At 48.3% G+C, this 57,671-nt stretch carries 51 protein-coding genes and 1 riboswitch (2 of these 52 cut by a window edge); of the genes, 32 read left to right on the forward strand and 19 right to left on the reverse strand.

What is annotated here, in order from left to right:
- Both GI364_RS00945 and GI364_RS00950 read left to right on the forward strand, forming a co-directional pair.
- On the forward strand, positions 1 to 34 hold the end of the coding sequence (locus GI364_RS00945; RefSeq protein WP_198851878.1) for a sensor histidine kinase. The gene continues 1,136 nt to the left of window position 1, outside the view; only the last 34 of its 1,170 coding nucleotides appear in the window; the start codon falls outside the window, past its left edge; the stop codon is at positions 32 to 34.
- Between the two features lie 62 nt (positions 35 to 96).
- A complete protein-coding gene (locus GI364_RS00950; protein ID WP_198851879.1) occupies positions 97 to 792 on the forward strand; it encodes a response regulator in 696 nt (231 codons plus the stop codon).
- 1,341 nt (positions 793 to 2,133) lie between these two features.
- On the opposite strand, the gene GI364_RS00955 is transcribed toward GI364_RS00950, so the two are convergent.
- Entirely contained in the window at positions 2,134 to 3,156 is a 1,023-nt protein-coding gene (locus tag GI364_RS00955) for a Gfo/Idh/MocA family protein (protein WP_198851880.1), read from the reverse strand.
- Positions 3,157 to 3,295: 139 nt separating this feature from the next.
- Positions 3,296 to 3,922 carry a pyridoxamine 5'-phosphate oxidase family protein gene (locus GI364_RS00960; protein ID WP_198851881.1) on the reverse strand — a complete coding sequence of 209 codons (627 nt, stop codon included), beginning with the start codon at positions 3,920 to 3,922 and terminating at the stop codon, positions 3,296 to 3,298.
- A 317-nt stretch (positions 3,923 to 4,239) separates the two neighbouring features.
- Here GI364_RS00960 and GI364_RS00965 point away from each other — a divergent pair, with 317 nt between their 5' ends.
- The 4 genes from GI364_RS00965 (at position 4,240) to GI364_RS00980 (ending at position 6,010) form a co-directional block, all read left to right on the forward strand.
- Positions 4,240 to 4,455, forward strand: coding sequence for a hypothetical protein (locus GI364_RS00965; protein ID WP_198851882.1), 216 nt, complete (start codon positions 4,240 to 4,242; stop codon positions 4,453 to 4,455).
- A 475-nt stretch (positions 4,456 to 4,930) separates the two neighbouring features.
- Positions 4,931 to 5,182: a hypothetical protein gene (locus GI364_RS00970; protein ID WP_198851883.1), complete on the forward strand. Its 252-nt coding sequence runs from the start codon at positions 4,931 to 4,933 to the stop codon at positions 5,180 to 5,182.
- A gap of 13 nt (positions 5,183 to 5,195) precedes the next feature.
- Positions 5,196 to 5,558 carry a helix-turn-helix domain-containing protein gene (locus GI364_RS00975; RefSeq protein WP_198851884.1) on the forward strand — a complete coding sequence of 121 codons (363 nt, stop codon included), beginning with the start codon at positions 5,196 to 5,198 and terminating at the stop codon, positions 5,556 to 5,558.
- A 71-nt stretch (positions 5,559 to 5,629) separates the two neighbouring features.
- Positions 5,630 to 6,010 (forward strand): VOC family protein, encoded by a 381-nt coding sequence (locus tag GI364_RS00980; RefSeq protein WP_198851885.1) that lies wholly within the window; start codon positions 5,630 to 5,632, stop codon positions 6,008 to 6,010.
- A 155-nt stretch (positions 6,011 to 6,165) separates the two neighbouring features.
- On the opposite strand, the gene GI364_RS00985 is transcribed toward GI364_RS00980, so the two are convergent.
- Entirely contained in the window at positions 6,166 to 6,639 is a 474-nt protein-coding gene (locus tag GI364_RS00985) for a GNAT family N-acetyltransferase (protein ID WP_198851886.1), read from the reverse strand.
- 175 nt (positions 6,640 to 6,814) lie between these two features.
- Here GI364_RS00985 and GI364_RS00990 point away from each other — a divergent pair, with 175 nt between their 5' ends.
- Complete coding sequence (locus GI364_RS00990; RefSeq protein ID WP_198851887.1) at positions 6,815 to 7,600, forward strand: MBL fold metallo-hydrolase; 786 nt, start codon at positions 6,815 to 6,817, stop codon at positions 7,598 to 7,600.
- A 144-nt stretch (positions 7,601 to 7,744) separates the two neighbouring features.
- On the opposite strand, the gene GI364_RS00995 is transcribed toward GI364_RS00990, so the two are convergent.
- Complete coding sequence (locus tag GI364_RS00995; RefSeq protein ID WP_198851888.1) at positions 7,745 to 8,206, reverse strand: hypothetical protein; 462 nt, start codon at positions 8,204 to 8,206, stop codon at positions 7,745 to 7,747.
- Positions 8,207 to 8,493: 287 nt separating this feature from the next.
- On the opposite strand from GI364_RS00995, the gene GI364_RS01000 reads away from it, so the two are divergent.
- Positions 8,494 to 9,627: an outer membrane protein assembly factor BamB family protein gene (locus GI364_RS01000; protein ID WP_233096122.1), complete on the forward strand. Its 1,134-nt coding sequence runs from the start codon at positions 8,494 to 8,496 to the stop codon at positions 9,625 to 9,627.
- Positions 9,628 to 9,881: 254 nt separating this feature from the next.
- On the opposite strand, the gene wrbA is transcribed toward GI364_RS01000, so the two are convergent.
- Positions 9,882 to 10,499, reverse strand: coding sequence for an NAD(P)H:quinone oxidoreductase (gene wrbA, locus GI364_RS01005; protein ID WP_198851890.1), 618 nt, complete (start codon positions 10,497 to 10,499; stop codon positions 9,882 to 9,884).
- A gap of 236 nt (positions 10,500 to 10,735) precedes the next feature.
- On the opposite strand from wrbA, the gene GI364_RS01010 reads away from it, so the two are divergent.
- Positions 10,736 to 11,026, forward strand: coding sequence for a hypothetical protein (locus GI364_RS01010; RefSeq protein ID WP_198851891.1), 291 nt, complete (start codon positions 10,736 to 10,738; stop codon positions 11,024 to 11,026).
- Positions 11,027 to 11,071: 45 nt separating this feature from the next.
- Positions 11,072 to 11,596: a signal peptidase I gene (gene lepB / locus GI364_RS01015; RefSeq protein ID WP_198851892.1), complete on the forward strand. Its 525-nt coding sequence runs from the start codon at positions 11,072 to 11,074 to the stop codon at positions 11,594 to 11,596.
- A 22-nt stretch (positions 11,597 to 11,618) separates the two neighbouring features.
- Here the strand turns inward: lepB and GI364_RS01020 are convergent, their stop codons facing one another.
- Positions 11,619 to 12,212: a CGNR zinc finger domain-containing protein gene (locus tag GI364_RS01020; protein WP_198851893.1), complete on the reverse strand. Its 594-nt coding sequence runs from the start codon at positions 12,210 to 12,212 to the stop codon at positions 11,619 to 11,621.
- A gap of 102 nt (positions 12,213 to 12,314) precedes the next feature.
- Between GI364_RS01020 and GI364_RS01025 the strand changes: the two genes are divergently transcribed.
- The 3 genes from GI364_RS01025 (at position 12,315) to GI364_RS01035 (ending at position 14,576) form a co-directional block, all read left to right on the forward strand.
- Positions 12,315 to 12,656, forward strand: a complete 342-nt coding sequence (locus GI364_RS01025) for a DUF1348 family protein (protein WP_198851894.1) — start codon at positions 12,315 to 12,317, stop codon at positions 12,654 to 12,656.
- A 153-nt stretch (positions 12,657 to 12,809) separates the two neighbouring features.
- Positions 12,810 to 13,364 (forward strand): TetR/AcrR family transcriptional regulator, encoded by a 555-nt coding sequence (locus GI364_RS01030; protein WP_198851895.1) that lies wholly within the window; start codon positions 12,810 to 12,812, stop codon positions 13,362 to 13,364.
- A 96-nt stretch (positions 13,365 to 13,460) separates the two neighbouring features.
- Positions 13,461 to 14,576 (forward strand): MFS transporter, encoded by a 1,116-nt coding sequence (locus tag GI364_RS01035; RefSeq protein ID WP_198851896.1) that lies wholly within the window; start codon positions 13,461 to 13,463, stop codon positions 14,574 to 14,576.
- Between the two features lie 284 nt (positions 14,577 to 14,860).
- On the opposite strand, the gene GI364_RS01040 is transcribed toward GI364_RS01035, so the two are convergent.
- On the reverse strand, positions 14,861 to 16,621 hold the full coding sequence (locus GI364_RS01040; protein WP_233096123.1) for a methyl-accepting chemotaxis protein: 1,761 nt from the start codon (positions 16,619 to 16,621) through the stop codon (positions 14,861 to 14,863).
- Between the two features lie 106 nt (positions 16,622 to 16,727).
- Positions 16,728 to 16,817: riboswitch (cyclic di-GMP riboswitch) on the reverse strand.
- Positions 16,818 to 16,953: 136 nt separating this feature from the next.
- On the opposite strand from GI364_RS01040, the gene GI364_RS01045 reads away from it, so the two are divergent.
- The 8 genes from GI364_RS01045 (at position 16,954) to GI364_RS01080 (ending at position 27,153) form a co-directional block, all read left to right on the forward strand.
- Positions 16,954 to 17,814 (forward strand): metallophosphoesterase, encoded by an 861-nt coding sequence (locus GI364_RS01045; protein ID WP_198851898.1) that lies wholly within the window; start codon positions 16,954 to 16,956, stop codon positions 17,812 to 17,814.
- 523 nt (positions 17,815 to 18,337) lie between these two features.
- Positions 18,338 to 19,345 carry an ABC transporter ATP-binding protein gene (locus GI364_RS01050; RefSeq protein WP_198853795.1) on the forward strand — a complete coding sequence of 336 codons (1,008 nt, stop codon included), beginning with the start codon at positions 18,338 to 18,340 and terminating at the stop codon, positions 19,343 to 19,345.
- Entirely contained in the window at positions 19,342 to 20,307 is a 966-nt protein-coding gene (locus GI364_RS01055) for an ABC transporter ATP-binding protein (protein WP_198851899.1), read from the forward strand. Before GI364_RS01050 ends, GI364_RS01055 begins: the two co-directional genes overlap by 4 nt.
- Before the next feature lie 236 nt (positions 20,308 to 20,543).
- Positions 20,544 to 22,313, forward strand: coding sequence for a peptide ABC transporter substrate-binding protein (locus tag GI364_RS01060; protein ID WP_198851900.1), 1,770 nt, complete (start codon positions 20,544 to 20,546; stop codon positions 22,311 to 22,313).
- A gap of 109 nt (positions 22,314 to 22,422) precedes the next feature.
- On the forward strand, positions 22,423 to 23,316 hold the full coding sequence (locus GI364_RS01065) for an ABC transporter permease (protein ID WP_233095964.1): 894 nt from the start codon (positions 22,423 to 22,425) through the stop codon (positions 23,314 to 23,316).
- 88 nt (positions 23,317 to 23,404) lie between these two features.
- Positions 23,405 to 24,358 (forward strand): ABC transporter permease, encoded by a 954-nt coding sequence (locus GI364_RS01070; protein WP_198851901.1) that lies wholly within the window; start codon positions 23,405 to 23,407, stop codon positions 24,356 to 24,358.
- Between the two features lie 329 nt (positions 24,359 to 24,687).
- Positions 24,688 to 25,425 (forward strand): AAA family ATPase, encoded by a 738-nt coding sequence (locus tag GI364_RS01075; protein ID WP_198851902.1) that lies wholly within the window; start codon positions 24,688 to 24,690, stop codon positions 25,423 to 25,425.
- Positions 25,426 to 25,521: 96 nt separating this feature from the next.
- The gene (locus GI364_RS01080; RefSeq protein WP_198851903.1) at positions 25,522 to 27,153 is read left to right on the forward strand and encodes a hypothetical protein; all 1,632 of its coding nucleotides are present in this window, start codon (positions 25,522 to 25,524) and stop codon (positions 27,151 to 27,153) included.
- Positions 27,154 to 27,204: 51 nt separating this feature from the next.
- Here GI364_RS01080 and GI364_RS01085 read toward each other — a convergent pair whose 3' ends face one another.
- From GI364_RS01085 to GI364_RS01095, 3 genes are read right to left on the reverse strand one after another with little or no spacing between them, the layout of a single operon-like run.
- On the reverse strand, positions 27,205 to 28,026 hold the full coding sequence (locus GI364_RS01085; RefSeq protein ID WP_198851904.1) for a carbohydrate ABC transporter permease: 822 nt from the start codon (positions 28,024 to 28,026) through the stop codon (positions 27,205 to 27,207).
- 19 nt (positions 28,027 to 28,045) lie between these two features.
- Positions 28,046 to 29,002, reverse strand: a complete 957-nt coding sequence (locus tag GI364_RS01090; protein ID WP_198851905.1) for a carbohydrate ABC transporter permease — start codon at positions 29,000 to 29,002, stop codon at positions 28,046 to 28,048.
- Positions 29,003 to 29,006: 4 nt separating this feature from the next.
- Positions 29,007 to 30,353 (reverse strand): extracellular solute-binding protein, encoded by a 1,347-nt coding sequence (locus GI364_RS01095; protein WP_198851906.1) that lies wholly within the window; start codon positions 30,351 to 30,353, stop codon positions 29,007 to 29,009.
- A gap of 381 nt (positions 30,354 to 30,734) precedes the next feature.
- On the opposite strand from GI364_RS01095, the gene GI364_RS01100 reads away from it, so the two are divergent.
- On the forward strand, positions 30,735 to 32,858 hold the full coding sequence (locus GI364_RS01100; RefSeq protein ID WP_233095965.1) for a peptidoglycan D,D-transpeptidase FtsI family protein: 2,124 nt from the start codon (positions 30,735 to 30,737) through the stop codon (positions 32,856 to 32,858).
- A 1,801-nt stretch (positions 32,859 to 34,659) separates the two neighbouring features.
- Here the strand turns inward: GI364_RS01100 and GI364_RS01105 are convergent.
- Complete coding sequence (locus tag GI364_RS01105) at positions 34,660 to 35,220, reverse strand: GumC domain-containing protein (protein ID WP_198851907.1); 561 nt, start codon at positions 35,218 to 35,220, stop codon at positions 34,660 to 34,662.
- Between the two features lie 339 nt (positions 35,221 to 35,559).
- On the opposite strand from GI364_RS01105, the gene GI364_RS01110 reads away from it, so the two are divergent.
- Entirely contained in the window at positions 35,560 to 36,192 is a 633-nt protein-coding gene (locus GI364_RS01110; RefSeq protein WP_198851908.1) for an RQC-minor-1 family DNA-binding protein, read from the forward strand.
- 213 nt (positions 36,193 to 36,405) lie between these two features.
- On the forward strand, positions 36,406 to 37,428 hold the full coding sequence (locus tag GI364_RS01115) for a Gfo/Idh/MocA family protein (RefSeq protein ID WP_198851909.1): 1,023 nt from the start codon (positions 36,406 to 36,408) through the stop codon (positions 37,426 to 37,428).
- Here GI364_RS01115 and GI364_RS01120 read toward each other — a convergent pair.
- Entirely contained in the window at positions 37,418 to 37,597 is a 180-nt protein-coding gene (locus GI364_RS01120) for a hypothetical protein (RefSeq protein ID WP_198851910.1), read from the reverse strand. The genes GI364_RS01115 and GI364_RS01120 overlap by 11 nt on opposite strands.
- 64 nt (positions 37,598 to 37,661) lie before the next feature.
- Between GI364_RS01120 and GI364_RS01125 the strand changes: the two genes are divergently transcribed.
- The gene (locus GI364_RS01125; RefSeq protein WP_198851911.1) at positions 37,662 to 38,681 is read left to right on the forward strand and encodes an HD domain-containing protein; all 1,020 of its coding nucleotides are present in this window, start codon (positions 37,662 to 37,664) and stop codon (positions 38,679 to 38,681) included.
- On the opposite strand, the gene GI364_RS01130 is transcribed toward GI364_RS01125, so the two are convergent.
- Positions 38,678 to 40,477, reverse strand: coding sequence for an ABC transporter substrate-binding protein (locus GI364_RS01130; RefSeq protein WP_198851912.1), 1,800 nt, complete (start codon positions 40,475 to 40,477; stop codon positions 38,678 to 38,680). The two genes, GI364_RS01125 and GI364_RS01130, sit on opposite strands and share 4 nt — an antisense overlap.
- A gap of 724 nt (positions 40,478 to 41,201) precedes the next feature.
- Here GI364_RS01130 and GI364_RS01135 point away from each other — a divergent pair.
- Positions 41,202 to 41,621: a hypothetical protein gene (locus GI364_RS01135; protein ID WP_198851913.1), complete on the forward strand. Its 420-nt coding sequence runs from the start codon at positions 41,202 to 41,204 to the stop codon at positions 41,619 to 41,621.
- A 402-nt stretch (positions 41,622 to 42,023) separates the two neighbouring features.
- Positions 42,024 to 42,176 (forward strand): hypothetical protein, encoded by a 153-nt coding sequence (locus GI364_RS01140; RefSeq protein ID WP_198851914.1) that lies wholly within the window; start codon positions 42,024 to 42,026, stop codon positions 42,174 to 42,176.
- Between the two features lie 747 nt (positions 42,177 to 42,923).
- Here GI364_RS01140 and GI364_RS01145 read toward each other — a convergent pair.
- The 5 genes from GI364_RS01145 to GI364_RS01165 form a co-directional block, all read right to left on the reverse strand.
- Positions 42,924 to 46,589: a DEAD/DEAH box helicase gene (locus GI364_RS01145; protein ID WP_198851915.1), complete on the reverse strand. Its 3,666-nt coding sequence runs from the start codon at positions 46,587 to 46,589 to the stop codon at positions 42,924 to 42,926.
- A 137-nt stretch (positions 46,590 to 46,726) separates the two neighbouring features.
- Entirely contained in the window at positions 46,727 to 47,596 is an 870-nt protein-coding gene (locus GI364_RS01150; RefSeq protein ID WP_370541846.1) for an IclR family transcriptional regulator, read from the reverse strand.
- Between the two features lie 145 nt (positions 47,597 to 47,741).
- Positions 47,742 to 48,938 carry an acyl-CoA dehydrogenase family protein gene (locus tag GI364_RS01155; protein WP_198851917.1) on the reverse strand — a complete coding sequence of 399 codons (1,197 nt, stop codon included), beginning with the start codon at positions 48,936 to 48,938 and terminating at the stop codon, positions 47,742 to 47,744.
- 1,171 nt (positions 48,939 to 50,109) lie between these two features.
- A complete protein-coding gene (locus GI364_RS01160; protein WP_198851918.1) occupies positions 50,110 to 50,397 on the reverse strand; it encodes a hypothetical protein in 288 nt (95 codons plus the stop codon).
- Positions 50,398 to 50,616 carry a helix-turn-helix transcriptional regulator gene (locus GI364_RS01165; protein WP_198851919.1) on the reverse strand — a complete coding sequence of 73 codons (219 nt, stop codon included), beginning with the start codon at positions 50,614 to 50,616 and terminating at the stop codon, positions 50,398 to 50,400.
- Positions 50,617 to 51,154: 538 nt separating this feature from the next.
- On the opposite strand from GI364_RS01165, the gene GI364_RS01170 reads away from it, so the two are divergent.
- Together GI364_RS01170 and GI364_RS01175 are read left to right on the forward strand one after the other, a co-directional pair.
- Positions 51,155 to 52,855, forward strand: a complete 1,701-nt coding sequence (locus GI364_RS01170) for an RNA polymerase sigma factor (RefSeq protein ID WP_233096125.1) — start codon at positions 51,155 to 51,157, stop codon at positions 52,853 to 52,855.
- Positions 52,856 to 53,116: 261 nt separating this feature from the next.
- Positions 53,117 to 53,536 carry a hypothetical protein gene (locus GI364_RS01175; protein ID WP_198851921.1) on the forward strand — a complete coding sequence of 140 codons (420 nt, stop codon included), beginning with the start codon at positions 53,117 to 53,119 and terminating at the stop codon, positions 53,534 to 53,536.
- A gap of 247 nt (positions 53,537 to 53,783) precedes the next feature.
- Here GI364_RS01175 and GI364_RS01180 read toward each other — a convergent pair whose 3' ends face one another.
- Positions 53,784 to 54,407, reverse strand: a complete 624-nt coding sequence (locus GI364_RS01180; protein ID WP_198851922.1) for a hypothetical protein — start codon at positions 54,405 to 54,407, stop codon at positions 53,784 to 53,786.
- 1,101 nt (positions 54,408 to 55,508) lie between these two features.
- On the opposite strand from GI364_RS01180, the gene GI364_RS24800 reads away from it, so the two are divergent.
- The 3 genes from GI364_RS24800 to GI364_RS01195 all read left to right on the forward strand — a co-directional run.
- A complete protein-coding gene (locus GI364_RS24800; protein ID WP_233095966.1) occupies positions 55,509 to 56,012 on the forward strand; it encodes a hypothetical protein in 504 nt (167 codons plus the stop codon).
- A gap of 121 nt (positions 56,013 to 56,133) precedes the next feature.
- On the forward strand, positions 56,134 to 56,943 hold the full coding sequence (locus GI364_RS01190) for a CPBP family intramembrane glutamic endopeptidase (protein ID WP_198851923.1): 810 nt from the start codon (positions 56,134 to 56,136) through the stop codon (positions 56,941 to 56,943).
- Between the two features lie 88 nt (positions 56,944 to 57,031).
- Positions 57,032 to 57,671 carry the start of a hypothetical protein gene (locus tag GI364_RS01195; RefSeq protein WP_198851924.1) on the forward strand. The gene runs 734 nt beyond the window's last position, so the window shows 640 of its 1,374 coding nt (coding positions 1–640); the start codon lies at positions 57,032 to 57,034; its stop codon lies beyond the right edge, outside the window.

Raw genomic sequence — 57,671 nt, forward strand, 5'->3', positions numbered from 1 at the left:
CGAAGCGGTACTACCACGGAACATTCGAGAGTAAGCAGCTGTCATTGCAAAAGAGTACACAAAGGAGTACACATAGATTTGGAGGAAGGTCTAGTCGTGGAAGAGCCTATCCGCGTGATGATTGTCGATGATCAGCGCCTGCTGCGCGAAGGTTTTCGCAAGCTGATTGAGCTGGAACCCAATCTGGAGGTGAGCGGCGTCGCTGGGAACGGCGAGGAAGCACTGAGAACGGTCGAAAACCTCCAAGCAGATGGAATCGCCCCTGATGTTGTACTGATGGATGTGCGCATGCCGCATATGGATGGTATTGCCGCGACACGGGTCTTCAGAGAGCGTTGGCCCGAGATCCGCATTGTTATCCTTACTACATTTGACGATAGGGAACTTATCCAGGCTGGTTTACAAGCTGGAGCGCTGGGCTATGTGCTTAAAGATATCACTGCGGACCAGCTCGCAACGGCGATTCAAGTGGTGGCACAAGGCCAGGTCCTCCTGCATCCTAGCGTCGCAAGCAAGGTTGTTGCCTCGTTTTCTTCTACATCCACCGAGTCTACGGTAACCAATGCGGTCACCGGGGAATCCGTCGATGGGAGCGAAGTAGCTTCACTGACGGAACGCGAACGGGAGATTCTTGCCTTGCTGGCAGGTGGAGCCTCCAATCGCGAGATCAGTGAGAATCTCTACATAGCGAGTGGTACCGTTAAGAATCACATGAGTAATATCCTGAGTAAGTTAGGTGTGCGCGATCGGACACAGGCAGCCTTGAAAGCAAAGGAACTTGGCTTATTGTAACAAAAACTCGTTGACAAAGGAGACCTTCTGCCGAAAGGCTCCTTACGTTCAATGTGGCAATCACTTTCTGGGGAGCTCGCTTAAGGGGGGGTTCGCTTAAGGGGTGGGGGAGTTCGCTTAAGGATCCTTTTGCTCCCTATTACGATGCGGGCCAGCCAATAGTGATCGATGCGATCACTATCACCAGCCGGCTTCTACAATAGGGATCCCGTTGCGCCTTATTACCTACGCTCCACCTTGCCCCTCTCTGCGGTAGTGATCATTTCGCTCCCTAATGTCTCGGGTGGGGTGGCAATAGGGATCATTGGGATCACAATTGCATCGCCCTTTGCCAAATAGGGATCATTCGAGGCACTAATCGGCTCGACGACGGAGCCGGGGCCCGCCCTTCAGGCACTAACTGGCTCGCTGCCGGAGCCCGGGCCCATCCCGGCAGCCATTCCGTCAGCATCAGACGGCGCGATCGACGAAGAAGATACGCGGTAAAGTTCCTTTTATACGACTTATACCACCGGATTCCCATTGCGCACCATAATATGATGAATTTGGTTCAAAATAAGATGGTACCACTCATGCAGGATCCCGGTTCAAACCACTGCGTTCGCAATCATCCACTCGCTTAAGGATCCTTTTGCTCCCTATCACGATGCTCACCAAGGGATTAGGATCATCGCGATCACTATTCCAATAGGCCGCCTGAAAATAGGGATCCCGTCGCTCACTATTCCCAACGTCCCACCGTGTGCATCCCCATGTTAGTGCCCATTTATGACACTAAGGTTTTGCGCAAGTTGCATTAGGGATCATTGCGATCACTATCGCATTATCACTTCGACGAATAGGGATCTTTCCAGGCACTAACTGCCGCACTGCCTTACTGCTCCACTGACCCAGCCTGGCAGCGTCATCAGCATCCAGTTGAGCCACTCACTGGCTTAAAATGGAGAGATGACGCTATGATTCTTCTCTAAGGAACATCGGAAACAGCCTTGTGTTCGGTAACTCACTTATTTGCTTTCTATCGCTTCATGGGCTCTGTGTTCGTCTTCAACACGCACGTAGATTTCATATTGCGATTGCTTACGGCCCAATCCCGCCTCACGAGGCGACGAACCATAAGTCCCCTTTATCTTTGTCTTGTGGAAAATTCCTGCTGCTCTTAGTTTACCGTTTATTTTCATACAGTCCTTATCATTTAATGCGATACGAATGAGAGTGTATTTTCGCCGAAGATAGAAGCAAAATTCACAACAACACCTCCTCTTCATTCTGCAGAGTATTTTTTAAGCCACCCGCAAGAATCGCTAAGAGTCATAGCATCGTAACAGTTGAACCAAACTCTCAGCCCCGAATACTGTCCATTATGGCTTGTACCCGAACGGCATCTTCAAGACTTGGCAAATGAGCGCTGGATTCTCCTGCAATCGATTTTGCCAGGTCGGTGTACAAGTGCCACTGTGCGTGAACGTATCCCTGGATTTCGGCGGGGAACTCAGACGCGTCCATGGTTTTTTCAAGGAAGACCGGACCGAAGTCTGGTGAAGTGGTTGTCGCAATTTGAATTTGATGTCCTTGGATTCTCAGAGTTCCTTGTTCACCGACGATCTCGATATACGGAGGACGCCCGACACTCGCAATCGTACAATTCACTGCACATGTGACTTCGTTACGAAAGATACAGATAAACGAAAAGCTGTCATCGGCGGTCGTAGGGACCCAGTCAGTTCCACTTTTGCGCAGGGGTACATGATTCATCGTAATTCCTGTGACTGATGCTGCTTCCCCAAACCAATGACACAGCGCATCAATGATATGAGAACCTATTGCCCCCAACATACCGCCGCCTTGTTCCTTCTGCGAATCCCAACCGGCATTAAATTCTTGAATTCTTCCCCATAGTTGCCACACCTCTGACCAGTTTACGTGTAGAATTCTGCCCAATTGCTCTTCTTTCAGAATTCGTTTCACAGCTAGACGTTCAGGGAGATATCTCCATTCAAAATTCATTGACGCTACACGGTCCGTTAATTTAGCCGCCTGCTCCATCGTCTCAGCTTCAGAGAGATTTAATGCAGGGGGCTTCTCACATAACACATGTAATCCAGCCGACAGCGCACTCAAAGTCATGACCTTATGATCAGAGGGTCTCGTTGCAAAAACAACGCATTCAATCGATGCTTCTGCTAACATCTGTCTCCAGTCATCAAACGCGTCGGGTATGTGCAACATAGAGGCTGCTTGCGATGCTCTCTCAGGACGCTGACTCGCAATCGCCACTAAATCAAAATCCGGGTGTCGTTGTAGTATCGGTGCATGCACCTGTGCTCCAAATCCAGTGCCGACAATACCAATACGAATGGACACAACGTCTCCTCCAAATGAATAGATTCAGTCCAGCCCTCTGTCACATAGCTGCCATACAATAATAGGAATGACGGAAGTATAATATTGTATATTTACATGTATACTATAGGGAATCCTTCTCGGAACAACAGCTTTAGCTTCAATAGAGCCGATTTTTATAACTATCCTCAAGCGAATTTGCCACTTGCTTGGTATCCATGCCTGGCAATTTGGCGTGATCGGCCAACATCTTCGGTACATTCGGAAGTTCGTTGGCGTGGGGCCAAGATTCGGGATCCCATACTTTCGAACGCTTAAAAGCTTTTGCGCAATGAATAAAACACTCTTCCACCGTTACGCCAATCCCAAGAATAGGGACATGTCCGTGTGATTCCATGCTTATGAGTAAGTCCTTATCTCGAACGAGGCGCGCAGAGCCATTGACCCGCAATGTTTCCTCCAGACCTGGAATCATAAATATCAGCCCGATGTGTGGGTTGGATAAGATATTTCTCATGGAGTCAATTTTTCTATTTCCCGGTCTCTCAGGAATAATCAAGTGCGTGTCATCTAGCACATAAACAGAGCCCGCAGAATCGCCTCTGGGTGAAACATCACACCGTCCATTATTGTCCGCTGTTGATAATAGCAATAATGGTGATCTCGAAATGAATCCACGACAATGTTCATCAAGGTGAGGAATTACCTTATTTTGTACTAGATCACTAGGATAACCAATGAGTGAGCGCAATTCTTCTTCCGTCGAAACGCCGCTGGTAAAGTCCATTTTGAATCCCCTTTCGTCAACTTCAGCTTTCCTGCGCTCTCAGTGTTTCGGATAGCAATCATTGTACGACTCCTATGCAAATGATGTTTACTGATTTCGCATTGTTCTGTTTAATAGGTATAGAGCCGTAGACCGCTCATAAATATCTGATTACCGTCGAATAGCGAATCGGAGTATGGTGGTATTGGGGGAGCTGAGTGCATGGATGTTGAAATTCACCCACACGCTACATCATCTCGCAGCTCTGAAGACTGTAAGAATCTGGCTTATTTAGCGAGTGTTTTCATCCGGGTTTGAAATGCGGAAGTGTGTAAGTCATGAATCGAGTAGAGAGAAGCAACTTTCCAATTCAGGGCTTTATGTCGTTAATACTGTCTCTTGCCTTTGCATTTGTGTGCTTTCTGATGTATTCGGTGATGGTCGCAGGGTTCCTGCCTTTTACTGCTTTTGAATTGACATCATTTGTTTTCATAGCAATTCCGATGACGGTTGGGATAATTGGATTACTTCGTGAGAAGACAAAGAGTCTGTAAATTATTGATATATTTATTTCCTCGCTGGCTGTTGTGTGGCTTGTGCTGCTAATTGCCACCTAGGGCATGTAATAAGCAAGTATTTGCCGCATTGTGGCGTTCCGAATAAAAAAGGACCCGAAGGTCCTTTGATGTATCCTATGTCACTGGCCAAACTTCGATCTAATCCGGCTTGTCGCAACCCTAATTCCATTAAAGAGAACAATGCCGGATAGGATTGCTGCAAACGCCATGATTATCTGCATCTTCCTATCACGCTCCAATGTTCTGTTCTAGCAGATGCCCCACCTTCGCATACTGCCGTTGATGACCACAGATGTCATCTCGCCTGTCCATCATTATGCCCAACGGATATTGCGTGCATGTTAACAAAGATTGTTGTTTGTGTGAAGAGAACTGAGATCTTCTCTATTGGTTTGTGGTATATACTTACATAAGACGATTACGACAAGAGAGAATGCAGGGGGAGGAGCCATTGAGTAACGATTTCACAATCGGGCATATCCTCCATGACCGGGCTGCTAGTTTTTACTGGTCGGGAACGGGATGGACTTCCATAAAGTCGTTCTATAATGGGGCTGCGAAATACCGTTTAGACAGCGGCACCAGAATTATCGACCCACATCGTTATTTATTGCTTAACGACCAGCAACCGTATTCTCTTGAAATCGATTCGCCTACCCAAGTTGAGTCACTTCATGCAGTCTGTGCTATTGCTTCATTCTGATGTTATGTCACGCATGAACAAAATTACATCCCTGCGGGCTAGCACTCGTGAAGAATTGTACAGGCGGGTTTCGATAGCCAATGAGGTCATTCTGGATCACTTTCGAGATCCCGTTTCCTTAGAGCAGCTGTCAAAGGCAGCCATGCTGTCTGTAAACCATTTGATCCGTAACTATAAGCTTGTTTATGGAGTCACTCCCCACCAACACATGATTTTCTTGCGTCTGCTGGAGGCAGAGCGATTGTTGCAGAAATCCGCATTGCCTGTTTCCGAAATCTGCTCTCGTATCGGTTTTGAGAGCCTTGGTTCATTTATCACCATTTTTCATCGAGTGAAGGGTGTCTCTCCCCAACAATTTCGGAAACAAAGTAAGTGATTTTCGAGAAGACAACGTCACGGAAAACACGTACGATTTCATTATCGTCAAGGACTTAAGGGGGCCGTTAGATGAGAATCGTGCGTAACATTGGACAGGTTTCCATTAGTGTGCAGGATTTACAAAGAGCCATTGCCTTTTATCGGGATGTTTTGGGACTCGAATACATTTGGGAAACTGGCGGAATGGCTTTTTTTCAATGCGGAGAAGTACGATTGATGCTTACTGTACCTGAGGGTGAGGACACTCCTTCTGGTGACCAGACATCGGTCATTTATTACAATGTTGACGATATTAATGAAACTTACAATCATCTCGTTTCGCAGGGAGTTGTGTTTAAAGGAGAACCGCACGAAATAGGGAAGCTGGGTGACCGGTCAATACTGATGGCCTTTCTCAACGACACTGAAGGCAATTTGATGGCAATTCAAGCTGAAGTGCCAATTAACTAGACAAGTGCCACTTGTTCCTTCATCGGTTTCTGCCTGGGTCCGATACTTGGGCGAGGTGCTTGGGTGCGATGCTTGGGTGCCGGTACTGCGTCCGTTGAACAGGCTGCCTCCAATGGGGAGCAGCCTGACCATCCATACACAGTAATCCTCTCAGGCTATTTTTGTTCTGAAAAGTAATGGGTGAAGTGATGAGCCTTATCCCGTACAAACCTATTTCTCTTATAAAATGCCTGAGCTCTGGTGTTTTCCGGGGTCGTTTCAAGTATGACTCCCTTGGAGCTGCGTTCATGTGCAAAGTGGAGAACGTGGTGTAGCAGGAGCCGTCCAACCCCTTGTCCTCTGGTCGTTTCCGTGACGTACAAGTCATTCAGTATCCATAGATTCTCCAGTGTGACAGATGAGAATGACGGATAAAGTTGAGCAAAGCCCGTGACAGCGCGGATGGCGCTTTGTTCGTCACTCCGTTCATCATATGCATAGAAGATAACGGAGTCCGCAGACATCATCCGGTCTTTGAGAAATTCCATAGAGGCACTCACATCAGATTTCCCGCCAAAATGACTTCGATATGCATTAAAAATGGCTGCAAGCTGGTCGGCGTCTTCTAACACTGCTTGCCTGATTTCCATTTGCATCACTCCTCTCGTTCATATCCTTATAGCCATTGTATCGATAAATCCCTATGAGCGGGTTACTGTCCCCGTAAATTCGTCGTAGTATTATAAGGAATCGAAGCTAGGTTTGATTAAATCTGCGTTGAAGTAAGAGTATCATTTCCAATTCGTCAATGCGGGGGATGGACAGATGCTAAAAATAGGGCAACGAAATGGAGTCGTTTTTGCAGAGGGCAGCATCGGTAATCTTCGGCCTCACGTGTTTGTGTATGTCGTGGACGGGATGTTGATTGATACGGGTCCTCAGAAGTTGGAAGCGGAACTTGCAGAGTTCTACACGTCCCAGGATTTTAATCAAGTGGTGCTCACCCACAGCCACGAGGACCACTCAGGCACGGCAGCCTGGATGAGAGAGCGGGGGGTGCCTGTGTACCTGTGGGAAAGCGGTATTGACGCTTGTAAAGAAGAGGCAGACTATCCTCAATATCGACAGGACATGTGGGGTCTGCGTCAACCTTTTGCTGCGGTTCCGCTCAAAAACACGGTTGTCTCGGACACGACTGTTTGGGATGTGGTTCATACACCAGGACATTCACCCAATCACGTTTGCCTCCTCAATCAAGACACCGGAACGCTCTTTTCTGGAGATTTATACCTGTCGACCAAGGTCAAAGTCTTGATGAAAGACGAGTCGGTACCTGTCATGATGCAATCCATTCGGAAAGTATTGTCGCTAGATTTTGAAGACCTCTACTGCAGCCATGCCGGGTATGTGCCGGAAGGGAGGCAGCATTTGAAAAGAAAGCTCGTGTTTATGGAGGAATTGTCGGGCGAAATCTTGCAGCTTTATCACAAGGGGTGGACCATTAGCGAGATCGATAAACAGATGTTTCCTCAAAAACCTCCTATAGTCGCTTATTCAGCCGGCGAATTTGATACCGTTCATATTGTTTCATCAGTAGTGGAGAATGCCTGAAGGCAAAAAAAAAGAGATGCCCCGTTGGGACATCCATCGCATAGGCGAGACAAGATATACAGAAACAGCAGTGACCTTAGTGTGACAGACTTTCCATGTCGAATGCAGTCGAACCCTGGGAGAAACAAAATATTTTTCCACAACCTAGTGCTTTAGGGTGACGGATGGAAGCTGAGTGAGTTCTGACGCTGCTTGGCCTGTTTCGGGCTTGAACATCAATACGGGTTGCACTTTCCCTGCGCTGACTTTGTTCATTGGGAAATCCAGTTTGACTGTCTTTGTTGAATTTGCGGGTACTTGTGTTGGGATTTTTGATGTAGAAGCGGGACTTATCAGCGTTTTTGCACCGATTTTCAATCTCAAATCACCAGGTTTGATGTTCACTGCCTGACTTGTGTTGTTGTTTATGGTAGACGTGACGGTGAGAATGCCGCCTTTCATGCCTTCAATTTTCGATCCCGTCAATTTCACAATCTTCGCCGGCGCCTGCGAACTGGACACTGATGTGTTCGTAATGTTGGTCTGCTGAGTGCCGCTGTGGCTGCCACATCCAGTCACCGCAAGCAATACCGCGGCCATGGTGCCCCACAATATCTGTTTCGTCAAAAGTATCCCCCCATGATAAGAACCATACGTGCCTTGGTATATTGTCCAAAGTATAGAAAAGCGTGCGCCGTTTCGCAAATTGGACAAATTCGCAAATGCCTGAACGACTGTATATGTCTTGACGGAGAATAAGACTAGTCTGTTTTGCATCAATAATATAGTTCAGTCATACCTCGAAGCTAGTCTTCATCTGATCAGATAATAGTACAGTCACAATTACACATGCTCTACCTGCCGCACATCCAGGTCCTAGGAACTACAACATTCGAGGTGAAGATAAGTTGAAGATGAAACATGGCGTATGGACTGTAGCGTTGGTCACACTTGTGGGGCTCACAGGGTGCAGCCAAAATGCTGCAGGACAATCAAAGCAGGCGGCACAGAGCACAAGTAATCATGCAAGCGTGAAGGCCAGCGGGAATAGCACAGGAACGAATGGCGTGAAGACAACGCAAGCAAATGCAGGAAGTTCTACAATACAGGGGAGTACCAACTCCACCGCGGCCAAAGTTCCAAAAGGGCCCTTGCCCGGCGACTTACTTATCGCCGATGAAGGGAACAGCCGTATTCTAATTGTTAATCCTCAGAAGAAAGTTGTCTGGTCAATGAACCTCGGGTTTAAGGGGAACACAAAGGCAGGCGCAGATGATTCTTTTCTGACGCCTGATCAGAAGCACATCATTATTAACGAGGAAAACAACCAGGTTATTGCCATTATTGATATTGCCAAAAAGAAAATTGTGTGGCAGTACGGGCATCCTGGCCATCCGGGCAGCAAGCCGGGCTACCTGAATACCCCAGACGATGCATACCAACTCCCAAATGGCGATGTGAGCGTGGCGGACATTCGCAACCAAAGAATCCTCTTTATCAACCCCAAGACGAATAAAATCGTGAAACAATACGGCATTACCGGAAAGAGGTACCACAACCCGCCATACTCCTTTGCAGCACCCAACGGCGACACACCTGTATCGGGCGGGAGGACACTGGTAACGGAAATTGGGGGAAGTTACGCAGATATGCTCAGTCCTTCAGGGAAACTCTTGTACACAGTTCACTTCCCAAACATCAAATATCCGTCAGATACCCAATTGCTCCCGAATGGAAATTTGCTTGTCGTCGATTACAGTAAACCAGGGCGTGTCGAGGAAATCACGCCGAAAGGGAAAATCGTGTGGGACTACTACAAGACATCAGGAAACGGCGCATTGAATCACCCATCCCTTGCCATTCGTCTTCCCAATGGTGACATTGCGCTCAATGATGACTACGACGATAGAGTTGTTATTATCAATCCAAAGACAAACAAAATTGTCTGGCAGTATGGTCACAAAGGCAAGTCAGGCACGGCTAAGGGCTTTTTGAACGAGCCTGATGGAATCGACTTTGTTCCAACAACCGTAAACTTGGGGAACTAGATTTTCTCGATATCTGAGCAAAAAGGGGACGCACCACAACCGCTCCAACAACCGTACAACAGGCCGGCAAGTCGGAACGAGTGCTCCATCTCGAGTGAGCGCTGAACTAGCGCTAGAGCCAACGAGCAGAGGCTGCGACGGCTGAGGGCGTCCCTTTTCTACTGAATGAAATGGAATGCACGAGCACAACCAAAAGTGAGAGGATAATAGAATTTAATTGTGCTTCATCGTTTACGGGCTACAGGCTCATCAACTTAGCCTTGTGCTTGACCATTCTTGACCCAACCGGCAACTGTCACGACGCGCTTCGCTTGATGTTTGATGGCTGTGCTGGCACTCTCATCGATGGATCCGTCTTCTTTAGCGGTCACACTTGTGCCATACGGGTTGCCGCCTGCTGCAAACAGTGATGCATCTGTATATCCAGGAGCTACGACAATCGCGCCCCAATGATACATGGATGTGTATAGGTTGAGGATTGTTGCTTCTTGTCCGCCGTGTGGATTTTGGGCACTTGTCATCGCTGTGACGACTTTATTCACAGTTTTTCCTTGTCCCCACAGTCCGCCCATGGTATCCAGGAATTGTTTCATTTGCGAAGGAATGTTTCCAAACCGAGTCGGTACGCTGAAAATGATCGCATCGGCCCAATCCAAATCAGCTGCTGTTGCCTCAGGAACGTGTTTTGTTTCCTCATGATGCTTTTTCCACCCAGCGTTTGCTGCAATGGCCTCTTCTGGAGCAAGCTCAGGTACCTTCAAGACTTTCACTTCAGCACCAGATTCCTTTGCACTTTCTGCAGCAGCATTTGCCATGTTGTGATTTGTTCCTGTTGAACTGTAGTAAATCACAGCAACCTTTACGTTTGCCAAATAGGATCCCTCCATTGTTGATAATAAGAGTAACTTATTTATATATAGTGTACTCTCTGTCATTGTACTTTACTATGCACAATTTAGGCTAGTTCTAGGCAGTTTGTTTGATACATTTTATATCTGATATCTGAACATCATGGCAAAAAATAATGGAAATAAAAGCAAGTGTGGGATAGTATAAAAAAATAGTATGCTATAAAATGAGTTGTTAGCTCCAGCGGGAGGTGAATGAGTTGAAGCCATTTCTTGTAGGAATCCTGTTTCTCATCATCTTTTCGATTGAAGGGGTAGTCACTGGGCATTGGACAGGTCCGATGCATTGGATGCTGATTACAGGCGGGATCGCCAGTTTTATCAGCGCGATGTTCACGGGAGCGCCAGGTTTGCTAGGAAGAAAAATGCCTACTGTCCCCGAGGGAGGGAAATGGATCCGAAAAGTCTCCTTTCCTTTGCTCTTATTTGGATTGCCGAATCTTATAGTCGGAGTTGCGTTGTGGTTTATTACTCTTCCGCCTGGACCATAAAGTCATCAAATCTAACAGTTGTCCTTCTAAGATTGGAGATCTGACATGGCAGTAAAATCGTTCATGAAAAATTGGATTCTGCCGATTGCGGCGGGTGTTCTCGTTGCCCTCATCGTAAAAACCTGGGTGGTTAGTGCGGCTGTGGTTCCGAGTTCATCAATGCGACCGACGATTCCGAATCCATGTTACATTTTGGTCGATAAACTCTCCACGGAATTTGGGAGTCTGCACCGGGGTGAAGTTGTAACGTTCCACTTTCCCGATAATCCTTCAGAGATTTTCGTAAAACGTATTGTTGGTATGCCAGGAGACACAGTAACCGTGAAAGACCACTCGGTTTTGGTAAACGGCAAGCCGTACAAAGTACCAACAAGTATCATCATGCCAAACGGTCTTGGCCTGGGTACATATCACGTTCCGCCTGGGCATTACTTTATGATGGGGGACAACAGACCCATTTCAAGGGACAGCAGGTTTTGGACGCACAAATATGTCGCTAGGTCTGCAATCACCGGTCAGGCGAGCTTTGTTATTTTTCCATTCAACAAAATCAAGAGTATTTCACAGTAAGGCAAAGCGTTATTTAACAGACTCATAGGCCCCCCACACTTGGTCGTTTTGCACGCTTCTCCTCATGACGAGCTACTTTTGCACGGTTTCCGCAGATTTTCATCGAACACCATTTGCGCCGACCGCTTGAGTCCATAAACAGCAATACGCAGTCTGGATTCGCACAGCGGTGCATGGTCCGTAATTCTTTGGTGGCCAATAGTTGAAGTGCATCAAATGCAATGAGTGATAGCAGGGCATCTGTTGAATTGCCTACGGGAATGGGTACGAGACCTTGGGGCATAATTTTATACGACAAAGGCGCTCGTTGTGTCAAATCCTCCAGATGTTGTTTCCATTTCTCCACCTGTGCGTGTTCCCTCTTATCCGCCAACTTTTCAAATCCATCTCGTAAAAAGGAACGCAATTCTTTCACAGCATGCAAGCTTTCTGGGGGATGGCCAGTTGTTTGTACAGCAACAAGACTACCTGTTTCCTTCATTGAAACAAGCCAATGGTCTAAGTCGGATTCTGTAACAAGCAAATCATGGCGTACGCCGCGGCGTACAACCTCTGTATTAACGAGATCGATGGATGGATGTCCTGAGATAAGCGGAAATTCCTCGCGTTTGGTCATATTTCTCCCCCTGCTGTACTAACCATATTATATCTCATTGACAGGTTATATTGAAGCCGGGTATGATACTAACCGAAAAGATAATTAATAATGGGTTAGTTTATGTGGAGGAATCGGTCTCAGTTTGTATCGGGAAGAGCGGAGATTGTTGACTTCCTGAAGCAGAAATGGAACCGTGAATTGGAGTACCGCTTAATCAAAAGCCTGTGGGCATTTGGCGATAATAGAATTGCTGTACGGTTTGCGTATGAATGGCATGACCATTCCGGAAACTGGTTTCGCTCCTATGGAAATGAGAATTGGGAGTTTAATGAATCCGGGTTGATGGTCCGTCGTCTCGCATCGATTAATGATGTGCCAATCACAGAGGCCGATAGGCTCTTTCATTGGGAACTTGGACCCCGCCCAAATGACATACCGGAGTTAGAGGAGTTTAGGCTGTAAATGTCTGCGGGCCCGCTTTGGCACGCCGTTTTTTTATAAATGGCCCAGCAAGTATCGACATCGTTTACAACATTGATGAACAAGTGGTATCGGCGCACCTTTCGTGGTATAGTAACTGTAATGATCGTTCTATATAATTGAGGTGAATGACCTATGGTTCAGTCGGCGAAGCGACAGGCCATACTCGATACAGCGGAAAATCTGTTTTATGCCCACGGATTTCACGCCGTCGGTTTGAAAAAAATTCTTGAAGAAGCAGATACTGCAACAATGACCATGTACCATCACTTTGCTTCTAAAGAGCAGCTGATTGAGGAAGTTCTGAAGAAGCGAGAGGCAGCCTATTGGTCCTATCTTAATGCACGTATGAAGACGCAATCAGAGTCACCGCTTGTACAGGTTGTAAAAGCTCATGTGAGATGGCTTGGTGACAAAGGAAAGCACGGATGTATGTTTCTTCGAGCCATGGAAGAATTTGCGGGGACTGACAACCAAATTGAGAGGATTGCTAGAGAGCATAAGAAACGGTTGCTTGACTACTTACGGAATCTCGCACGCGAGAGTGGCTATGGCAATTCCTATGACATTGCTTGTCAAATGATTGTGCTCCTGGAAGGTGCCACGTCAATAACAGAAATGATTGGGCCGGAGCAGGCCGGAAACCAAGCGCTTCAAATGGTTACGGCGCTGCTGGCGGTCTGGGACTAGGATGAAGGGTACGGGCGTTGCGATGTGTGGGTGGTTTGTCACTCACTATTTTTTTGGAGTTCATTATAATGAACGTTCTATATAGGTGGTGTCCTCTTGAAGAAAATTGTCTTTCTTGGAATTGCTATGATTGCCGTCTGTTACGCCTTTGCTCGCTTTAGCTTTGGCTTGTTCTTACCGTCTATGGCAAGAACCCTGGGACTGACGGTTGTAGGTTCAGGACTTATCGCATCAGCATCGTATATCGCCTATTGCGCAGCGCTTATCACCTCGACTTTTGTGATTTACAAAACGGGATGTCATACGGCCGTTCGATTGGCTGGAATCAGTACAGTTATTGGCTTGGCGGGAATTACATTTTCAGGAGACGCGGTCGTTCTGGCGGGAAGTGTATTCGTAGCCGGGTTGGGTACGGGGTGGGCATCACCTGCTTTTGGAAACATTGCAGCAGCGGAATTAACGGAAGCAAATCGCCACCAAGGAAATACATGGATTAACTCGGGAACGAGTTTTGGAATTATTTTGTCCGGCCCAATAGCCTTATTTTTCAGTCACTATTGGCGGCAATCGTATGCGTTGTTCACTGTCATCAGCCTTGCGGTGCTGGTCTGGAATGTCAAGGCGATTCCCCAATCTAAAACGAGAGTCACGGCGCTGTCGCTGCGTGAGCTGAGGACTTCATGGAGGAGAAGTATCCCGCTTATCACAGCATCGCTGCTCATGGGAATCAGTTCTTCAATCTATTGGACTTTCTCCAGGGATTACATTACGGTGCATCATCACATATCCTACACGGTTTCAATCTGGTTTTGGATCACTATGGGTGCATCTGGAATACTTGGCGGCCTGGCAGGGGGAATTATTGGTCGTATTGGCATGCAGGGTGCGTATGTCAGCGCACTGTTCTCAATGAGTGCTGCTATAGCTCTGTTGACATCCACTTCCGTCTCGCTCACTTTTCTGTCCGGTGTTCTATTTGGCATCACTTACATTTTCTTGACGGGTGTGTTCATTGTCTGGGGAACCAATTTATTTCCCGAGAACCCTGCCATAGGCATAAGCCTGTCCTTTTTACTTTTAGGAATAGGTCAGACCGTCGGTACGGCTTTGGCCGGCCTTTCCATCGCTGCCTTCTCCTATACCACGTCATTCCTACTCTTTGCGTTTGTAGGACTTGTTGGTTTGGTTGTTCGGACGAATTCTTCTAAATAAGCCTATTTCATGATGTATCTGTCTTGTCATATCCCTTATCTGCGTTGCGAGCAGTTCACTACTCACGTATTACCTCATGAAAGGTCTTCCGCGGTGTTTAGCCAAAAGCGATTGTGAGTCCATAGCCGCTGATTCGGCATTCGACGATTCTACCGCATAAGTATTTTAATGCCAGGACGCCGCAACCTACCAAACACATGTTCAATCGAAAAACTCCAGGTGCCTTCTAGCAACCTGGAGTTTTGGACTTGTTTCGGAGGGGAGCTAAAGCCGGGTCAAGGCTCCTACACGCGGAATTTGTTGACCATTTCCTGCAACTGTTCGGCCATCGTTGTGAGGGAAGCTGCAGAGGCCGTAATCTCTTCCGTAGCAGCGAGTTGTTCCTCGGCCGAGGCGGAGACGGTTTGCATTCCAGCAGCAGTTTCTTCGGAGATTCGTGTTACAGCCTGAGTCGCCTTTATTAATTCTTCTGTCCCTGAGTTGAGCTGTTTGGCTGCTGTCGACACACTCTGAATTTGACTGCTGACAGATTGTACGGACTCCTGAATCTCTTCAAAGGAACGTCCTGCCGTATTAACGGCGTCCAATCCTTCAGAGACTCGCTCTGTCGTCGATTGCGTTGCAGACACGGCTTGTGTTGTTCCTTCGTGAATTTGGGAAATCAATGTCGCGATTTGTTCTGCAGAGTGGGCTGATTGTTCCGCCAGCTTGCGGACTTCGTCGGCCACGACCGCAAACCCGCGCCCGCTTTCGCCCGCTCTGGCAGCTTCAATCGCAGCATTCAGTGCGAGTAGATTCGTTTGCCTGGAAATGTTGGAGATAGCGGTCAGCATTTCATCAATTTCGTCGGACTTCGATCCCAATTGTTCAATGACACCTGCCAATTCACCGACGGTTGTACTGATATCCTGCATTTTCCGCACCGCAGTTTGAACAGACACGTTGCCTGAAACGGTCTTGTCCTTCGCCGTTAAAGCCGTTGCAGACACGGTGTTGGCTGTGCCCGCAATTTGTTCTACACCCTGCACCATCTGGACAATCGACTGTTTGCCTTGTTCCACGCTCTCGGACTGTGTCTGAGCACCGTCTGCAGCCTGTTGGATAGTAGCCGTAATCTGTTCCGTCGCACGCCCGCTTTCCTCGGAACTGGCAGATAGTTCTTCAGCAGAGGCAGCAACCTGCTGTGTAGTCTGGGTAATGTGGGAAATCAGGTTCTTTAGATTTTCTGTCATGCTGTTAATACCATTTGCAAGTCGGCTGGTTTCATCTCTGTTCTTCACTACCAGAGGCTCAACCGTCAAATCCCCTCCAGCAACTTTCCGGACCTGTCTTTCAACGGCAAGAATCGGTTTTGTAATGCTGTACGCCATGAGAACGGTAAGGAGAATGCCGGCAATAATTGAGATGCCAAGGGTAATAAGGATGTATCTTAGTATCGAGTTCGCTCCTGAATTGTAGTCACTTTCATACGATCCCGCTGCGACATTCCAGCCCCAGCCAGCCGGATCCTTGGCAACATATACAATTTTCTTGGCGTCCTTCTTGGAGTTGGGAAGCGGCCATATGTATTGAATGAATCCACCGCCTGACTGTCCCACTTTGACAATTTTCTGTCCAATCATGACGCCGTCCGGTGTCTTTGCGCTCCAGATGCTTGTTCCCTCAATGGAGGGGTGAGCCACTTCAACACCTTGATTGTTGACAATGAAGAAATATCCGTTTTTCCCCAAGTCATAATTATGATTAATTGGACGATGGCCGTTTGCTTCTTTCTTTCCCAGAATCATTCGTTTCACTTCTGTTTGTGCTGTGGGCAGTGTCAAGTCCCCGGCTTGAACCTCTTTGTTTAATTCTTTAATGGTTCCGTTGACAAGGTTGACTTCGGATTTTAGCGCCGCCTTGCTCTGAACATTCAGTTGATTTGTGGCAACCCTCCAGCCAATCAAACCAGTAACAAGGCTTGGTACAATCAGCAGGATGAGCGAAAAGCCAATCAGCTTTTGTCGCAGTGACCTGATTTGAAACAGCACTTTAAGTCTGTGCATCACCTTTGATTTCCCCCATTCTGTGATGTAGCAAGTGGCAAAAAACCAGTCAAAGGACAATCAAAAAACAATAAAAAAACGCCCGGAGCAGGCGCACTTTTGACACTGTGGCGGCCAGGCTGTCATAGGTCGAAGTTGACCCGTAGACCCTGTGGCTTTGCGCCCCAATGTTTCCACTGGTATGCCCTTTGCACATAAAATTGTCCACATGACATCATGTCGGAATTCATTGACCTTGTCAACCGTTTCTTTTCTCCATCAAAACCTCATATAATCATGTTTGTGGGTACTGTTCTGGCACCGCAGAGAAATCCCATCAAGGAGGTACACGAATGACTGTACTGTGGATAGCTGTCGCAGTCGCCCTCGTCGTCATTAGCATTGATTTGCTTTTCATTCTTCCTACCCAGTGGTTGAAAGTGGAGCGCGTAACATGGACACGCCATCCAAATACGAAGATTCTGCAAATCAGCGACCTTCACATTGAACGTAACCGAGTGACAGAAAAGATTCTCCAAGTCCTTGCACAGGAGCAGCCTGACTATGTGTTTCTGACCGGCGATTATCTCGATTCTCTCAAAGCAATGGGTAAACTGAGCCTGTTTCTAAAGAAAATGGCGTTCTATCGAATTCCGACTTACGCCGTGTTTGGGAACCACGATTATCTCTTGCACGACATAATCCCGCTTCTCGAACTGATGAAGGAACACGGAATTACGGTTCTGCGAAACGAAAGTGTCTCACTACCAGAGTTCGACTTGGTTGGTATTGATGATTTTTGCACAGAGAACTCCGATATCGATGCCGCTTTCTTTGAAGTTCAGAAGCAGCGGACTAAGCAGCAAAACCGGACAGACATTCACCAATCTTCGGTTACAGTGCAGGAGCATGTTCACCAAGACCCACAGAGTTGGAGGAACCGCAGGTGCTTCGTCATTACACACGATCCAAATATTGTTCTCTCGATAGATTATCCATACGATGTCCTCATCAGCGGTCATCTGCATGGCAAACAATTTAATGTACCCCTCTTGTTTGCGCTTCAACCGATGGGGTCATTAACAGCACAGGGAATCTATAAAGGCGTTCACAGCACTTCGTATGGAAGGTACTATATCTCCAAGGGAGCGGGGCAGTCCGGTTTCAATGCACGTTTGTTTGTCCGAAGTGAAATCACTTTGCATTTCGTTTAAACTGGAGGGAGGGTGATCCACAGAACGTACAAATTTCCAGCATTATTCTTATGTTAGTTAGAATTCTGATATTTACATAAACACAGTCTATATAGTAAAATTCCTTCGTAGGCAGGTGAGACAAGTCTGTTCGTCGCCCTTTGAGGGCCGCTTGGCTTGTTGCAGTTCATTGGCAACTTTTATTTCATGTTTGCGAAGAAAGGGCATATTGTAGTAGCATCACCATGGAGTGTTTTGACAGGGGCGGGAAGCTGAACTAGGGTAGGCATAGTTTTTATAGTGCATCACAGAGAAAACGCTTACAAAATAGTGACGGTGCGATTTTCGAGAGGATTTTGAAGTTCCTTAGAGGTACTTGCTTTTATTTGTTTAAAGTATAGTATAATATGCGTAAATTGGGTGGCTATAATCCTCTACAAATACTATATTCCATAGTATTCTTGGCTGAATAAGTCATATCGTAAGAAGCGGTAGAATCAAATTTTGATTCATATATGCATGATTCAGATCTATGTCAGCAAAGATGTCAGCAAAGAAAACAGGGGTGAACAGTTTGTCCGTACTCAGTGTGGACTCGTTAAATGTCGAATTCAATCTAAACGGCACTTATTTTCCTGCGGTTCGGGATTTATCACTAGATATTAAAGAAGGGGAAACCTTAGGACTTGTCGGTGAATCTGGATGTGGAAAAAGTGTTACATCACTTGCACTAATTCGATTACTAACCAAATCAGCACGTGTCACTGGAAGTGTCCAGTACAACGGGAAAAACCTACTGACACTGGGAGATAAGGAGATACGGAGCATTCGGGGCGATGAAATCAGTATGATTTTCCAAGAGCCTATGACTTCGTTGAACCCAGTGTATAAAGTTGGCGCTCAGATTTCAGAGATTCTTCTCTTGCACAAGGATATGTCCCCAAAAGAAGCTTTTAAGCATTCCCTAGAGATGTTGAAAAAAGTAGGAATCGCCAGGCCTGAACAAATTTTGCAATCTTATCCTCATGAACTTTCCGGCGGCATGCGCCAACGGGTAATGATTGCAATTGCAATGTCCTGCGACCCGCGTTTGCTAATTGCGGATGAGCCGACAACGGCTCTTGACGTAACCATCCAAGCACAAATTTTAGATCTAATGAGAAAAATTTCCAAGGAATTTAAGACTTCAATTTTGCTTATAACCCATGACCTGGGTGTCGTGGCTGAAATGTGTCAGCGGGTCGCCGTGATGTATGCAGGTCAGATTGTGGAACAAGGGAACGTTGATGAAATTTTTATGGAACCCCAGCACCCCTATACGAGAGGGCTTTTAGCTGCCATTCCAAAAATTGATGCAAAATCCAAGGAACGTTTGCGTCCCATCGACGGCACTGTGCCTACAATAACCAGAATGCCCAAAGGCTGTCACTTTGCGCCTCGGTGTCCTTTTGCTATGGACAGGTGCCGCAGTGAAAAACCGACTTTGTTTGACGTGGCGGACAATCATTCGTCTCGTTGTTGGTTGAATGAGGAAGGGAGACGCGACGCATGAGTGAAGCACTGTTAAACATTGATAATCTAAAGACGCATTTTCCCATAAAGCAAGGATTCCTTCGGCGGCAGGTAGGCGCGGTAAGGGCAGTGGACGGTATCTCCCTACAAGTTTTTGCCGGGGAAACCTTAGGTGTTGTGGGCGAAAGCGGATGTGGCAAATCAACTATGGGCCGCAGTATTTTACGCTTGGTGGAACCGACCAGCGGTAAAATCACATTCGACGGACAGGATGTTCTGGACTTAAACCGTTCAAACATGCGAGCGCTTCGCCGCGAGATGCAAGTTGTGTTTCAGGACCCATACGCTTCCTTAAATCCTCGCTATACCGTCGCTCAAATCCTTTCAGAGCCGATGGAAGCACACCATCTGTACAATGGTTCGCAACGTAAGCAACGTGTCAGTTCTCTGTTGGAGCGGGTTGGACTGGATCCGTCCTATGCCCGGCGCTTCCCACACGAATTTTCAGGCGGACAGCGTCAAAGGATTGGCATTGCTAGGGCTTTAACGCTCAATCCCAAGTTAATCATTTTGGATGAACCGGTTGCAGCACTCGATGTATCCGTGCAATCGCAGGTTATCAATCTTTTGGAAGACCTCCAGAATGATTTTAACTTAACATATATTTTTATTGCGCACGACTTATCTATCGTAAAGCACATCAGTGACAGGGTTCTGGTCATGTATTTGGGGAGAATGGCAGAACTGACGTCTTCGGACGAATTGTTTGCCAATCCTCTGCATCCGTATACGAAGGCTCTTTTGTCTGCGGTGCCGGTTCCGAATCCAAGGGCTAAGAGAGAACGAATCATTTTGAAAGGTGATATTCCCAACCCGTCCAACCCGCCTTCTGGCTGCGTTTTTCATACCAGATGTCCATTGGCTGAACCAGTTTGTAAAGAAAAGGTGCCAGAATGGCGGGAAGCCAAGGCGGGCCACTTTGTGGCATGTCATTTGGTGTAGTATTGCATTGAGAATGTACTGACTGAAACGTGTGGACTCAATCGTGTATTTTTGAAGGGAGGGATGTTTGGGTGTATGGCTTTGCCTGTTCTTGCGTGTAATCTCATGACTCGCTGATAACGAGAGGTTGAGTTTTCATGTAAAAATCGGCAAAATTCTGGCACCAATACAGAATTCTAAAAGTTGAGTTGGATGCAAACTTCTATGAGACTGATTATAAGAGGGGGACTAGAAAGATGGGTGTACGCAAATCCTTGATGGCATCTGTTGCCATTGCAGCTGGAACCAGTCTTCTCGTGGTTGGTTGCGGCAGCAGCAAACCTGCAACAGCAAATTCGAATAACTCCGCAAACGCCAGCAACAGTACGAGTACAGCAACGCCGACTAAGGGAGGAACACTCAACTATGCGCTGCCTTCACAGACGCAGTTGAACTGGTACCTGCCCATCATGACTCCGGCGGCTGACAGTGTATACAACGCACAATTGATTGACCAAATGTATAAGCCTCTGATTTGGATTGACCAGAACTACAAAATTGATTATGGCTCTTCTATTGCTAGTAAAATTACGTACAACAAGCAAGGAACTGTATACCATGTCTTCTTAAACTCTAAATGGAAATGGTCGGACGGGACGCCGGTTACCGCTAAAGACGTACTGTTTACCTGGAAGCTGATTAAAGGTGCCTCGGCAAAGAACGCGCCAAAGCCATGGCCGTATGTAGGGGCCGGTACAGGATATATTCCTGACGGCATCAAGAGTGTTGTCGCAACCAATCAGCATGAGGTTACAATCACACTGAAGAAACCCGCTAACCAACAGTGGTTCATTTACAACGGCATTATCCAGTTGACACCGATGCCAGCAAAAACCATGGATAAGTATCCGAGTAACCTGAATAAGGAACTCAGCTATATCGGCACTAATGCAAACAATGCCAAGTTCATTGAGCAGCAGCCGGTGGACGGACCGTTTAAACTGCAAAGTGCAACCAGAAGCCAATCCTGGGTACTGGTGCCAAACACTAGTTATGCAGGACATAAGACTCTCTTAAATAAGCTTATCTTTACCTATGAGGCGTCCAGTCAAGCAGAATTCGCAGCCTTGAAGGCAGGAAACATTGATGTCGGTTATTTGCCAATTTCGATGCTTGGATCAAAATCAGCCCTGACCTCCATGGGTGATAAAGTGACACCTGGCTACCCATTTGGAATCTTCTGGACAGAAATGAACATGTGGCCTGGTTCGCCTACAAAGTCGATTTTTGACAATCTGTATGTGCGCCAAGCTCTGCAAATGAGTATTCCGAATAAGGAAATTGCAAGCAAGGTCTACAAGGGTTTTGCCAAACCTATTTTTGGTCCCATTCCAGGAACTCCGAAAACCAAGTTCCTTGATCCTAACTTGCAAAATCCGTATCCTTATAATCCAACAAAGGCCAAGAAGTTGTTGGAACAGCACGGCTGGAAAGAAGTCAATGGGGTTATGACCAAGGGCAGCCAAAAACTTCAGACCGAAATGCTTTACGTCAGTGGTCAGACGACCACGAAAGACGTGGCTGTGCTGATGCAGCAGGAATGGGCGAAAATCGGTGTGAAAGTCACGTTAAAAGCCATGCCGTTTAGTAACTTCATTGGTGTCACCAGTAACAAGAAGGACCACTCCTGGGGTCTTGCCTTTGGCAGCGGTTGGATTTACAACGGACCTGGCTTCTACCCAACGGGCGGTCAGTTGTTCGCATCGACCGCACCGAGTGGAACTGGCTTTAGCGACAAAAAAGAGGATAGCTTGATTACGGCAACACACCAACCGTATGCGACATCACAAGAAACCATGAAACACTTCTTCGCTTATGAAGACTATACGGCCAAAGTCCTGCCGTTCCTCTGGGACAACAACGTTGCCTCGCTTACTGTGACTTCGCCCAAAGTTCAAGGTGTTCTGAGTCACTTGAACCCAGCGACTGATTTCCCAAGAATGCAGTACTGGTCGAAATCCAAATAAACTGCGTTTGACTTGAAAGGAAATCCGTGAATTTTCCTAATCAATTTGTCAGCAAGAGTTCAACTTCGCTAGGGCGCGCTCCGCGCCCTAGACGAAAGGAGAAGTTACGGTGAGCGCACCTGTAATGAACGAAGTGGTACAAGAATTTGAAATGAAGAACAGCGGGCAAGAACGTCCCGGTTTCTGGAAAAGGTTTTGGCGGTTAGGACCAACCAAACTTGGAGTCGGGATACTGGCCTTCTTGGTCCTGTTCTCCTACGTTGGGCCTTTAGTGTATCGCCATAGCGGGACCGCCACGCATATGCTCAGCACCAATGCAAACCCATCAGCTCAGTTTCCGCTTGGTACGGACAGTCTCGGTCACAATGTCCTAGCAGAACTGATGTTAGGCGGCCAAGCTTCTCTTGAAGTTGGTTTTGCAGCGGCCATTGTGGCCATGCTCTTTGGTACGTTTTACGGCATGATCAGCGGCTTGCTGGGTGGCTGGGTAGATACCATTATGATGCGATTTGTCGACATTATGCTGTCCATACCCTCCATATTTATCTTGATGTTTTTGGACGTTGTGTTTCGGCCGAACCTTCTTATCATGATTTTGATTTTAGCATCACAAGCATGGTTAACGGTAAGCCGTTTGGTGCGTGGTGAAGTGCTTTCCATCAAGAACATGTTGTATGTGGAATCGGCTCGAGCTTTGGGACTGACAACGGGGCGAATAATGATGCGCTATCTACTGCCAAACTACATCGGGACTGTATTGGTTGCGGCAACACTGCAAGTTGCCAATGCAATCTTGACCATGGCTGGACTCAGCTTTCTCGGACTCGGCCTACCCCCGCAAATACCAAGTTGGGGCGGTATGCTGAACGATAGTATGAATTATATATTCCAAAATTCGTGGTGGCTGATTTATCCTCCAGGGATTGCTATTCTGTTGTCCCAGGTATCAATTAACCTTGTTGGAGACGGATTGCGTGATGCTTTGGAGACAAGGGAAGCTTAAATTTGTCTTCATATCGACTTCGCGTTAAAGTATGCGCTAAAAGTTTCTTCGCTCTATTTGAGAAGCCGGCTTAGGAGGCTCTGTCATCATGATGAAGTTCACTGTAAGGCGAATATTAGAGGCAATTCCTACTTTAATAGGCATCACGCTTATCGCCTTCATACTCATTCATATTGTGCCTGGCAGTCCTGTTCGTGTTTTGCTCGGACAGCACTATACAGTTGCAAGGGCACATGCACTCACAAAACAATTGGGTTTGGATAAACCTCTGTGGGATCAATATGTAATTTGGCTTTGGAAGCTTGTGCAGGGAAACTTTGGCTATTCCTATGTCTACAACCAGAGTGTGCTCTCCTTGATATTCCAGGCTCTTCCACACACGTTGGCTATCGTAACCTTGGCAATTCTCGCGGCTCACATTTTTTCGGTGTTTATCGGTTCTGTACAGGCGTACTATCAAAACTCTCTTTTCGATCAAGTTGTTACGATTGTCAACTACTTCTTCTACTCAATGCCTAATTTTTGGCTTGGAATCCTGTTGGTCATTTTCTTTGCTATTGGCCTACATTGGTTTCCAACAGGCGGAATTGTGAACACACAACTCTCTCATCCAGGTTTTATGGATTGGCTGCACCACGTCATCTTGCCAGTAGCGACACTCTTTGTCGTGACGATTGCAGGCTGGGCACGATTTATGCGGTCCTCCATGCGTGAAGCGTTACTTCAAGACTACGTGCGCACAGCGCGAATGAAAGGTGCTTCTGAATTCAGAACCGTTTTTGTCCATGGTCTCAGAAATTCTATCATCCCTTTGATAACGCTTTTGGGGATGTCGCTGCCAGTACTGCTTGCAGGGGCATTGTTCATTGAAGAAATTTTTAACTACCCAGGGATGGGATTGCTTTACTGGCATGCCGTTAACGAACGGGATTTTCCAGTCATATTAGGCATCACCGTCTTTCTTGGTGTATTGACTGTATTGGGTAACTTTCTTGCAGACATCTTGTACGCGTTGATTGACCCGCGTATCCAATATAAATAAACACGACTGACGGCCGAAATGTACGTGTGGGAATTTTCTTTTTGCTCTGCTTCTTCTAAGGTTTTCCCACACTCGGCCAACTGTTGTCGCTTTAGCTAAAAATTCGGGTGGTCATGTTCAAGTCTCGTCTCTTCGGCATGCCCCCTCAATTTTCGTTCTGCAATAACCCCTGTACCGCCATCTCCATGCTCCGTGGCCCAGTACTGTAGCATCCCGCGACTTCTCTAATTCTTTGTCTTCGCAGCGACTCTCACGGGGACTTGACGCTTTTGCCGCCAGTTCGTGATATCTTTGTTGTAAGATATCCTTTTTGCAGGAGCGTTTGGGTTATGTTCTTACGTGAGTTACGTTTTCTTGATTTTCCAAACAGCAACCATCACCCCTTTGACATACCAGCCTTTTGCGACACGGGTGAACTGAATCTAAATCAATTCCTTACATTCTTCGTCGGAGAAAACGGGAGCGGGAAGTCAACCTTGCTGGAAGCCATTGCGATTCAGGCGGGATTTAACCCTGAGGGCGGGTCAAGATCCAACCAGTTTGCGACGGCGGCGACAGAATCCAGGTTGTTTGAATACCTAAAATTGCGATGGCTGCCAAAGGTTACGCAAGGATTCTTCTTTCGCGCGGAGAGCTTCTTCAATTTTGCGAGTTATATCGACGACCTTGCCAAAGAATCATTCGCAGGAGATCCGTATTCCGCTTATGGCGGACGGTCCTTACATCATCAATCTCACGGCGAATCGTTTCTCAACTTGTTTGTGAGTCGGCTTTCCAGTCGTAAACCAGCTCTATATATGCTTGATGAGCCTGAAGCTGCCTTGTCTCCTGCGCGTCAGTTGGCTTTGTTGCGTGTTCTGCACGACCACCAGGAGACAGGTCACTCACAGTTTATTGTGTCAACGCACTCTCCAATTCTATTGGGCTATCCTGGTGCTACACTGTTGAACTTTGACGGTGGTTCCATTGAACCCATCTTATACGAAGAGACCAATCACTATATCATTACGCAGCAGTTCCTCAATGCCCGTGACATCATGTTGCGGGAACTGTTTCACGAAGACTAGACTGATGCAGTCTACCTACGAACAAGACAACAAACTGCTGATTCGAATTGCGGAGTCAGGTGTAAGTCATCGAGATTACTGAAAGGTTTGGTTGCGGTGGGTGGCAAACGAAAAATCCTGATACTTTTCGCGGGCATCGGCATTATAGCATTTACAGCATTTATTACGGCATTGATGCGGCTGCAAAACTACAATACGACACAGGTGCAGGTGCAGGTGCAGGGGCAGGCAGATTCTGTGTCCGGCGGTTCATCAACATTGAACGCTAAGGTCACAGTTGGATCTCCCATTGCCACCATTCCTACCTCTGACTTCGGCATTAATACTGCCGTCTGGGACTGGAATTTGCTGAGCCAGAGTACAGAGAAGCTCGTTAAACAAGCCGGCATCCACATGTTCCGGTATCCGGGCGGGTCTACAGCAGACCTGTATCACTGGCAGACCAACTCCATTGAACCTAGTTCCGGCATAACCGCCGCTCCAAAAGATGCGTTCACCCATTTTATTCAGTATGTCCGAAAGAGTCAGTCACAGGCGCTCATCACCGTAAACTACGGCACCGGAACACCGCAGGAAGCAGCAGCCTGGGTGAAATACGCTGAAGTGACACACCACTACGACGTGCAGTACTGGGAAATTGGGAATGAAGTGTATGGCAACGGGACCTATGGCACCAAGTGGGAGGCAGATTCACATGCGCATATCGGGCCACAGGCTTATGCGGATAACGCGCTCAAATACATCAAGGCCATGAAGCAGGTTGATCCCGCTGCCAAAATCGGCGTCGATCTCATTGCACCGGGTCAGTGGCCGTCCAATCAGCAACCCAACTGGAATCGGACTGTGCTGAGCACTGTTGGCAAGAGCATTGATTTCGTGGATGTACACTGGTATCCGCAGCAACCCGGCCGCGTATCGGACAAGGGTTTGCTCAACAGCACCAAGACTATACCGAATATGATGAGCCAGTTGCGGGGATTAATCCGGCAGTACTGCGGCCAAAACGCCAACAACGTCAAAGTCCTAATCGGGGAAACCAACTCCGTGGCCAAAAACCCTGGCAAACAGACCACCAGCATCGTTAATGCACTGTTTCTTGTCAACGACTTGATGACGTGGTTGCAGCAAGGCGCCGTCAACATTGATTGGTGGGACCTTCACAACAGCGAAAATCAAGCGGGGAATCCCCCTGCAGCCACCCTTCAATCACAATTATACGGATCGCGAAACTACGGCGACTATGGCATTCTGAGCGCTGGTCGCCCGTCTGGCCCGCCGTCTGGTTCTCAGTCCGGTTCTCAGTCCGGTTCTCAGTCCGGTTCTCAGTCAAGTTCCCAGTCCAGTCTGAAATCAGGCTCACAGCGGGCAGCCACAGAACCGCCCCTAAACACGCCTTTTCCCACTTACTATGCAATGAAACTGTTGTCCCGACTCGGAAAGCCGGGGGATACGATGCTGCATGTCCAAGTACAGGGCGGCAATTCCGCTGTGTCGGCTTATGCTGTACAGCGTAAGGGCGGGACAGTGGGGGTGCTGTTGGTCAATCGCGATCGTCAGCATGTGCTTCGCGTTCACGTATCCATTCCTCACTTCCACCCATTTCCCATCACACGAACATACAGCTACGGCCCCAAACACGAAAGCAAAATCACTTCCGGATTTGGCTTGTCGTCCGTAACCGTACCGCCCTACTCGATGAAGCTCCTGGTGTTGAGAAAGTGGTGGTAAAGGAATGCAAGCTGCGGTCGGTGGTCAATTTTGAACATGGGCATTTTCCATCTAACCCTGGATTCCCTCACCACGGGAGATGCCGCGAATGATATACCGCTGAAACACTAGAAACAGGATGACAACGGGCAGTGTGGTAAACACGGAAGCAGCCGACAATCTTCTCCAGAGTACGGAATTCCCGGTCAGAAAGCGGGCCAACGCGACCTCAACGGGTTGGACATGGTGACTCTGGGTCACCATCAGCGGCCACATGAGTGAATTCCAAGAGCCGATAAAAATGTACAAACCGATTGTAAACAGGATGGGTCTGCTTTGGGGCAGGACTACATGCCACAGGAATTGGAGATGGCCGCCGCCATCTATCCGGACGGAATCCCAATAGTCCTTCGGGAAGCTCAAAAAGAACTGCCGCAGCAGAAAAATGCCAAACACCGAGGCACCGTAAGGCAAGATTTGAGCCCAATAGGTATCAGTTAAATGAACGACGGCCAGGGTCAGGTAGTTGGGAATGAGTTGAGCTTCATTCGGGATCATCAGAACCAACAAGATGAGCGAAAAGATGAAGGTTCGTCCCCGAAACCGCACAAAACTCAGTGCATATGCCGCGAGAACGGAGGTGGTCAAGGCGAGAACAATCGTGACGCCTGCGATAAGCAGGGTGTTTGCAAAGTACATGGGCCACCGAAACATGCTCCACGCCTTGGCATATACGCTCCATTGCCAATCAAAAGTTAAGTGTGGCGGAAAAGTAAAGATATCTGCTTTTGTATCCAGCGATGTGACCAACGTGAAGTACAGCGGCAACAGGAATGCCAATCCTACCAGCAGTGCAAACACAGCCCGTAAAGCTGGTGATATGTGTGTTTTCATTTTCGTGATCCCACCTAAACTATTGATAATAGACGTAACGCTTCGACGCCCAGCGTTGAATCAGCGTAAAGAGCAAGATGATGATAACGAGGAAGATAGCCATGGCCGATCCGTAAGAAAGGTGATTGTACTTAAACGCTGTCTCGTAGATTAACAGCAGGGTTGTGGTTGTTGCGTATTCGGGCCCGCCTGATCCCCCTGATAAGGCATATATTTGCGAGAAACTCTGCAACGATCCAATTGTCGTAACAATAAGCAGAAAAAAGACTGTGGGTGATATCAAGGGGAATGTGATTTTCCAAAAACGTGTCCACGCCGATGCACCATCAACGATAGCCGCCTCCACCGCGGCACGCGGAAGTGTTCCAAGTGCAGATAACACAATGACGACATCGAACCCTACTCCATGCCAGACGGAGTATATGGCAATGGAGGGCAACGCCATTGTTGGAGACTGCAGCCACTGTGATGTAGGGAGACCGAGCCAATGCAGCACTCCGTTCGCCAGCCCGTAGGTCGGATTAAATATCCACAGCCAACCGATGGCTGTTCCGACCGCAGGAGTGGCATAGGGAAGTAAGATGAGTGTGCGGATAAAATTGTAGTAACGGCTTGAATGGTTAATCAGCAGTGCTACGCAAATTGACAGCACCAAAATCGCCGGGACTTGCATGGCAGCAAACAAGATGCTGTTCAAAATGGACTTTTGAAACACATTCAAGCTAAGCGCATCACGAAAATTGGAAATTCCCGCAAACTGTTGCTGACTACTTCCGAGGTGGTAATGAAAAAACGCAATCACAAAAGCAACCAGTGTCGGCAGATAAATGAAAATCATCAGGAACAGCAGAGCAGGGGCCAAAAAAAGTACGGCATACCGATATTCCCGGTTTCGCAACAATTTGCGAAACCGGGATTTTCTGAAATCTCTCTTGCTTGAGGTTATGACAGAGGTGCTATTCTGCAATCCGCCCATCTTGTTATAACCTCCGATGACCAGACATGTACTTATCGCCGCTTTTGTCCATTCCTTGAAGCGCTTGATTCACGGACAGCTGTCCATTGAGCCCTTTAAGGAAGTAGTTCATCATTGTCGTTTCAGCTTGCGTATAGTTGACAAACCGAGGTTTCATCGTCCACCCCTTAGGGTTCGAGAATGAGGCAGCGTATGGTTTGTTCTTCTGGTAGAAACTCTGCATGTTACTGTCTGTCTGGGGCCCTAATGGAAGGTAGTTGGTGTGTTCATTCCAATAGGTGTTGGTCGAAGGGCTTGACATCCACTTCATAAATGTCCAGGCAGCAGCTTTTTGCGCAGACGTACCTGTATTCATCATTGTCAGAGAACCGCCGTTTATCCAGTTATAGGCTATCGGCGCAGTTCCTTTCGGAGCAGGAGCAGCAAGCATCGGAAATTTCCCGCCCACGGAACCGTAGTCGTACGTCCAGCCCGCAGAGGCATCCGTCAGCAGACCAATCTTGCCAGTACCAAAGTCTTGCTGATACTCATACTTCTTGGTAATAAGAAGGTCGCCGCTTTTGACTAAGCTCCGTAATTGAGATAGAACTTTCTTTCCGGCGGCGCTGTCAAGAGAAAATTTGCTGTGATTGGAATTCGCCCAAATGTTCCCGCCGTAGTCTTTCACCATGGAGAAGAACACAGGCAACATCGGTGTCCACGCCCAGCCGTGAACCTTTCCTCCCAGCTGACTGATTTTCTGTACGTCAGAAAAGTACTGACTCCATGTCTTGGGCGCACCAGAGATGTGGGCTTTCTTAAATAGTGCATCGTTATAGTAGACGACAACAAATGATTTCTTTTCCAGCGGCATGAGGTATTGCTTCTTACCAGGACCCTGCATATCATTCCAAATAACAGGGTAATACCGCTTTTTAATCTCTTGTTGAGATAATCCATTCGATCCGTTGATAAAAGGCTTAAGGTTCACCACAGCGTTGGCAGTCACAAATTTCTGCACCGCAGCAGTCTGAATCTCCGCTACATTGGGAGCCTTGTGGGCCAGATATGCGGGGATGGCTTTGTTAGTAGCATGAATAATGTCGATGGTGACGTGAATGTTCTGGTGCGTTGAATTGAATTTGGAGACTTCTGCGAGGATTGCCTTGTGCAATTTACCAGACGGGTGTCCAGACCAGAATGTAATATTCGTAACGTGATTGGCTGCTCCACTGCCAGTCGCGTTTGATGTATTTGACGACGCAGCGTTCCTGGTTGTGGTACCCGCTGATGCCGCAGCTTGAGTTCCGCATCCAGAGAGAAGAAACAGCACCGTCAGGGTCGTTCCCACTGCTTTTACTTGTAACCTCATTGTCCCATTTTCACCCCTATTCACCGTAGTTCAACTGCTTACAGCGCAAGACTACAGCCAACAGGTAAAGTGGACATTAAATACTACTCAAGGTTTTTTTAATTTCTTATCATGATTTCTATTTACTATAGTTCGCTAATTAAATATAAGGTATGAACTAAATCTCAATACCTGGATATCCGCCGGCGGTCACAGTATCCTGTCATGGGCATGGCGCACGATGACACGTGACGCACAGTGACACGCGACGTGCAAACCACGCATAAATGCGGATAAAAATTCTAGCTTTTAATTTGATTCAAATTTGAATTCGCAGCCGTAAAACCATAAGTAAACGCGCATTCAAACACGCACTATCCCCACAAATGAGAGGAATTCACCGTGAAATTAAACTGGAGTTTACTGCCAAGACGCCGTCGCCCATTCAAGAGCAAGAACAAACGTCCACCTGCACGTTTTCTCAGAACGCGTCTCAGTTTCATATACGGATTTGTTTTTCTTGCTTTTGTTTCGCTGATTATACGTTTAGGTTATTTACAAGTTGTCACCGGACAAAAATACCGCGCCGAGGCACTGACGACCACGCTGCAGCGCATTCCGGTGTTGCCCGCAAGAGGACGTATCTTCGATAGAAATGGAAACCTATTAGCGTACGACAATCCGAATTACAGCGTGTTTCTGACACGAATGAAGCACGTGCATCAGAATCTCAATGAAATGGCGAAAAGACTGGCGCCCGTCTTTCATACGACAGCCAAGAAGATTCTCGCAACCATTAACCAGCAGAAAAACTATGCTACTATCCGCTTGTTTCGAAATGCAAACAATCAACAGCTTGCATATGTGAGTGCACACTCAGGACAACTTCCAGGCATTACCCTGGGGATGAGCTCTGACAGGATGTATCCGTATGGAGACTTGGCTGGACACGCTCTGGGATACGTTGGTCCCATTACCGCTCAGACCAAAAAGTACTACGTCAACAAGATGGGATACTTGTCGAGCCAAAAAGTCGGTGAAAGCGGCATTGAACTACAATACGACAAGTTGCTGCAGGGCAAACCTGGCTACGAAATTATGAAGGTGAATAATCAGGGAACCTCTGTCCAGCACTTAGGTATGGATCCCGCACCGACCCCAGGCAAGAACCTGGAACTCACCATTGACGGTCGAGTGCAAGCTATGACACAGCAAGCCATCATGAATGTCATCAGCCATTCGACACATAAGAACACTATCAAGGATGCAGCGGCTGTCATGTTGAATGTGAAAACAGGCGGTGTGCTCGCACTTGCAAGCTACCCATATTACGACCCAAACTGGTATACGGTACCTGGACAATTGACAAAGCATCTGAAGTATCTCGACACCTCCGGGGCGCAGCAGAATAATGCTATTCAGAATCCGAATTATCCGGGATCGACCGTGAAACCCGCCAATCTTATCACCGGATTGGAATACGGCGCCATTACACCCTCAACTGCATATACAGTGCCTTACAAAATCTACATTGGAAATGCCATGAAGCACGATGATATGCCTCACGGCTTTGTGAATGACGTGAAAGCCATCGCTGTCTCGTCCGACGTCTTCTTTTACAGAGTCGGACTCCGCCTCGGAAAATGGTTTGGCTCTTCGCCAACCAACGGAGGCGCACCTGCTGGCGGCATATCATTGCAAAAGTGGAGAAACACGGACTTTGCCAAGGGCCTTGTCAACCTGTTCTACGGTGAATACAGATTTGGTCTCGGCCAGTTGACTCACATTGACTTGCCTGGCGAACAGCCCGGCAGATTCTACTACATGGACGCTAAGAAACAGTATGCTGCAGTGCCGTTTCCCTTACAGAAAGCACAGCAATCGCTGAAGAAAACCCATCAATTCGTGAACTATAGCACACCCGTCAGCCTGGCACTTTCAGCCATCGGGCAGGAGCAGCAGTTCACGCCAATCGAATTAGCGCAATATGTAGCTACCATTGCAAACAATGGCGTGAAACTGCAGCCGCACCTTCTCAAAAGCGTCTTGGCACCCAGTCTATCAACGTCGCTAAAAAACGATCCAATAGTAAAAAACGTGAAGAAAAAAGTGCAGGCAAAGTTGAACATCAATCCAACCTATCTGCACTTAGCCCAGCAGGGAATGTATGGTGTTTGCAATGTCAGTTACGGCGGACAAAGTACAGCTTACGGTGACTTTCACAACGCACCATATAAAGCAGCTGGAAAAACCGGAACCGCTGACATTTATATGAACGGAGTCCACTTAACCAACTCCGTGTTCATCGCCTATGCTCCCTTCAAAAATCCGCAAATTGCAGTGGCCGTTATGGTCCCAGGCGGCGGTTATGGCGCGCAGTCCGCTGCCATGATTACAAGAAACATGATGGACACCTACTTCAAGGAGCACCACGAGTTCTTTCCCAAGAGCCAGTGGTTATCATCATCCGTACCGACAAATTGGAAAACCCTCTCCGCCTACACCCAAGTAGAGTCGGCGAAATAATCCGACTGCCGGGGGGACCACGGCGGAAGGAAGGGACCACGGCGGAAGAAAGGGAAGGAAGGGAAGAAAGGGAAGGAAGGGAAGGAAGGGAAGACAGGGAAGACAGGGAAGACAGGGAAGACAGGGAAGACAGGGAAGACAGGGAAGACAGGGGAACCGGATGGATGAACGGGCCCCGGCGGCGGATAGGCAGGCGGGGTGCAGGGTCGAGGACCGGGCTGCAAGGCAGGTCGCTGCAAGCCAATTAGTGCCTGAAAAGATCCCTATTGGCTGTCGGGCGATGCGATAGGGATCCCAACGATCACTATCCCGACCGAGCCGAGTACATTAGTGTCATCAAAGGACACTAATGTGGGAAGAGTCAGGTGGCACGTGGGTGATAGGGATCAACGGGATCCCTATTTGAGAGGGCCTGTTGGAATAGTGATCGAATCGATCACTATTATTTGACGCGTGCAGTGATAGGGATCATAAGGATCCCTATCACAACGCGGGATAGGGGAATAGGTCCGATTTTGCCGGAGGATTGCATCGGTTTTCCATGCTATTGACCACCAGACTTAGCCTATTGTACGGATGCCGCTGCAGTTGGAGAGGACAAGGGGAATTTTTCCGCTTATCCTTTTCGACGATCTCGCTGCCATCACCACCGGGGGTGTCTGTAAGGCGGATAGGCAGGCGGGCTACAGGGTCGAGGACCGGGCTGCAAGGCAGGTCGCTGGAAGGCAGGTCGCTGGAAGGCAGGTCGCTGCAAGGCAGGTCGCTGCAAGGCAATTAGTGCCAGAAAAGATCCCTATTGGCTGGCGGGCGATGTAATAGGGATCCCAACGATCACTATTCAGACCTAGCCGAGTACATTAGTGTCATCAAAGGACACTAATGTGGGAAGAGTCAGGTGGGACGTGAGTGATAGGGATCAACGGGATCCCTATTTGAGAGGGCCTGTTGGAATAGTGATCGAATCGATCACTATTATTTGACGCGTGCAGTGATAGGGATCATAAGGCTCCCTATCACAACGCGGGATAGAGGAATAAATCCGATTTTGCTGGAGGATTGCATCGGTTTTCCATGCTATTGACCACCAAACTTAGCCTATTGTACGGATGCCGCTGCAGTTGCAGAGAACAAGGGGAATTTTTCCGCTTATCCTTTTCGCCGATCTCGCTGCAATCACCACCGGGGGTGTCTGTAAGGCGGATAGGCAGGCGGGCTGCAGGGTCGAGGACCGGGCTGCAAGGCAGGTCACTGCAAGGCAATTAGTGCCTGAAAAGATCCCTATTGGCTGGAGGGCGATGTAATAGGGATCCCAACGATCACTATCCCGACCGAGCTGAGTACATTAGTGTCATCAAAGGACACTAATGTGGGAAGAGTCAGGGTGGTACGTGGGTGATAGGGATCAACGGGATCCCTATTTGAGAGGGCCTGCTGGAATAGTGATCGAATCGATCACTATTATTTGACGCGTGCAGTGATAGGGATCATAAGGATCCCTATCACAACGCGGGATAGGGGAATAAATCCAATTTTGCTGGGAGCATGCGCCTGGAGCACCTAACTTGCATCCAACGATTTCCACACGGTACCTCTTTTCAGCGTGCAGAGCCGTTGCAGCTTCCTTTAACGTAGTTTTACCGTTCGATTTTTACAAAATTTTATATTCAACTGTCATTAGGGTACACTTACATTCTTGTATGGTAAATTTTATTTAAAAAATAAAATTATCAACTATATAAAAATCCGAGTTTCTCTCGCGTTTTCTCACTGGAGGTAACAACTGCAACATGAGAGCAGGCTGCTAGTTGTTTTTTAAATCCAATACCTCTTGGATATCCGCGATTTGGTGGTTGTGCCGGTCTATTCGCTTGATGGCATAGTCCATGGACGCCTTCATTTCCGCTGTCATACCAATTAATTGAGTGACCATGTTTTCCGTGCTGCTTTCGCGGGTTTCCATTCGAACTAAGCGCTTATCGATTTTCGCCAGTTCTAAATGTATCGAATCAAATCCGGCCTCCATCCCATCCAAGCGCTGGTTGGTTTGCGCAGCTTGAAGCTTGAGGTCGCTAAATCCTGCCTCCATCCCATCCAAGCGCTGGTTGGTTTGCGCAGCTTGAAGCTTGAGGTCGCTAAATCCTGCCTCCATCCCATCCAAGCGCTGGTTGGTTTGCGCAGTTTCAAGCTTGAGGTCGTTAAATCCGGCCTCCATCCTATCCAAACGCTGGTTGGTTTGCGCAGCTTGAAGCTTGAGGTCGCTAAATCCCGCCTCCATCCCATCCAAACGCTGGTTCGTCTGGGCAAGCTCACCCTTCATGTCGTCAAACAGATCCGCCAAAAATTCCCGCAGCTCTTGGTCCATTTTGGTCTGCTCCTTCCCGCCTCTATTTTATAACAATCCACTGTGGTCGACATATCCAAAAAGAAATTGTTATCAACCGTCGATCACGATGGCATCACCGAATCATCCCACTCTGCCCTGCAGCCCGGTTGCCCAGCGGCCCGGTTGCCCAGCGGTCCGGTTGCCCTGTGGTCGTTTCGTACCCTGGGAGGCAGTGAGTCATCCGTGTCCCGATTATGATTGCGAAGACTTCGCCCCATCGTGCTACAATGTTTAGAAAAGACAGACTGATATCCACTAACACAAACACCGCAGGATGAAACGTATATCGGGGTGTCGATTAGGAGGTTATCAATAGGTGTGGAAAATCGCGATCGGAGAAACAGAAAAATAACAAGCAAGCGGAAAAATCAGTTGCAAGCTGCGGAGCCCCCTAAAAACAACGGGGATCAGCTTCCTGAGAAGGAAATCAAGTTTATTTTGCGAGGATCAGACTATATCATCGGACGTGCGGGCAGGACCATGTTGGCGAAGATTTTGAAGGGATCGCGGGATAAAAAGCTCCTTGCCATCTCCCAGGAACTTGAACTACATAACAATGAGGCGTACGGGAGTCTGTCCCAGTACACTTTGGCACAAATCACAGACAAGATTGACTGGATGATTCGACATGGGTATCTCAAGCTGGAGTATGAATGGAAGATGCCGGTCATTCTGTTCACGGATAAGGGCTGGGAAATCGAGCGAGAAGAGTTGGCAAAGGATTTTCTGGATGAGTGGGATCGGTGGATTGACAACCGCCTTCCTGTGGTGAGTATGAGTTACTTAAAGGACCTCAACCGGGGACTTGTGACACTGTTTTTGGATAAGGTGATGCAGACTAACGACCCAAAGTATTTGCCGCTTTTGCGAAAATGGGAACCAATTGACTATAAGAAAGTTCGAGCTATGATTCGTCGAGTCATTCAACACTTGGAGTCATGTAAGAAGTAGCGGAGCCGCGAAAGTCTGAGGCTGTGAAAGTTTGAGGCTGCAAAAGTCTGAGGCTGTAAAAGTTTGAAGCCGCGAAAGTTTGAGGCTGTGAAAGTTGCGAAAGTCGGAAGTTGCAAGTTGCAAGTTGTAAGTTGGGTAACTCTGGGGTTGTGTCAACCGGGATCGACCGAAACCAACGCAGGCCGGGCCTGCGCCTAAATAGGAGGAGATTCAATGTCTAAATTAAGAGTTGCTGTTATTGGCTGTGGATCGATTGCAAAGCACCGCCATATTCCGGAGTACGCGTCCAATCCAGCTGTACAGCTGGTGGCCTTTTGTGATGTGGTACTGGAACGCGCTCAGCGTTACGCAAAAGAATACGGCGCGGCAGCCTATGGGAGCTATGAGGAGTTGCTGGCCAAAGAGTCTGTTGAAGCGGTGAGCGTCTGTCTGCCCAACTACCTTCACGCACCTGTGTCCATTGCCGCCGCCAACGCTGGAGCCCACGTCCTGTGTGAAAAACCAATGGCCACTTCAGTTGCAGAAGCACAGTCGATGATTCAAGCGGCAAAAGACAACAATGTCTCGTTGATGATTGGCCACAACCAGAGATTGATGCCGCCACACGTAAAAGCGAAAGAAATTCTCCAACAGGGATATTTGGGGAAAGTTGTCTCTTTCAGAACCGCTTTTGGACACCCGGGACCAGAGGGCTGGAGTATCGACGGGAAGGACAGCTGGTTTTTCGACAAGGACAGGGCATTTATCGGCGCAATGGGTGATTTAGGGGTGCACAAGACGGACTTGATTCGGTATCTCCTGAACGAGGAGATTGTCGAAGTGGGGGCTTTTGTCGATACGTTGGTAAAAGAAAACACGAATGTGGATGACAACGCGGTATGCATTGCTCGGACAGCAAGCGGGACAGTCGGTACGTTAGCGGCAAGCTGGTCTTATCAAAAGGAGGACAACAGCACGGTCTTGTACTGTGAGAACGGTGTGATGCGTATTAATGACGATCCCGTTAATCAGGTCATTGCACACCTCTCCAACGGCACTGTAGAAAAATATGAGGTCGGAGCGGCTGCAACAAATGAAAAGCAAACGAACAGCGGTGTCATTGATGCATTCGTCTCGGGTCTACAAGCTCACACGCAGCCGGAGATTCCGGGTGAAGAAGGTCTAAAGTCATTGAACGTGGTTTTGGCTATGATTGAGGCATCAGAAAAGAAGCGGATGGTTGAGGTCAGACTTTGAGATTGAGCCCTTGCGGCTCGCCTTTTACTGGATAGGTGTCTGGATAGGTGTGATAGGTGTCTGGATAGGTGTCTGGATAGGTGTCTGGATAGGTGTCTGGATAGGTGTCTGGATAGGCATTGCCGGCCGTCTGGTACAGGTTTACATCAGTTGTGATAAAATTCTCCATAATGGGAATAGGGCAAGATTCACATATAAAAGATAGATAGACAGACGTATTGGAGATTTTAAAGGTGGACTTGCTGATTCCTGAAGAGAACTTATTGTCTTACGTGTTGGATGCGATGGCGGAGGCTGTGGTCGTTGTAGACCCAAATCTTCGGATTAACTATGTAAACAATGCTGCGAGATGTATTATGGAAAGCTTTGCGAGGACAGCGGGATCGCCGGTGGGTACAGACTTTAATGCTTATTTTGGCTTGTCATCGACAAATGACACTGCCGGTGCCATCGAGGACGTTTTGCAAACCGGGGTGAGGAAAAACGGTGTTCTTAGAAAACTTCCTAATGGAATAACAGTTCGAATGAATGTGGTTCCGCTTATTGAAAATGAAGCGATTCGCGGTGTCCTGCTCACTGCGCAAGACGTCAGTGAGTTAACGGAAATGGAAGAAGAGTTGAATCATGCGTTCAGTTTGACGCTGCCAAACAGCAAGGTCGAACACAAGTTGAAAAATACGGTTGAGTATCAGGATGAGTTCAACCCTGTGACGAAGCAAATCAGGATCACGGGCATTATTCAAGAAGGATTGTATCGACACGTCGTAAACTCCCTCAAGATTTTAGCATCACTCTCTGCACAAGGAATTACGAAAGTGATTGGTATTAACAAGGATGAGTTGGTCCAGGCAATCATCTTCCACGACTTGGGGAAGGTGCAGCCTGACTTGCAGATTGGGGATGTGGTTAATCCGGTAGAAGTGTTCGAAGACAGCAAACTTCACGCATTTCGCGGTGCGGAGTTGGCTCAGCATTACTACCACCAATCAGAAACCATTGTGCAGATCATTCGCTATCACCATCACTACAAGGAAAATGAGCTGCCAGAGACATTTCCGTGGAAGCTCATTCCCATGCTGCGATTGTTTCAATTAATTGACGGTCTGTCTGCAGCCATGACTCGCGGCGGAGTAGAGGTGGATTTCAGGGTTGAAAATTCCACTATCTACGTAACAGAGCGTAATCGGCGGCCGCAGTACAACGGATCGTGGCGTGTAAACATCTACACTGGAGAACGACACCGCTTGGATTAAAAAGGGTTCTTCGCAGTGTTACGGCCTTTGCTAATCCAGACATATTGCATCGCATCACGCAAGTATGCCGGGGCGTACCAGCCGTGAATCCATTTCTGAACAGCGTAGTAGCGTACAGGGTAGTAGACGGGTACCCACGGTGCATCCTGCATAATCTGGTTTGTCACCTTATGAAACAACTGAATGCGCTGCTGACTGTTGGATGTATCTCTGGCCTGTTTCAACCACTTATCAACGTTAGTATTTTTGTACATAGACGAGTTGTTATCAGGTGCCTGTGTGCTTTTAAATAGCATCAGAAAGTCAGACGCATCCGGGTAGTCTTGAACCCAGTTCAGGAAGAACATTTGTGCCTTACCCTTTCTGACAACGCTGAGAAACTTGGACCAGGGCATGGCCTTTAATGTCACATCGATACCAATTGCCTTTAAATCAGATTGAATCGACTTGTCGATTTTCATCTGATGAGGACTGTTCTGGGAATACAGCGTGACATGGAGTTTCGATGCGGTAACGCCTGCCTGCTTCAGCAGTTGTTTTGCTTTCGTCGGCTCATAGTTGTATTGAATGCTTTTTGGCAGATTTGTCTCATAGCCTGGAACGTTGGGCGGCAACGGCTGATTGGCGGTCACAGCTTGTCCGTTCAGAATTTGCACAATCGCCTGCTTGTTGATGGCGTACTCCATCGCTTGTCGTACCGCTTTCTTGTTAAACGGAGCCATCTTATTGTTCAGGCCGACATAATAAACGGCATTTTGAACCACCTTCTGAACACTCTGCTTCAGCTTTGGTGTGTTCTCAAACTTGGGCAGGGCAGAGGACGGAATCTGCTGTTGTTTACCGAGCCATGCTGTTTTTCCTTGTTCGTAATTTGCAGCGTCAACACCGGTATTTTTGTCAATGTTGATGGTGATCTTGTTTAAGTAGGGAAGCTGATTTCCGTACTGGTCTTTCTGCCAATAGTGCGGATTTTTCACCAAGACAACTTGCTTAGAGTTGATACTTTGTAACATAAAAGGACCGTCCCCCATGACTTTGCTCGAGTCGAAGGCTTTGTGGCCGACTTTTTTGAGAAATCCGGGATCGATAGGGGAAAAGAAGGGTTCTGCCAAGCGTTCCAACTCCGTCGGTGTAGGATGAGTCAGCTTGATGACCAACGTGTTTTTGTTCGGTGCCGACAACCCGGAAATCGTTTTTGCCTTTCCGTTGTAGAATGCCTGTTCGCCGACAATATTTGTGATGAGCCACTGTGCATCTGATCCCAGCTTTTTTGTCGCAATCCGCTCCATCTCGTCAATATAGTTTTGGGCCGTGACCGGCTGCCCGTTCCAGAACGTTAAACCGTTACGAAGGTGAAAGGTGTAGGTCTTCTGGTCCTTGGAAATGGTCCAACTCTTCGCATCCATCCCCTTTATTTCGGTGTTATTCGTCCCCTTTTTATACGTAACCAGCTCATCATTTAGCTGCTGAATGACCTCCCAAGACTGCGTGTCATAAGCCAGCGCCGGATCCAAGTGTTTCGGACCCCGAGTTTCATCCAACACAATGCTGCCGCCCTCCACCGGTTTTGACTGTGCTGAACGATTACTCAAATTATCCAGTGGACCGCTAAAATTAGTAATCTTTTTTATGCTGCCATCCTTAACATTACCTTTTTTGTTTGGGGTGATTTCGTGGCCTTTTTTAATTCCAGCAGCGCCAGATATATAGCCCACCAGAACTAAAGTAAGAGCAGAGACAGAAGCCACTATGGGAAGTCCCTTTTTCCAGTGCTTCCAGTACTTCCAGATTGACATCTACTTTCTCCTCCTCATTCAGCAACTTCGAATGTATCTGCAAGTAAATTGTGGATTTTGCATATACCCCCACCCCGAGGACCTTCTATACTGTCGTAAAATGCAAGTTGATTGCATGGCTTTACTGTGGTGATTCGTGGCTGTAAAAGAGCGCAAAGCGTAGAACGTAGAACATAGAGTGCAGAACGTAGAGTGCAGAACGTAGAGTGCAAGGTAACTTCTGTAAGGTAACTTCTGTAAGGTGCAAGTGCAAGGTCTGGCTCCGATTTGTTTAGCCGATTCGATACTTCGAGTAACTTTACTATTTTATGTTGCTTTTCTATCTCCGGTGTCGTCGTTATCTAGATTACTGACTGTCTCTATATCTAAGCTATTACGAGATTGGCTTGAGTATTACTACTCAGGTGAATTGGATGGAGAGGAAAGTGGAGATTGAAGTGAAAACTAGAGTAAGGAGAGAAACCGAGGATGTCCATTGATAGACTCCTAATCCACTTTTTTGATTTTTAAAATCGTAGCCTGACAGCCTGTGCACGGTGGAGCAGTGCATATTCATACGCTACCAATGTGTTACACTTATGTAAGTAGCGGCAAGGGGAATTAAAGAAGGACTTCGCTGTGGATTCAATATTCGTGATGGAGGTGAGGAGATACATCTCCTCCGTTTAGCATAGGTATTCAAGACGGGTTCAGGGTTCTTAGTGGACTCTTCGGCAGAAGTCATGTGTCAGAAGGACGTCGCCGCGACGGACTATTTAATGAAAGCGGTGATCTAGTCTTGAACAGGTGGGTGAAGTATTTACTTTGGATTATCGGAATGTTCATACTCCTCAGATTGGGTGATTATGCCATCCTAAAGGCTCGCATACATGCGGACGCAACGACGCACATTGGATCCATGGTGTGGACTCTTGCGATTGTACCAGTGATTTATGGTGTCTATGTGTCACTGTTGTTTGCTAAACGTCGGCCTGGCGTTAATCTTCCGTTATTCCTGCTAGTTTTTTTACCGTGCATCCTTTTCAACGTGTATGTTCCTGTTAGTACTCAAATGCATCTCATGCTATACCCATGGATGACTCAGGCACTGAGCGTTACAGGCGTAGTGGCGGGGTTGACTCTGATTCTCTCCTTTTTTGGTTAACGATCACGATTTACTTACATAAGACGCCATCATCCCCGCGGCCATTTGTTGCCATCCCGGAACAGGCGTGTTGTGCCAGTTCTTTGTGGGGCGCAATCGCTGTGAGCAAATGACCAAACAGCATAAATATCAAAACGCGGTATATCAGACCACCGTGTTCTTCTGCATTTTTAAGTTGCGGAAACCATACGGCACTGGTAGGTGGTAATAACGCGGAACATCCGCGTTATATTCCTTCGTGGGCTCTCTAACTGTCAGTATCATCCCGGAACAGGCAGGGTTTTCCGGTCAAATTCGCACAAAAGAGACGAGTGGTAGAGAATAAACGGGGAACCCGTTTATTCTTCCTTCTACTTTCTTTGATTGTCGCAGTAGAGGTGCATCGTGGGTAGGATGGTTGGTATGGGTGTCGAGGGTAGCGTGGGTGTCGAGGGTAGCGTGGGTCTCGAGGGTGTCGAGGGTGTCGAGGGTGTCGAGGGTGTCGAGGAAAATAGAGATCCGACAGGAGCTTATTTCCCTCCATACCACCCGGTGACGGCAAATAAGCTCGTCTGAGGACCTTATTTCGCTGATATCCTCTGAAAATGGAGGTTTAACTGCTCTTAAGCCCCTGCGGAGAGCTTATTTCAGTACATAGCTACTGAAAAGGTGGAATAAGCGCTTGCGAAGCGCTTATTTCTATCGCGACCGGGCCTAAGCCGTCTACTTGATTGCTGCGGTGGGGTCCCAAAGGGTGGGGTTCGAGGGTCACGAGGAAAATAGAGATCCCACAGGAGCTTATTTTCCTCCATACCACCCGGTGACGGCAAATAAGCTCGTCTGAGGACCTTATTTCGCTGATATCCTCTGAAAATGGGGGTTTAGCTGTTTTTAAGCCCCTGCGAAGAGCTTATTTCGGTGCATAGCTACTGAAAAGGTGGAATAAGCGCTTGCGAAGAGCTTATTTCTATCGCGGCCGGGCCTAAGCCGTCTACTTGATTGCTGCGGTGGGGTCTGGGGCTTATTCCACTCGCGGCCTGGGTCCACCGGCCGGCCCCCAAGCCGGCCCTCCGCCTCCTCACTCGCGGCCTGGGTCCACCGGCCCGGCCCCCAAGCGCGGCCGGCCCTCCGCCTCCTCACTCGCGGTCCGGGGTCCGCCGGCCCGGCTCCCAATCGCGGCCGGCCCTCCGCCTCCTCACTCGCGGTCCGGGGTCCGCCGGCCCGGCTCCCAATCGCCCCAATCTTCGCCAATCAGCTCGCCCCCCAATCGCCCCAATCCCGCAGTCTGTTAAATCAATTCCAAGTCCAAATTCAGCTCAATCGTTAAATCATCAACAACTCCCGCACGTCTTGTTCGGTCAGAGCACCGAGGCCTTCGTCGTTGGCTTGGACCACCGAATCAATCAAATGGCGCTTCCGATCCTGCAGTTGATAGATTTTCTCCTCAATGGTTCCTTTGGATACCATGCGAATGACCTGTACGTTTCGCTTTTGCCCAATCCGGTGGGCCCGGTCCGCGGCCTGTTGTTCAACAGCTGGATTCCACCATAAGTCGTACAGGATGACCGTATCTGCACCGGTCAAGTTGAGGCCAGTACCGCCTGCCTTCAGCGAGATGAGAAAGACAGGAGCATCCCCTTCATTGAAATCTTGGCAGAGTTGAAGCCGCTGTTTGGATGGCGTTTGTCCGTCCAGATAGAAGTACGGAATACCTCGCTTCGTCAGTTCTTTGCGAAGGATTTCAAGCATAGAGGTGAATTGCGAGAAAATGAGCATCCGCTGTTTCGATGAAATGTATTCATCTACCAGTTCCAACAGCTGTTCCATTTTGCCGGACTTGCCGCGGTAGTTTTCAATGCAAAGGGATGGATGACAGCAGATTTGGCGTAGTCGGGTGAGTCCTGCTAAGATGCGAATCCGCCCTTTTTGGAAACCTTCCTGTTCAAGTCCCTTTAACGTGTCGTTTTGCAACTGTGTCAAGTAAGCCATGTAGTGTTTCTTTTGATCGGTGGTTAATTCTGCAGTATGAACCATTTCAATTTTTTCCGGAAGCTCTTTCAGCACGTCTTGTTTGACACGCCGCAGGAGAAATGGACGCACACGCTTTGTGACTGCCTCGGAATTGAGTTCGGAAAAAGCAGTTTTTCCACCCAGCAGTTCAGGGAATACAGCGTGGAAGATTGACCAGAGATCATCCAGTGAATTTTCCACGGGCGTTCCTGTCAGCGCAAAACGGTGGTTGCTCCGAATTTGGAATACCGCTTGTGCAGTTTGTGTGTGAGGATTTTTAATTGCTTGGGCCTCGTCCAAAATCAGCGTGCTAAATAACATGTCTTTGTAACTTTCGATATCGCGCCAGAGCAGTGGATAGGACGTAATAATCACGTCGTATTGCGAAGCTGAATCGAGTATGCTTTGGCGTTCCGATTTCGTGCCGGACGCAACTACCGCTGTCAGGGAGGGTGTAAATTTTTCGATCTCGTTAAGCCAATTAAAAGTCAAAGACGCCGGGCAGACAATGAGCGCTGGCTGCTTTGATGGCTGTTGCTCGGATGCCCGTTGCTCGGACGCCCGTTGCTTTGACGGCTGTTGTTCGGATGCTTGCTCCCTTTCAGACAATAAATACGAGATGCTTTGCAGTGTCTTACCGAGCCCCATATCATCCGCCAGAATTCCGCCGAATCCGTACTTTGACATGGTCTTCATCCACTGGTACCCAAATATCTGGTACTCGCGCAAAGTGGCATGGATACCTTGAGGCAGCGGTGTTTCAAGGTTATCCGGGTTACGGAGGTTATCGAGCCATCGGCGCAGGGACTTTCCAAGCCTCACGTTCCATCCTGGATGTCCATCACTGAGTTGGTGTTCCATGAGTGAAAGAGCGCGCAGCGCGGGCAACTGCATTTTGCTTTGACTTAATTCTGTAGACTGAATGCCCAGATTTCCAATAATATCTGAGACCTGGCGGAATGAGTCATCTTGTAGAGAGAGAAACGATCCGTTTGCCAAACGATGATATTTCTTACGCTCAATCATGGAGCGGAGGATGTTGAGAATTTCGGTGTCATCGAGATCGCCCATGTCAAAAGATACATCTAACCAGTTTGTCTTCTCATCGAGTTCAACCCGGGCCCTGGGAGTGAAGGACGAGGGCTGCATCCAGGAATCCACAGCACTGGTTGCGTACACTTGAACCAGTTCCCGCAGCGTGGGCATTTGCTCGAATAAAAAGCGGTAGATCTCCTCTTCGCCATCGATGTAGAGGGACTTGCTATCGCTGTCTTGCTGAAACGGACAGTCATCCATCATTTGAAGGATTTGCTCTTCCTTCGTCCAATCCCGGATAAGAATTTGGTGATCCTCTCTACCGCCTGCGTTTGCGAATATGTCTGCGGCTGAATGGCCGGGTGCATGCCCGGTTGCATCAAAAGCTGCATTGCTGGCTGCGTTGGCGGGTCCAGCGCTGGTTGCAGCAAAGGGATTGTTGCCTGAATACTCGTCGTAATAGGGATCAATCACGATATCGCCATACGTAAATTGCAACAGTGCGGATAATTCATCAGCCGTGCCTGTCGCTGTGACGACGGTCTCCTTGTCGAGATACAGTTTTGCTTCCAGAGGGAATTCGATGACACGATTGGAAATGGTTTCATCCACTTGAGTCTCAGCAATATGTTTCACCTGAGGCAAGACTTCATTCATGATGGATTCAAGTGAATCTGTTGAGAATGAAATTTCGTCCATCCGTTCTGCATCCATGATGGACCTTAGGCCTTCAAGCTGTTGAAGTGTGGCAGCATCTAGTTGGTGAACTGCTGTGCTGGATACGACCGAGTTGTAACTAGGGAGAAACAGCAAATCTGTCAGCCCCTCCACTTCCAGTGCATACATGTCCTTCGCTTTTGCAGTTACACTTGCCGTAATTGGAAGGTTGCCGGTCACAACCTGCAGAGGTTTCGTTCTACCGTTATCCATGAGTTGAGTGCTTGACTGGACTAATTTTGGATAGAGGCTGGGCCAGGCAGATGGTGGAATAATAAGTGATCGGTCATCATTCATCGGTGAACGGTATCGAGAGAATGACGAGTAGCCAGCCATCTCCTTAAACATCGCTTCCTGCTCGTGGATGGCTTGTAAATCGTGAATGACAGCGAGATGATTGCGGTCAAATCGGTGTTGAGCAGGGTCATAGGTGAATTTGGGAGTGAAGGTATATAATTCGTCGTTCTTGATGGCTTGAAGAAACTCTCGGATTTTTTTCACCACATAAGTCTGCTTTGGACCGACTTTCATTTCCAGGCACAGATAATCGGATCTTGCGTAGGTTTTGGCAGTTGGTTTACAGATGAATTCCACGCGCAGTGTGGTGAAACGCTCAACTTGTGTCTGAGCGTTGAATGGACTCTCCACCTGTGTCTGTTTGGTGGAGCGAAACAGAGAAAGCAGGTGTTTCGACAGGTCTTTGGGCTTTATGGTCTCATTCGATGCTCTGGCGTTAGGACGACTTGCAAGACCTGGGAACAGGTTGGAGAGGGATCGGCTGTGTTCGTTAAACTCGTTAGACTCACTGCTCCCGCGGTATGCAATGGTTGCCCGGTTGTCACGGTCACTTTCAGGTGATTTGTTTGTACTGTAGGGGTCGGCAGGAAGCTCCTCTGTGAAGGCCGGGGAAGATATGGCCGGGAGCTTTTTTGCCTCGACAGCCAGAAGAACTGCTGCAATGTGCTTGCAGGCAGAATCGTACTCGCTGTACGCAGGACAATTGCAATATCCGTCAATGTAATCTTCTGCGATTTGGACTGCGACGCTGTATTTGCTCTTCCCTCGAACTTCAGCTATCCACTCGTAGCAGTCGTCAACGCTACCGTCCGTAATCATCATCAGGGAGGTAACGCGCCCCTCCTCAAAGTATCTGTTGCCTCTTGTATAATATGTCGAGCCGCACAACTGCTTAATGTCCGACTTTGTGAGTAAAGGTGTCATCTTCATGGAATGGATGGGCCTCCTCTTACCTCTTACATCACGTGGTGCTACTGTGAACATACCTGATGAGGAGTGGAGGCGTCCAGTTCCATCCATAAAATGGACGGGAGTATCGGCGTTTCGATTCGTGGAGGAAGCATAGTCTAGCGTCGAATAGCCCTTCCAATCTCCTCGGCGGCTGTTTGGACCAGTTCCGAAAACCTGCGTATGTCGTCATTGTCATGCCGAAACACGGGTGCCAGGATGGAGATTCCGCCGAGAAGTAGATTCGCTCCGCCAAGAATGGGAGCGGCAACAGCGAAGGCCCCTTCGTCAAGCTCCTCTTCGCTGTAGGCAAAGCCTTGATCACGGATGCTCTTCAACTCGGCCGCCAGTCCGTCTTCTTCATCCTTTGGCAGTTTCAGTCTTTCAATATAGTTCTCGCTGTTCTCGGGCTGCATAAAAGCCAACAGTACCTTCCGTGTTGCACCGCGGTGCAGCGGCCGGATGCTGCCTACTGTCGTAGTCAGTTTAATCTGACTTGGACTGTCCAGGGAGGAGATGCAGATGCCGTTGTGGGAAGCGGGATCGATCACTGTCAGACTGATGGTTTCCCGCGTATCCTTGGCCAACTGCTGCATCCACGGCCTGGACGCCTGATTGAGCTCCAACTGAGGATTGGCCGACAATCCCAGCGTAAAAGCTGTCAGCCCCAGGCGGTATTTGCGCGTGGCAGGATTCTGGTAGAGGTAGCCGTACTCCACCAGCGTGGCCGTTAGGCGCGAAACCACAGTTGGCGGAAGCGAAAGCTGAGTGGACAGGTCCTTGATGCCCAGTTCGATGTCCTTGCCTGGCGCCGAATCTAGTCCTGAATTTGAGTCCAGCCCAGTCGCTCCGTCTCGGCTGTCGCCCTCTGACCCGGGTGTCCTTTGCGCTTGAAAGCAGTTGAGCACCATCAGGCCTCTTGCCAGCGTCTGGGATACCCTGGTTTTGCTATTGAGGTTCGTCGAGCTGCTTGTCTTCTCTCCGCTAATTTTCCTCGAACTCCCTTCTAACTGAGGGTTTTGTGAATCCCGACGTCCGGTCCGCCCGCTCCCTGGCCGCCCGACTCACTCCGCCTTGGCCGCCGCCCCGGGCTCCGCCAGCCCCGTCGCTGCCGGTCCAACTCCACTCGCCGACTTATCCCTCCGGCGTCCAGCCTGGCAGCATCTTGTTCAACGTCTTGTCTTCCCGGTATCCTAACACATACTCGGCCTGCATAATGGTGTGGATTTCCCGTGTTCCTTCGTATATAACCAATGCTTTGGAGTTGCGCAGGAAGCGCTCAACCGGGTACTCGTTGGAGTAGCCGTAGGCGCCGTGAATCTGGACGGCATCTGACGCGCTTTCCCAAGCGACGTCGCAGGCGGTCCATTTGGCCAAGGAGGTCTCACGGGTGTTGCGGACGCCCTGGTTCTTCAGCCAGCCAGCGCGGTATACCAAGAGTTCGGAGGTTTGGAGGCCTTGTTCCATCTTCGCAATCATCTGCTGCACCAACTGATGTTTCCCGATTTCCACGCCGAACGTTTTCCGCTCATGCGCGTACTTGGTCGAGGCATCAAGGCACGATCTCGTTAATCCAACGGCCCCTGCAGCCACGGTGAAACGGCCGTTATCAAGGGCTGACATGGCAATTTTGAAGCCTTCGCCTTCTTCGCCAACGCGGTTCTCCACGGGTACGCGGACATTCTCCAGAATCACTTCGCCCGTGTCGCCGCCGTGAATGCCCAACTTTCCCTTCATTGAGCGGGTGGTGACGCCAGGCCATTTGCGTTCCACGATGAAGGCGGTGATGCCCTTGTGTTTGGCTTCTGGGTTCACCGTGGCGAAGACCAGGATGTTGTCTGCGTAGTTGGCCATCGAGATCCACAGCTTCGATCCGTTCAACACATAGCTGTCCCCGTCCCGCACTGCTTTGGTCCGAATCGACCCAGCATCTGACCCCGCGTCCGCCTCGGTCAATGCAAAAGCTCCCAGTTCTTTGCCCTGTGCCTGCGGTACCAAATAGCGCTGCTTTTGCGCTTCCGTGCCCCATTGCAGCAAGGTCATGCTGTTCAAACCGGTGTGCACCGAGACTGCCGTGCGGTAGGCCGTATCGCCGTATTCCAGTTCGCTGCAGACAATGGCCAGTGCATTGTAGTCCATGCCGGCACCGCCGTACTCTTCCGGGATGCAGACACCCATCAGACCTAAATCGGCCAGCTTATGGATGACGGACATCTCCAAATGGTGCTGTTCGTCCCACTCTTGGATATAAGGGATGATTTCGTTTTTCGAGAATTTGCGAACCATGGACTGCAGTTCACGCTGTTCCGGGCTTAATGAAAAATCTAACATGACTTTAACACTCCTTCTTTTATCAACTGTTGAATTTGATTGTCCGAATAGCCTAGTTCCTCCGCAATTTCGTTTGTATGTTCACCATGCCGCGGCGGCACCCGCCTGTACTCGATTGGCGATTCGGACAGTTTGAGCGGACTGGCTACGAGGCTCAGGTCGCCAAGCAGCCCTCATGTTAAGTTTTTTACTTCCTATAGTAGGATCATGTTTCCTATAAATGCAATTTTATTATAATCAACTGAAAATTCCAAGTTTATTTGCGAGCATACAACTAGGGTTGGGGGTAGGGAAGACTTAGCGGGGACATGAAGGCGACTTGACCGGGGACTTGGGCCGGCGGGGGTTGGGATGGGGTAGCCGGCGGTGAGAATGTGCGGGGCTGCGGAAGCCGGGCGAGGTGGCCCCGGCCGGAATAAGGATCGCAAACGACACTATTCAGGGTCCCTCTGAGCGATAGTGATCGCAAGGCTCCCTATGGTTCGGGTGCTAAAAAGTTAAGGTCACAAATGATCACTATTGGATCGGCACCCACGAGGAGGCCCGGTGATAGGGCGCAACGGGATCACTAAATCTCGGATGGGCATGGCGATAATGATCCCTGCGATCACTATTGTAGGGCGGCACCGGGAATAGGGCGCGATGGGATCACTAAGTTGCGGCGGCGCGGGCGACGGGGGCCCGGTTGGGTCGGCGGGCGTGGGGGTTGGGATGAGGCAGCGGAATAGCGATCCCACAGGAGCTTATCCGGCGAGATTTGCGGTGATTTAGCAGAATAAGCCTCTCTGAAGAGTCTATTTGTGCGATATCCTCCGGATATCGTGTTATTTGAGGTGATAACGATCCGTGAAGGGCTTATTTGGTATCGATTCAGTAAAAACATCGAATAAGCACTTGGCAGGCTCTTATTTCACGTACGTAGGCGTTGCGTTCATGCGTATAGGCGTTCGCGGTTGCGCGGGTGCATAGGTGTGCGGGTGCACGGTTCAAATCGGTTCAAATCGGTTCAAATCGGTTCAAATCGGGCGGGTCAAACCCGGCCGGTCCACAGACAACTAGTGAACACTCGGCGGCTGACTGACAAGAAGAGGGGAGGGTAACGATCGTAGCAACCCTGTTGTGGCTGAGTTGGATTAAAGTCGGTAACGGACAGCATTCTTGACACATAGCTCTAGTATTGCCTTCTATAGAAAAGCAAATAGAAAAATTGAATCAGATTAACTGCAACGACAAGGAAGACAACAGAGTTTTGAAATTGTAAATAGCTTAAATGGAGATACTGGTTAGCGAAGTACAAGAGAGCCCAGCCGCCAAGGAGGAATGGGAAAGCACTAGAGCGTGATTTGTAGAGAATCATCTTGCCTCGCTCGTCACGTCCTTCGTTGGCCGATAAGCGGCGAGAGTATAAAAATGATGCGAGATATAAAATTACTGCAGAGACTGCAAGCCATTTCATCATCTATACATCCTCCTCGTACTGAAAAACGTCATTTATATCTTTACTAAATAATTGGGCGATTTGGAAAGCAAGTATAAGAGACGGACTGTATCTATTAGCTTCCATGGATATAACAGTCTGTCGGCTTATACCGAGCAGTTCTGCTACTTTCTTTTGAGACCATCTTCTTTCAGCTCGCAACACCGCTAGTCGATTTGTTAGTTTGCCTTTTCGATCCATTACCATCGCCTCAGATTCACAGTAACATTTTTCTTACATAATGTCAAAAATAAATTACATATGAATGTTGGATACAAAAACCTATAGGCATATAGACAGACAGTAATTAGTCGATTTTGAAAGTCTTTTTATTCCATCAATATGCTGTCAAGACACCACTTCCCTTGAACTCTTAGGAAAATACCTTGAAATAGAGGGATTGGATTCTATAATCCGTAAAATAAAACAGGAGTTCGTGTGGCTGTGTCTCCTCGTTTCACAAAGCGTAAATGTTACCATCGTAGAAGAAGGAGATGCTTGCTGTAACCACAGCAACAGAACTAAAAGTAAGTCCGGAATCAGTTTAATCTAATCTTGTTTGATCCCAATCCAAATTAAATCACATCCAACCCGGTCCAGCTAAATCAAATCGCACATTCAGGTTCGTGTCTACTAAAACTAAGTTCATTTTGCGTTTTGGAGAGAACCAAACGGCCTCTTTTTCGATCCTAAAGAATGAAAGGATGAAAGGGTAAAAGAGGAGAGAGTGGTGAATGGCATGAAACACATGCAAGACATGAATCACATGAAAGACGTGCAAAACGTGACGGTACCGCAGTTAGTCAAAGCTTGCCGTAACGGGAAAACTGAGGCTTGGACTAGTTTGGTTCAGTTGATTCGTCCGAGGGCAGTTCATTGGGCGCATCAGTTTCTTAGGGATGGGGACAGTGCAGAAGATGTCGTACAGGATAGCCTGCTTCTTGCTGCTCGTCACATGAAGGAACTACGAAGCATTGAGGCCTTTGAGAGTTGGTTCTTTCAAATAGTAAAAACGCAAGCCTTTCGTTTCTTGAAGAGAGACCGGAAGCATCACACAGAAGTGATGAGTGAAATCAGAGATGACTCGAACCTTGAGTCCACTGAGTTGTTGAAAATGGATTTTGAACGGGCTTTTGCTCAATTGTCCCAAGAGTTGCAAGAGGTATTTCTGCTGACCCAAATCCACCAGTGGACAGTCAGGGAAGCAGCAGAATTCTTGAGTATTCCTTTGGGAACTGTTAAGTCGAGATTGTCTAGGGCACGGAAACAGTTACAAGCATTTTTTTATAGCGAGGAGGAAAATTACGAAGCGAACGTAAAGCATGACGGCGTGTCCCGGGATGAACTATTTGGAAGCCTCCTAAAGAGTCTCCGAGACAAAACAGACGTCCCTCGCCAATTGGTGAAGGATACTCTGGCAGCGACGTGGGCGACACTCAACAACATGAAGTTTGAATTGGTTCGAAATTGGGTCATTGATGAGGCAGGTGCAGAGGAGAGACATCAGGTTGTTCAATACACTTGGATGGCACCGGATTGGTTGCGTATGGACACTGAAAATGCGGACATGGGGAGAGTCAGTACGGTCATCCATGGTCGACGGATGCGAACTTGGTTCGAGTCTTCCAATGCAGTTCACCAAATGCAGTTCCCCAATACCATGGACCCGGAATTCATTTTAGTGTATCTGTGGAGAGAACTTCTCTCACGCCCCAATCTCGTTGTTCTATCCACCAACGAAGCCGAACCATGGCACCTTTGGTGTCCGGGACTGTCAGAAACCAGCCATGATGAAACTGGTGTTCATTTCTGGATAGATCCTTCCAATGGTCTCCCCACCGGCATCGAATACTGGTCAGAACGAGGATGTGTGTTTCGAGAAGAGATAAATCGTGTTGAGTGCAATGGTCATGTCACCAGACGTATGTTTGACTTACCATCGGATACACGAAAGCTAAAAATACCCTCGTTCAATGAACTTCTAGGCGGGATCGGAACTAAAGTAGCTTTGGCAGATGCGGTAAAGGCATGTCCGTTCTGTTTAATGGGGTTGGATATGAACGAGATTAGGAAACTTGGAATACAGGAATCGATTGAGGTTCGGAGTTACTACAAGGGCAGTGAATGGTCGGTCAGGTACGGTCCTCCGACTCCTTCGCGAGAGATACTACGAGGTGCGCCAGTTGTCACGTTATGGCAGGCTGAACAAGCAACCGACGACGTTCTTCGTCACTGGGGTTGGGATAAACCCAGTGACCCGCAGCCTGAGTTGGGAGTTGTGGCGAAGAGTCGAAGCAATGTTACGTCCAAACTTGTTTTATCGGACCTTTATTGGGAACAGAATGGTCATCCGTATATGATGACGGCTTCGGCATTGACTGTTGAAGAGTTAGTTGCACTGACCAGCCGTGTCGAGGAACTGTCAATCAACTCTTTGTGAAAGGCTGCAACACCGAGGAATTAGAGGCCAACAAGAAGGCTAGCTCTAGCTGGCCTCTAACTGGCCTCTAACTGGCCTCTAGCACTATGCAGACATAGGTGTGTGTCCGGCCTTGGGTACTAGAGTGTGGATCATTATCTACCGTGGTACACTGTGGACAAAGACAATGACAAAGAAATGGCAGAAGGCTTCCTAACAAAAAGGCACTGTGCGAATCGTACAATTGTGACGGATTTACGGCATGAGAGGAGGATTTTCAAAGTGAAGATTGGAGAGTTGAGGGCGAAACTAAAGTCCATGGACAAGTCCGAGTTAGCGGAGTTGGTGGTTCAGATATATAAAGAGATCCCCAGAAGAGTCATTGAGGAGAAATTGATTGACGATTTGATTGAAGACCGCGAACTATTTTTGGAAACAAGACGCGGTGAGCGAGAGGCTGATAGGGAATACAAGCAAGCCATGAAAGAGGAGAACGTCACGCACATTGCTGCGATGCAAAAGTGGAAGTCTTTTCCGGAGTACGCCCGTAATTTGATTTTGAACAACGTATGGTGTACCCGCTGCTTGGACGTTCGGGGTCTGACACGTTACACTGTTGAACCGTCAGGACCGGATATTGTCCTGCGAGGGAATTGCCCTGTATGCAATCACGAAGTGGCTCGCACTGTCGAGATTGAGTAGCTGTGTTCTATCTAAGGCAGCTTGCCAGAGACACGAAGGGCTACACGGATGGTTTCAAGGACCGAGCAAATATCGCGGGCGGCAAAATTAGAGACTCTTCCGTGACTTGTCTTCAATGGATTTGGCTCATCATGCTGGTGGAAATATAGCCATCGATGATGTCGGCGAACTCATTCCACGTAATCCCAGTCGGTGGGGACGAGGAGCGGATTTGGTATATGCTTCTCCACATAGTCGCTGTATCTGCTCATAACTCCTTGAGCCTCTCCCGATAGAACCTCCATCGAGAAAGGTCACTTTCTTGGTCTGACGTTGGAGCTTCAAAATTGAACGCCTCTTCAAAGTCTTTTCCACCATATTTTTGCTTAAGACTTTTAATCTCCTCTATTAACATTGCCTTTTCGTCATCGTCTGCGAACGATTCATTCTCTTGGTGCCTGTATCGATTAATAATATGTCCAAGAGGTTCAACCCGCCCATCTCGATGTCTAAAAGGTGTGATGTGAGGTATCCGTGCATGTTTATTACGGGCTCGATGATAGCCGACGAATCTGCCTTCGTCAATCCAGTTATTAATGGCAGTTACGGAAACTCCGAATACACTAGCTAGGTATGTTGTTTTAAACGTACCGCCCGCCGACTCTTCTATATCGGGTTCATCATTTAGGTCCACATAGTCGATTAGCTTCTCGGCTGCAACAGCTACCTCAGATTGTGCATCGCTTGCATGAGTAATAATGGCATAATCACGCAGTAACTCGACTAAGTTCTTCAACGAGCGAACATCAAGTGTAAGAGTTTCATGGTCCTCTTTTTGAGCAATAGTTCTAATTAATTCCCTTGCTTCCGCACGGACCTTTACGGTGGTCATTAGCTTTGAACCTCCAACCATGGTCTTATTCACCTCCTATTTTACGAAACTGCAAGTAAAATTGCAACCAAACTGAAAGTTAAACTACAAGTATTTTATGCCTCTATCTTGTCCTATATGACACTGACGTATACCCTAGTCCAGTCCATAGTTGGCTTCGTCAGGTTGCAACCGTATTAAAGGGCTCATTCCTTTGAAGCGGGGAGCACGGCTTGGCAAGTTCGGTTGTCATACAGGTAAGTGGATTGCCTAATGGGGGAGCAGCCAGGATGGGTCGGCCGGAATAAGGATCGCAAACGACACTATCCAGGGTTCCTCTGAAGGATAGTGCTCGCAAAGATCCCTATGGTTCGGGTGCTAAAAAGTTAAGGTCACAAATGATCACTAGTGGTACCGGCACCCACGAGGGGGCCCGGTGATAGGGCGCAACGGGATCACTAAATCTCGGATGGGTGTTGTGATAGTGATCCCTGCGATCACTATTGTAGGGCGGCACCGGGAATAGGGCGCGATGGGATCACTAAATTGCGGCGGCGCGGGAGACGGGGGCCTGGTTGGGTCGGCGGGCCTGGGATGAACGGGATGTGGCAGCGGAATAGCGATCCCACAGGAGCTTATCCGGCGAGATTTGCGGTGATTTAGCAGAATAAGCCTCTCTGAGGAGTCTATTTGTGCGATATCCTCCGGATATCGTGTTATTTGAGGTGATAACGGTCCGTGAAGAGCTTATTTGGTATCGATTCAGTAAAAACATCAAATAAGCACTTGGCAGGCTCTTATTTCACGGGCGTAGGCATTCACGTACGTAGGCGTTGCGTTCATGCGTACAGGTGTTGACGGGTGCGCGGGCACATAGGTGTGCGGGTGCACGGTTCAAATCGGTTCAAATCGGTTCAAATCGGGCGGGTCAAACCCGGCCGGTCCATTTTCACGATTTGTAGCATTAATTCTACCATAAATTGTATTGTGCTCGGTTCTGGGCGTCCAGGACGCAGAGTGCGGACTCGTTCATACGTGTGTTTCACTCCTTCAAATTGATATACAATAAGTGGGGAAATAGCCTATCGCATGTAGGAAGATTTCGGGAGGCAGTCAATATCTATGGACAGGCTTATGAGATGTCGCTGGGCTGATGACAACCATAAAATCGTTCACGTAACAGAGACGATTTACGGAGTTGGAACTATCACTGCTACAGTTAATTTGCATAACAAAGCGGTAACCATCGTTGACAGAGAGTTTGTCCATCCCTCAAACAAGGTGGTTCCTGAAGTTTCTGACCGAAATCGAATCCTTCAGGTTGCACAATCCTGGGAAAGACGACAAAACTCATTCTACCCAAAAGATGTAAGGTGGCACGAGGATAGTATGAAGTTTGAAACCTACCGTGAGTCATGGGAGTGGGCTTCCTCAGTCGTGTCCGGCAAAATTGGGCATACTTACGATGGATATCGGACTGAGGATGAGAAAATTGCTAGCTCGTTAGTCTATGAACTTACTCGACGAAATACTTTTCAGGGACCTACGTTCCACGTGTTTGCCCACAACGAATACGATGAGGCAGAGCAGGAACATTGGTACATGGTTTGGGTAGAACGTATATGAAAACGTTTAGGTTGCGGTGTCAGGAGAATGTGGCTTGACTGATACAGTATCTAAGACAAGCGGTCTTGCTCACAAGCGGCTGCAAAAGGCCGTTGCTTAAGAGCGTATTGAGGGGGTACATATGCGGAAATTTTGGAATACACCCATTGGACGGATGATGATAGCATACTTAATCAATTCACTGGTTGTTACTACCTTAGCATTTCTAATGTATCAGTACACTGACAGGATTTTGCTGTTTCACACTAACCTTTGGCTGTTTGGTAACTTACTCCTATTTTTGAGACAAATCCCGCAGTATTTGGTTTACGCCGTTGAGACCGCAATCGTCTATTTCATGGTCGCCCGACCATTCCATTTGCGTCCTTTATTCGAAAAAGCCGATGGAGCGAGACATGCCACAGTTGTACTGCTCTGCATCTTGCTTGTCTTTGCTGCCCTATTCCGATTTCAAGCTGTGTTCACGGTGCGCAACGGTATAGAAATGCTGACATTCATGATTGTAGGTTTGTCTGAGGAATGGGTTTTTCGAGGAGTGATGACACGGGTACTTAAACATCGTGTTGGTATGATATGGGCTGTGCTCATAGCCTCCACCTTGTTTGCTCTGTCTCACTGGGCAGTGATTGGATTTGCTGACGGGAAAGCGCCGTTGACAGCTTATCACTTTATCGCACTAGGCACTGATTTCTCATTTGGAGTTCTGTTGAGCATCATTGTCTGGCGCAGCCGCTCAATTCTGTGGGGTGCCTTCGTGCACTGTGTGATTGACTGGAAGCCATCGTTGCGGCACTGGATGTTCGCTTTACACTCACCGTGGTTCGGGGCGGACTTCATCCAAATGCTTTTGATAGGACTCATCGGAGCTGAGCTTATACGGTTTTATGGCAACCGTAAGACTGCCAACGTGAATCGTGCAGAAACAGCTTGAAGGATACGAGTCGATGTCCTCTCATGCTACAATGTCGACAAGAGACATGGACACATATTCACATGACAGAAAGGGTTAGAAGCCGCCAATGACGAGCCGCGATGTAACCAAAACGATCAACTCAAAAGCGTCGCAACCGGATCAGCCTCAAACTATACAGATAAACCCACGGCTGGCAGCGGCACTTGGCGCAGTATCTGAATTTCCGCCGGGGTCAGTCCCTGAAACAGGACATGAAACAGGATATCAAACAAACCTTGGCATAGCTCTGGAAACTGACAGGCATGGCGCCAGCACTGGCCGCGCTGTCGGCAAGGGTGATGGGAGTGGTGGGAGCGGTGATAGCGGCAGTACTGACTCCGGCGGTATGGGCCGCATGAACGACGTGATCGACGGGGGATACGTGCCTGTTGCTAAACTCCCTAGTGTCTATGCAGAGGTCATCCAGCGTAGACAGCATCAGATTCAGCGAGAATACCCGGAGAACAAACATCGGGTGGAATGCCGCAGGTGTGGTCATCGCGATTGGTACGACATTGGTTTCATTATGATTGATCCGCAAACAGCCAGTCAGAAGAAGGAAATAGAATTCGATGATGTTCATCAATCAGACGAGCTTCAAGGGGAATCTACGCGAAGTGAGTTTGAGAGGAATCTGTATGATGGTATTCAATTCACGGGGTATTTTCGCTGCACACACTGCAACTCCGGAAACGATTGGGCAGTGG

This window comes from Alicyclobacillus sp. SO9 (assembly GCF_016406125.1).
GTDB lineage: Bacteria > Bacillota > Bacilli > Alicyclobacillales > Alicyclobacillaceae > SO9.

Excerpts from the sequence above, each read along its gene's own strand:
- GI364_RS00960 (WP_198851881.1), bottom strand. The coding sequence starts at position 3,922 with ATGGACTTTACCAGCGGCGTTTCGACGGAAGAAGAATTGCGCTCACTC.
- GI364_RS00965 (WP_198851882.1), top strand. The coding sequence starts at position 4,240 with ATGAATCGAGTAGAGAGAAGCAACTTTCCAATTCAGGGCTTTATGTCG.
- GI364_RS00975 (WP_198851884.1), top strand. The coding sequence starts at position 5,196 with ATGAACAAAATTACATCCCTGCGGGCTAGCACTCGTGAAGAATTGTAC.
- GI364_RS00980 (WP_198851885.1), top strand. The coding sequence starts at position 5,630 with ATGAGAATCGTGCGTAACATTGGACAGGTTTCCATTAGTGTGCAGGAT.
- GI364_RS00985 (WP_198851886.1), bottom strand. The coding sequence starts at position 6,639 with ATGGAAATCAGGCAAGCAGTGTTAGAAGACGCCGACCAGCTTGCAGCC.
- GI364_RS00990 (WP_198851887.1), top strand. The coding sequence starts at position 6,815 with ATGCTAAAAATAGGGCAACGAAATGGAGTCGTTTTTGCAGAGGGCAGC.
- GI364_RS01000 (WP_233096122.1), top strand. The coding sequence starts at position 8,494 with ATGAAACATGGCGTATGGACTGTAGCGTTGGTCACACTTGTGGGGCTC.
- lepB (WP_198851892.1), top strand. The coding sequence starts at position 11,072 with ATGGCAGTAAAATCGTTCATGAAAAATTGGATTCTGCCGATTGCGGCG.
- GI364_RS01020 (WP_198851893.1), bottom strand. The coding sequence starts at position 12,212 with ATGACCAAACGCGAGGAATTTCCGCTTATCTCAGGACATCCATCCATC.
- GI364_RS01025 (WP_198851894.1), top strand. The coding sequence starts at position 12,315 with ATGTGGAGGAATCGGTCTCAGTTTGTATCGGGAAGAGCGGAGATTGTT.
- GI364_RS01030 (WP_198851895.1), top strand. The coding sequence starts at position 12,810 with ATGGTTCAGTCGGCGAAGCGACAGGCCATACTCGATACAGCGGAAAAT.
- GI364_RS01040 (WP_233096123.1), bottom strand. The coding sequence starts at position 16,621 with ATGCACAGACTTAAAGTGCTGTTTCAAATCAGGTCACTGCGACAAAAG.
- GI364_RS01045 (WP_198851898.1), top strand. The coding sequence starts at position 16,954 with ATGACTGTACTGTGGATAGCTGTCGCAGTCGCCCTCGTCGTCATTAGC.
- GI364_RS01050 (WP_198853795.1), top strand. The coding sequence starts at position 18,338 with ATGTCAGCAAAGAAAACAGGGGTGAACAGTTTGTCCGTACTCAGTGTG.
- GI364_RS01055 (WP_198851899.1), top strand. The coding sequence starts at position 19,342 with ATGAGTGAAGCACTGTTAAACATTGATAATCTAAAGACGCATTTTCCC.
- GI364_RS01060 (WP_198851900.1), top strand. The coding sequence starts at position 20,544 with ATGGGTGTACGCAAATCCTTGATGGCATCTGTTGCCATTGCAGCTGGA.
- GI364_RS01070 (WP_198851901.1), top strand. The coding sequence starts at position 23,405 with ATGATGAAGTTCACTGTAAGGCGAATATTAGAGGCAATTCCTACTTTA.
- GI364_RS01075 (WP_198851902.1), top strand. The coding sequence starts at position 24,688 with ATGTTCTTACGTGAGTTACGTTTTCTTGATTTTCCAAACAGCAACCAT.
- GI364_RS01085 (WP_198851904.1), bottom strand. The coding sequence starts at position 28,026 with ATGAAAACACACATATCACCAGCTTTACGGGCTGTGTTTGCACTGCTG.
- GI364_RS01090 (WP_198851905.1), bottom strand. The coding sequence starts at position 29,002 with ATGGGCGGATTGCAGAATAGCACCTCTGTCATAACCTCAAGCAAGAGA.
- GI364_RS01095 (WP_198851906.1), bottom strand. The coding sequence starts at position 30,353 with ATGAGGTTACAAGTAAAAGCAGTGGGAACGACCCTGACGGTGCTGTTT.
- GI364_RS01105 (WP_198851907.1), bottom strand. The coding sequence starts at position 35,220 with ATGGACCAAGAGCTGCGGGAATTTTTGGCGGATCTGTTTGACGACATG.
- GI364_RS01115 (WP_198851909.1), top strand. The coding sequence starts at position 36,406 with ATGTCTAAATTAAGAGTTGCTGTTATTGGCTGTGGATCGATTGCAAAG.
- GI364_RS01120 (WP_198851910.1), bottom strand. The coding sequence starts at position 37,597 with ATGGAGAATTTTATCACAACTGATGTAAACCTGTACCAGACGGCCGGC.
- GI364_RS01130 (WP_198851912.1), bottom strand. The coding sequence starts at position 40,477 with ATGTCAATCTGGAAGTACTGGAAGCACTGGAAAAAGGGACTTCCCATA.
- GI364_RS01140 (WP_198851914.1), top strand. The coding sequence starts at position 42,024 with ATGGGTGTCGAGGGTAGCGTGGGTGTCGAGGGTAGCGTGGGTCTCGAG.
- GI364_RS01145 (WP_198851915.1), bottom strand. The coding sequence starts at position 46,589 with ATGAAGATGACACCTTTACTCACAAAGTCGGACATTAAGCAGTTGTGC.
- GI364_RS01155 (WP_198851917.1), bottom strand. The coding sequence starts at position 48,938 with ATGTTAGATTTTTCATTAAGCCCGGAACAGCGTGAACTGCAGTCCATG.
- GI364_RS01160 (WP_198851918.1), bottom strand. The coding sequence starts at position 50,397 with ATGATGAAATGGCTTGCAGTCTCTGCAGTAATTTTATATCTCGCATCA.
- GI364_RS01165 (WP_198851919.1), bottom strand. The coding sequence starts at position 50,616 with ATGGATCGAAAAGGCAAACTAACAAATCGACTAGCGGTGTTGCGAGCT.
- GI364_RS01170 (WP_233096125.1), top strand. The coding sequence starts at position 51,155 with ATGAAACACATGCAAGACATGAATCACATGAAAGACGTGCAAAACGTG.
- GI364_RS01180 (WP_198851922.1), bottom strand. The coding sequence starts at position 54,407 with ATGACCACCGTAAAGGTCCGTGCGGAAGCAAGGGAATTAATTAGAACT.
- GI364_RS24800 (WP_233095966.1), top strand. The coding sequence starts at position 55,509 with ATGGACAGGCTTATGAGATGTCGCTGGGCTGATGACAACCATAAAATC.
- GI364_RS01190 (WP_198851923.1), top strand. The coding sequence starts at position 56,134 with ATGCGGAAATTTTGGAATACACCCATTGGACGGATGATGATAGCATAC.